The organism is Streptomyces sp. NRRL S-118, assembly GCF_000716335.1.
In the GTDB taxonomy this organism is placed as follows: Bacteria; Actinomycetota; Actinomycetes; order Streptomycetales; family Streptomycetaceae; genus Streptomyces.
Genome location: NZ_KL591008.1, coordinates 163776 through 221446 on the forward strand (window position 1 = coordinate 163776; position 57671 = coordinate 221446).

43 protein-coding genes, 1 tRNA gene and 5 pseudogenes (2 of these 49 cut by a window edge) are annotated in these 57671 nt (G+C 74.2%); 21 read left to right on the forward strand and 28 right to left on the reverse strand.

Annotated elements, in window-relative coordinates; genetic code table 11:
• The 11 genes and pseudogenes from IH00_RS0116275 to IH00_RS0116320 form a co-directional block, all read left to right on the forward strand.
• Positions 1–547, forward strand: the 3' portion of a protein-coding gene (locus IH00_RS0116275) for an inositol-3-phosphate synthase (protein WP_031074150.1). Its footprint begins 581 nt before the window's first position; the window shows 547 of its 1128 coding nt (coding positions 582–1128); the start codon falls outside the window, past its left edge; it ends in the stop codon at positions 545–547.
• A 29-nt stretch (positions 548–576) separates the two neighbouring features.
• Positions 577–2037, forward strand: coding sequence for an SCO3242 family prenyltransferase (locus IH00_RS0116280; RefSeq protein WP_234334863.1), 1461 nt, complete (start codon positions 577–579; stop codon positions 2035–2037).
• Positions 2034–2927, forward strand: a complete 894-nt coding sequence (locus IH00_RS0116285; RefSeq protein WP_052411420.1) for a sugar phosphate isomerase/epimerase family protein — start codon at positions 2034–2036, stop codon at positions 2925–2927. Before IH00_RS0116280 ends, IH00_RS0116285 begins: the two co-directional genes overlap by 4 nt.
• Positions 2924–3544 carry an EboA domain-containing protein gene (locus tag IH00_RS0116290; protein WP_031074154.1) on the forward strand — a complete coding sequence of 207 codons (621 nt, stop codon included), beginning with the start codon at positions 2924–2926 and terminating at the stop codon, positions 3542–3544. Before IH00_RS0116285 ends, IH00_RS0116290 begins: the two co-directional genes overlap by 4 nt.
• Positions 3544–4392, forward strand: a complete 849-nt coding sequence (locus IH00_RS0116295; protein WP_031074156.1) for a TatD family hydrolase — start codon at positions 3544–3546, stop codon at positions 4390–4392. The genes IH00_RS0116290 and IH00_RS0116295 overlap by 1 nt, the downstream gene beginning before the upstream one ends.
• Positions 4393–4404: 12 nt before the next feature.
• Positions 4405–5277, forward strand: a pseudogene (gene eboE / locus IH00_RS0116300) (metabolite traffic protein EboE); the annotation flags it as partial.
• 105 nt (positions 5278–5382) lie between these two features.
• Positions 5383–5679: pseudogene (locus IH00_RS45435) on the forward strand (xylose isomerase); the annotation flags it as partial.
• Complete coding sequence (locus IH00_RS0116305) at positions 5676–7055, forward strand: alkaline phosphatase family protein (RefSeq protein ID WP_031074160.1); 1380 nt, start codon at positions 5676–5678, stop codon at positions 7053–7055. The pseudogene IH00_RS45435 and the gene IH00_RS0116305, both read left to right, overlap by 4 nt.
• Before the next feature lie 43 nt (positions 7056–7098).
• Positions 7099–8166 (forward strand): sugar phosphate isomerase/epimerase family protein, encoded by a 1068-nt coding sequence (locus IH00_RS0116310; protein ID WP_031074161.1) that lies wholly within the window; start codon positions 7099–7101, stop codon positions 8164–8166.
• A gap of 189 nt (positions 8167–8355) precedes the next feature.
• A complete protein-coding gene (locus IH00_RS0116315) occupies positions 8356–8997 on the forward strand; it encodes an HAD family acid phosphatase (protein WP_031074163.1) in 642 nt (213 codons plus the stop codon).
• A gap of 779 nt (positions 8998–9776) precedes the next feature.
• Positions 9777–9864 (forward strand) — tRNA-Leu (locus IH00_RS0116320).
• 162 nt (positions 9865–10026) lie between these two features.
• On the opposite strand, the gene IH00_RS0116325 is transcribed toward IH00_RS0116320, so the two are convergent.
• The 10 genes from IH00_RS0116325 to IH00_RS0116370 all read right to left on the reverse strand — a co-directional run bounded on the left by IH00_RS0116325 (position 10027) and on the right by IH00_RS0116370 (position 25272).
• On the reverse strand, positions 10027–10263 hold the full coding sequence (locus IH00_RS0116325; RefSeq protein ID WP_031074165.1) for a hypothetical protein: 237 nt from the start codon (positions 10261–10263) through the stop codon (positions 10027–10029).
• Between the two features lie 125 nt (positions 10264–10388).
• Positions 10389–13373, reverse strand: coding sequence for an NHLP bacteriocin export ABC transporter permease/ATPase subunit (locus tag IH00_RS0116330; RefSeq protein ID WP_234334864.1), 2985 nt, complete (start codon positions 13371–13373; stop codon positions 10389–10391).
• Between the two features lie 16 nt (positions 13374–13389).
• Positions 13390–15510 carry an NHLP family bacteriocin export ABC transporter peptidase/permease/ATPase subunit gene (locus IH00_RS0116335; protein WP_031074169.1) on the reverse strand — a complete coding sequence of 707 codons (2121 nt, stop codon included), beginning with the start codon at positions 15508–15510 and terminating at the stop codon, positions 13390–13392.
• Positions 15511–15593: 83 nt separating this feature from the next.
• The gene (locus IH00_RS0116340) at positions 15594–16400 is read right to left on the reverse strand and encodes an HlyD family efflux transporter periplasmic adaptor subunit (RefSeq protein ID WP_031074171.1); all 807 of its coding nucleotides are present in this window, start codon (positions 16398–16400) and stop codon (positions 15594–15596) included.
• A 101-nt stretch (positions 16401–16501) separates the two neighbouring features.
• A complete protein-coding gene (locus IH00_RS0116345) occupies positions 16502–16723 on the reverse strand; it encodes a hypothetical protein (protein ID WP_031074173.1) in 222 nt (73 codons plus the stop codon).
• A 577-nt stretch (positions 16724–17300) separates the two neighbouring features.
• Entirely contained in the window at positions 17301–17954 is a 654-nt protein-coding gene (locus IH00_RS0116350; RefSeq protein WP_031074176.1) for a LutC/YkgG family protein, read from the reverse strand.
• The gene (locus tag IH00_RS0116355) at positions 17951–19375 is read right to left on the reverse strand and encodes a lactate utilization protein B (RefSeq protein ID WP_031074178.1); all 1425 of its coding nucleotides are present in this window, start codon (positions 19373–19375) and stop codon (positions 17951–17953) included. Before IH00_RS0116355 ends, IH00_RS0116350 begins: the two co-directional genes overlap by 4 nt.
• On the reverse strand, positions 19372–20082 hold the full coding sequence (locus tag IH00_RS0116360) for a (Fe-S)-binding protein (protein ID WP_031074180.1): 711 nt from the start codon (positions 20080–20082) through the stop codon (positions 19372–19374). The genes IH00_RS0116355 and IH00_RS0116360 overlap by 4 nt, the downstream gene beginning before the upstream one ends.
• A 292-nt stretch (positions 20083–20374) precedes the next feature.
• A complete protein-coding gene (locus IH00_RS0116365; RefSeq protein ID WP_031074181.1) occupies positions 20375–23401 on the reverse strand; it encodes a tetratricopeptide repeat protein in 3027 nt (1008 codons plus the stop codon).
• Positions 23398–25272: an HSP90 family protein gene (locus tag IH00_RS0116370; protein ID WP_031074183.1), complete on the reverse strand. Its 1875-nt coding sequence runs from the start codon at positions 25270–25272 to the stop codon at positions 23398–23400. The genes IH00_RS0116365 and IH00_RS0116370 overlap by 4 nt, the downstream gene beginning before the upstream one ends.
• A gap of 371 nt (positions 25273–25643) precedes the next feature.
• Here IH00_RS0116370 and IH00_RS0116375 point away from each other — a divergent pair, with 371 nt between their 5' ends.
• Complete coding sequence (locus IH00_RS0116375; RefSeq protein ID WP_031074184.1) at positions 25644–26105, forward strand: SRPBCC family protein; 462 nt, start codon at positions 25644–25646, stop codon at positions 26103–26105.
• 165 nt (positions 26106–26270) lie between these two features.
• Here IH00_RS0116375 and IH00_RS0116380 read toward each other — a convergent pair whose 3' ends face one another.
• A complete protein-coding gene (locus IH00_RS0116380; protein WP_031074186.1) occupies positions 26271–27431 on the reverse strand; it encodes an ABC transporter substrate-binding protein in 1161 nt (386 codons plus the stop codon).
• 196 nt (positions 27432–27627) lie between these two features.
• Between IH00_RS0116380 and IH00_RS0116385 the strand changes: the two genes are divergently transcribed.
• Positions 27628–27897: a hypothetical protein gene (locus IH00_RS0116385; protein ID WP_031074188.1), complete on the forward strand. Its 270-nt coding sequence runs from the start codon at positions 27628–27630 to the stop codon at positions 27895–27897.
• 240 nt (positions 27898–28137) lie between these two features.
• On the opposite strand, the gene IH00_RS0116390 is transcribed toward IH00_RS0116385, so the two are convergent.
• Complete coding sequence (locus IH00_RS0116390) at positions 28138–29097, reverse strand: NADP-dependent oxidoreductase (RefSeq protein ID WP_031074190.1); 960 nt, start codon at positions 29095–29097, stop codon at positions 28138–28140.
• Positions 29098–29167: 70 nt separating this feature from the next.
• Between IH00_RS0116390 and IH00_RS0116395 the strand changes: the two genes are divergently transcribed.
• Entirely contained in the window at positions 29168–30124 is a 957-nt protein-coding gene (locus IH00_RS0116395) for a GlxA family transcriptional regulator (RefSeq protein ID WP_031074193.1), read from the forward strand.
• Positions 30125–30299: 175 nt separating this feature from the next.
• Here IH00_RS0116395 and IH00_RS0116400 read toward each other — a convergent pair.
• Both IH00_RS0116400 and mmuM read right to left on the reverse strand, forming a co-directional pair.
• Positions 30300–30806, reverse strand: a pseudogene (locus IH00_RS0116400) (DUF2264 domain-containing protein); the annotation flags it as partial.
• A 70-nt stretch (positions 30807–30876) separates the two neighbouring features.
• Positions 30877–31800 carry a homocysteine S-methyltransferase gene (mmuM, locus tag IH00_RS0116405; RefSeq protein ID WP_031074203.1) on the reverse strand — a complete coding sequence of 308 codons (924 nt, stop codon included), beginning with the start codon at positions 31798–31800 and terminating at the stop codon, positions 30877–30879.
• Here mmuM and IH00_RS0116410 point away from each other — a divergent pair.
• Positions 31786–31992 (forward strand): hypothetical protein, encoded by a 207-nt coding sequence (locus tag IH00_RS0116410; RefSeq protein WP_031074205.1) that lies wholly within the window; start codon positions 31786–31788, stop codon positions 31990–31992. The two genes, mmuM and IH00_RS0116410, sit on opposite strands and share 15 nt — an antisense overlap.
• 100 nt (positions 31993–32092) lie before the next feature.
• On the opposite strand, the gene IH00_RS0116415 is transcribed toward IH00_RS0116410, so the two are convergent.
• The 5 genes and pseudogenes from IH00_RS0116415 to IH00_RS37355 all read right to left on the reverse strand — a co-directional run.
• Positions 32093–34870: an AAA family ATPase gene (locus IH00_RS0116415; RefSeq protein ID WP_107064475.1), complete on the reverse strand. Its 2778-nt coding sequence runs from the start codon at positions 34868–34870 to the stop codon at positions 32093–32095.
• Between the two features lie 207 nt (positions 34871–35077).
• Complete coding sequence (locus IH00_RS0116420; RefSeq protein WP_031074209.1) at positions 35078–36880, reverse strand: S8 family serine peptidase; 1803 nt, start codon at positions 36878–36880, stop codon at positions 35078–35080.
• An 852-nt stretch (positions 36881–37732) separates the two neighbouring features.
• Positions 37733–41107, reverse strand: a complete 3375-nt coding sequence (locus IH00_RS0116425; protein WP_234334865.1) for a DUF4132 domain-containing protein — start codon at positions 41105–41107, stop codon at positions 37733–37735.
• A 126-nt stretch (positions 41108–41233) separates the two neighbouring features.
• Complete coding sequence (locus IH00_RS0116430) at positions 41234–41677, reverse strand: hypothetical protein (protein WP_031074214.1); 444 nt, start codon at positions 41675–41677, stop codon at positions 41234–41236.
• 128 nt (positions 41678–41805) lie between these two features.
• Positions 41806–42312, reverse strand: a pseudogene (locus tag IH00_RS37355) (ATP-binding protein); the annotation flags it as partial.
• Between the two features lie 203 nt (positions 42313–42515).
• Between IH00_RS37355 and IH00_RS0116440 the strand changes: the two are divergent.
• The 3 genes from IH00_RS0116440 (at position 42516) to IH00_RS0116450 (ending at position 44521) form a co-directional block, all read left to right on the forward strand.
• Positions 42516–43379 (forward strand): helix-turn-helix domain-containing protein, encoded by an 864-nt coding sequence (locus tag IH00_RS0116440; protein ID WP_031074216.1) that lies wholly within the window; start codon positions 42516–42518, stop codon positions 43377–43379.
• The gene (locus IH00_RS0116445; RefSeq protein WP_031074217.1) at positions 43380–43616 is read left to right on the forward strand and encodes a DUF397 domain-containing protein; all 237 of its coding nucleotides are present in this window, start codon (positions 43380–43382) and stop codon (positions 43614–43616) included.
• Between the two features lie 83 nt (positions 43617–43699).
• Entirely contained in the window at positions 43700–44521 is an 822-nt protein-coding gene (locus tag IH00_RS0116450; protein ID WP_031074219.1) for an SAM-dependent methyltransferase, read from the forward strand.
• A 20-nt stretch (positions 44522–44541) separates the two neighbouring features.
• On the opposite strand, the gene IH00_RS0116455 is transcribed toward IH00_RS0116450, so the two are convergent.
• The 5 genes from IH00_RS0116455 to tgmA form a co-directional block, all read right to left on the reverse strand.
• A complete protein-coding gene (locus IH00_RS0116455) occupies positions 44542–46461 on the reverse strand; it encodes a M64 family metallopeptidase (RefSeq protein WP_031074221.1) in 1920 nt (639 codons plus the stop codon).
• A 71-nt stretch (positions 46462–46532) separates the two neighbouring features.
• Positions 46533–47861: a 6-phospho-beta-glucosidase gene (locus IH00_RS0116460; RefSeq protein ID WP_031074223.1), complete on the reverse strand. Its 1329-nt coding sequence runs from the start codon at positions 47859–47861 to the stop codon at positions 46533–46535.
• Between the two features lie 19 nt (positions 47862–47880).
• Entirely contained in the window at positions 47881–49668 is a 1788-nt protein-coding gene (locus IH00_RS0116465; RefSeq protein WP_031074224.1) for a hydroxysqualene dehydroxylase, read from the reverse strand.
• Between the two features lie 142 nt (positions 49669–49810).
• The gene (tgmB, locus tag IH00_RS0116470; RefSeq protein WP_031074226.1) at positions 49811–50737 is read right to left on the reverse strand and encodes an ATP-grasp ribosomal peptide maturase; all 927 of its coding nucleotides are present in this window, start codon (positions 50735–50737) and stop codon (positions 49811–49813) included.
• Positions 50738–50755: 18 nt separating this feature from the next.
• Positions 50756–50950 carry a putative ATP-grasp-modified RiPP gene (gene tgmA / locus IH00_RS0116475; protein ID WP_031074227.1) on the reverse strand — a complete coding sequence of 65 codons (195 nt, stop codon included), beginning with the start codon at positions 50948–50950 and terminating at the stop codon, positions 50756–50758.
• 215 nt (positions 50951–51165) lie between these two features.
• Here tgmA and IH00_RS0116480 point away from each other — a divergent pair, with 215 nt between their 5' ends.
• The gene (locus tag IH00_RS0116480) at positions 51166–51624 is read left to right on the forward strand and encodes a YchJ family protein (protein ID WP_031074229.1); all 459 of its coding nucleotides are present in this window, start codon (positions 51166–51168) and stop codon (positions 51622–51624) included.
• A 93-nt stretch (positions 51625–51717) separates the two neighbouring features.
• Here the strand turns inward: IH00_RS0116480 and IH00_RS0116485 are convergent, their stop codons facing one another.
• The 4 genes and pseudogenes from IH00_RS0116485 to IH00_RS0116505 form a co-directional block, all read right to left on the reverse strand.
• A complete protein-coding gene (locus tag IH00_RS0116485; protein ID WP_031074231.1) occupies positions 51718–53775 on the reverse strand; it encodes an MDR family MFS transporter in 2058 nt (685 codons plus the stop codon).
• 133 nt (positions 53776–53908) lie between these two features.
• Positions 53909–54178: a hypothetical protein gene (locus IH00_RS0116490; RefSeq protein ID WP_031074232.1), complete on the reverse strand. Its 270-nt coding sequence runs from the start codon at positions 54176–54178 to the stop codon at positions 53909–53911.
• Positions 54179–54594: 416 nt separating this feature from the next.
• Positions 54595–54998, reverse strand: a pseudogene (locus IH00_RS40280) (AMP-binding protein); the annotation flags it as partial.
• Between the two features lie 62 nt (positions 54999–55060).
• Positions 55061–56275 carry a PucR-like N-terminal domain-containing protein gene (locus IH00_RS0116505; protein WP_031074238.1) on the reverse strand — a complete coding sequence of 405 codons (1215 nt, stop codon included), beginning with the start codon at positions 56273–56275 and terminating at the stop codon, positions 55061–55063.
• A gap of 507 nt (positions 56276–56782) precedes the next feature.
• Between IH00_RS0116505 and IH00_RS0116510 the strand changes: the two genes are divergently transcribed.
• Complete coding sequence (locus tag IH00_RS0116510) at positions 56783–57436, forward strand: hypothetical protein (RefSeq protein ID WP_031074240.1); 654 nt, start codon at positions 56783–56785, stop codon at positions 57434–57436.
• Between the two features lie 153 nt (positions 57437–57589).
• Positions 57590–57671: the 5' portion of a DUF6801 domain-containing protein gene (locus IH00_RS0116515; RefSeq protein WP_052411423.1), read on the forward strand. 1475 nt of this gene lie beyond the right edge of the window; only the first 82 of its 1557 coding nucleotides appear in the window; its start codon is at positions 57590–57592; its stop codon lies off the right edge, out of view.

Below are 57671 nucleotides of genomic sequence, written 5' to 3' on the forward strand. Positions count from 1 at the left end.
CGTCGCCGCCTCCGGCCTTCCCCACGCCGGCCGGGACGGCAAGACCGGCCAGACCCTGCTCCGTTCCGTGCTCGCCCCGATGTTCGTGCAGCGCGCCCTGCCGGTCCGTGCCTGGTCCGGCACGAACCTCCTGGGGGGCGGCGACGGGGCGGCGCTGGCCGACCCCGCCGCTGCCGCCGCCAAGAACGCCGGCAAGGAACGGGTCCTGGCCGACGTGCTGGGCCACGTCCCCGAGGGCGAGGTCCACATCGACGACGTCCCCGCGCTCGGCGACTGGAAGACCGCCTGGGACCACATCGCCTTCGACGGCTTCCTCGGCTCCCGGATGGTCCTCCAGACCATCTGGCAGGGGTGCGACTCGGCGCTCGCCGCCCCTCTCGTCCTGGACCTCGCCCGGCTGCTGGCCCGAGCCCACGAGGCCGGCCTCACCGGGCCGCTGCCCGAACTCGCCTTCTACTTCAAGGACCCCGACGGGGGCCCTGCGGCCCTCCCGGACCAGTACGCCGCGCTCCTCTCCTTCGCCGAGCGCCTGCGGGACGCCCGGTGACGCCCGCGATGCCGGGGCCGGGGGCCGGGATGCCGTCGGGTGCTTCCGGCCCCGGTGCCCGTCGGCGCCTGCCGCTGCGGTTGCCGTTGCTGCTGCTGCCGTTGCCGCTGGGCCGGCACGGCCGTGGTGCGGGCGCGGCGGGGCCGTCGGCCGGGGTGCGGGAGGCCGTGGCGGCGGGGCGCCCGGGTGGCGCGCGCCTGCGGGCCTGGGCGGAACTCCTGCGGGTGTCCGCCCTCTTCACCGTGCCGGGCGACGCGCTCGCCGGCGCGGCGGCCACCGGACTGGCCCCCAACCGGCGCACGGCACTCGCCATCGGCTCGTCGCTGTGCCTGTACGAGGCGGGCATGGCCCTCAACGACTGGGCCGACCGCCACGAGGACGCCCTCGACCGCCCCCACCGCCCCCTCCCCTCGGGCCGTATCACCCCCCGCGCGGCCCTGGCCGCCTCCGCCACCTTGACCGCCGCCGGTCTCGCACTCGCCGCCCGTGCGGGCCGCGGCCCGTTCGCCGTGGCGTCCGCCCTCGCCACCACGGTCTGGGCCTACGACCTGCGCCTCAAGCACACCCGTGCCGCCCCCGCCACCATGGCCGCCGCCCGTGCGCTGGACCTCCTCCTCGGCGCCACCGCCACGGCAGCCCCCGCACCGGTGGCCGCTCCGCCGGCGCCCCCGGCGCCCCCGGCGGGTCCGCAGGTGCTCCGGGGACCCGGCGCCCGCCGCGGCCGCCGCGCGGGAGCCGACGCTCCAGGACACGGAGCCGTCGGGTCGCCCGCGCGAGGCGCGATGGCCGCGCTGCCGTCCGCCGCCGCGCTGGGCGCGCACACCTGGGCGGTGACCGCGGTCTCCCGGCACGAGGCGCAGGGCGGCTCCTCGGCGGCCCCGCTCGCCGCGCTGGTGGCCACCGCCGCCCTCGGCGCCGTCGTCGCCCGCCCAATCACGGCCCCGTACGGCGTGGGCGGCCGGGCGCCGAAAGGGCGCGGCGGCGCCGCGAGGAAGAGCGCCCGGTGGGGCGAGAGGCACGAGCGACCCGAGCCCGATCGACCCTCGGCACCACCACCAGGCGGTCCGCAAGCGAGCCGAGCGCGTCGAACCGCGCACGACGAGCCGCCCGGCGCCGCCCGGCACGCGCCGCCCCGCCGGACACGCGGCGCCGCGACCGGCGCGGGCCTGTCCATCCCACCCGGGAGCACACCCGGCAGCGCGCCGGGAGGAGTGGGCCCGGGGCCGGCTGCCGGCAGGAGCCGAGCAGGCGCCGCCCTCGCCGCCGCGGCCTATGTCCGCACCGCGGCCGTTCCCCTTCTGCACGCCGCGCTCAACCCCTCCGCACCGCTCACCCAGCGGGCCGTCGGCGGCGGCATCCGGGCCATGATCCCGCTCCAGGCCGCCCTCGCCGCCCGCCGCGGTACCGGCGGCGCCCTCGCCACCGGGCTCGCCGTCCTGGGACTCGCCCCCCTCGCCCGCGCGCTCGCCCGGACGGTGAGCCCCACATGACCTCCCAGCACCGGATCACCTCCGCGTCCGGCCCCACACGGCTCCGTTTCGGCTACGGCACCAACGGCCTCACCGACCTCCGGCTGGACGACGCCCTCGCCCTGCTCGCCGACCTCGGCTACGACGGCGTCGGCCTCACCCTCGACCACATGCACCTCGACCCCCTCGCCCCGGACCTCGCCACCCGTACGGCCCGGGTCACCCGCCGCCTGGGTGAACTGGGCCTCGGCGTCACCGTCGAAACCGGTGCCCGCTACGTCCTCGACCCGCGCCGCAAGCACGGCCCCTCCCTCCTCGACCCCGATCCCGACGGGCGGGCCGCCCGCACCGCGCTGCTGGTGCGCGCCGTGCGGGTCGCGGCCGACCTCGGCGCCCACGCCGTGCACTGCTTCAGTGGCACCCTGCCCGACGGCACGGACACCGCCACCGCCTGGGAGCGGTGCGCAGAGGCACTCACCCCCGTCCTGGACGCCGCGGCCGCCGCCGGTGTCCCCCTCGCCGTCGAACCCGAGCCCGGTCACCTCCTCGCCACCCTCGACGACTTCCACCACCTGCGCCGCACGCTCGGCGACCCCGGCCCCCACCTCCTCGGACTCACCCTCGACATCGGCCACTGCCAGTGCCTGGAACCCGCACCGCCCGCCGACTGCGTCCGCGCCGCGGCGCCCTGGCTGCGCCACGTCCAGATCGAGGACATGCGTCGCGGCGTCCACGAACACCTGCCGTTCGGCTCGGGTGAGATCGACTTCCCGCCCGTCCTGGACGCCCTCGCCGCCACCGGCTACCAGGGCCTCATCGTCGTCGAACTGCCCCGCCACTCCCACGCGGGCCCCGAACTCGCCCGCGCCTCGATCGAGTTCCTCCGCACGAAGGGAGCCCCGGCACCGTGATCCCGATCCGCAAGGAACTGGACGACCGGCTCGACGGCGCCGCCCGCGCCTGGCTGGACGAGGCCCTCGCCGAGGCCGCCCACGCCGCCGGCGCCCCGCCCGACACCAGCCCGTACACCGCACCGCCCTCCTGGGAGCTGCGGTTCGCCTCCGCCGGCCGCCATTGCGGCCGGGAGAACGCCGACTCCGTCCGCATCCTCCTCCTCCAGGAGGCCCGTGCCGACACGGACACCCTCACCCGCCTCTACCACCACGGCACCGCCGCCGAGCGGCGCGCCGTCCTGCTCGCCCTCCCCGCACTCGTACCGGGACCGGAGGCGCTGCCCCTGGTCGAGGACGCGCTGCGCACCAATGACACCCGGCTGGTCGCCGCCGCCGTCGGCCCGTACGCGGCGGCCCACCTCGACCCGCACTCCTGGCGTCACGCCGTCCTCAAGTGCCTGTTCACCGGCGTTCCGGCCGACGCCGTCGCCGGCCTCGGCCGGCGCGCCCGCGGCGACACCGAGCTCGCCCGGATGCTCGGCGACCACGTCGCCGAACGCACCGCCGCCGGCCGTCCCGTCCCCCCGGACCTCCACCGCGTCCTCGCCCTGACCGTCCCCCCGGAGGAGCCCTGATGCGCATCTTCGACCCGCACATCCACATGACCTCCCGTACCACGGATGACTACCGGGCGATGTACGACGCCGGGGTCCGCGCCGTCGTCGAGCCGTCCTTCTGGCTGGGGCAGCCGCGCACCTCGCCCGCCAGCTTCTTCGACTACTTCGACGCGCTGCTCGGCTGGGAGCCCTTCCGCGCCGCCCAGTACGGCATCGCCCACCACTGCACCCTGGCCCTGAACCCCAAGGAGGCCAACGACCCCCGCTGCACCCCCGTCCTCGACGCCCTGCCCCGGTATCTCGTCAAGGACTCCGTCGTCGCCGTCGGCGAGATCGGCTACGACTCCATGACCCCGGCCGAGGACACCGCCCTCGCCGCGCAGCTCCAGCTGGCCGCCGACCACCGTCTGCCCGCGCTCGTCCACACCCCGCACCGTGACAAAGCGGCCGGCCTGCGCCGCACCCTCGACGTCGTCCGCGAATCGAACCTTCCCCCCGAGCGGGTCCTGCTCGACCACCTCAACGAGACCACCGTGAAGGAGGCCGCCGACAGCGGAGCCTGGCTCGGCTTCTCCATCTACCCCGACACCAAGATGGACGAGGACCGCATGGTCGCCCTGCTCAAGACCTACGGAACCGAGCGGGTCCTCGTGAACTCGGCCGCCGACTGGGGCAGGAGCGACCCGCTCAAGACCCGCAGGGTCGGCGACGCCATGCTCGCCGCCGGATTCACGGACGACGACGTCGACCAGGTCCTGTGGCGCAACCCCGTCGCCTTCTACGGCCTCAGCGGACGACTCCAGCTCGACCTTCCCGCTCCCGGCCCGCTCCACGAGGGCAACTCCATCCTCCGCGGCGGGGAATGAGAGGAGCCGGCCATGCGCTTCCGCCACCCGGACGGCTCCATCGTCCACCTCGCCTACTGCACCAACGTCCACCCCGCCGAGACCCTCGACGGCGTCCTCGCCCAGTTGCGCGACCACTGTGAACCCGTCCGCAGGCGCCTCGGCCGCGACCGCCTCGGCATCGGCCTCTGGCTGGCCAGGGACGCCGCGCGTGCTCTCGTCGCCGAGCCCGCGGCGCTCCGCCGGCTCCGCGCCGAACTGGACCGGCGCGGCCTGGAAGTGGTCACCCTCAACGGCTTCCCGTACGAAGGCTTCGGCGCCCAGGAGGTCAAGTACCGCGTCTACCAGCCCGACTGGACCCGCCCCGAACGCCTGGCCCACACCATCGACCTGGCCCGCCTCCTCGCCGCGCTCCTCCCCGACGACACCACCGAAGGGTCCGTCTCCACGCTCCCGGTCGCGTGGCGCGCGCCCTTCGACGCCACCGCGGCCGACACCGCCCGGCTCGCCCTCACGACCCTCGCCGAACGACTGGACGCCCTCGAGGAACTCACCGGCAAGTCCCTGCGCATCGGCCTGGAACCGGAGCCCGGCTGCGTCATCGAGACCACCGCCGACGCCATCGGCCCGCTCACCGCCGTAGCCAGTCCACGCATCGGGATCTGTGTCGACACCTGCCACCTCGCCACCTCCTTCGAAGATCCGCACACCGCCCTGGACGCCCTCGTCGCCGCAGGCATCCCCATCCCCAAGGCCCAGCTGTCCGCGGCCCTGCACGCCGAACATCCCCACCTCCCCGAGGTGCGCGCGGCACTCGCCGCCTTCGCCGAGCCCCGCTTCCTCCACCAGACCCGCACCAGCACCCCCGACGGCCTGCGCGGCACCGACGACCTCGCGGACGCCCTGCGGACCGGCGTTCCGCGCTCCGCGGTCCTGGGCGCCGGCACCCCGCGCTCCGGCGACCTGGACGGTGAGGCGTCCGGTGACCAGCCGCCCGAGGAGGGCGTGGCCGTCGGGGGCGCACTCCCCGACACCACCCCGTGGCGCGCCCACTTCCACGTCCCGCTCCACAGCCCGCCCGCCCCGCCGCTCACCTCCACGCTCCCCGTGCTCCGCGACGCCCTGACCGGGCTCGTCGGCGGCCCGGTCCCGCTCACCCGCCACCTCGAGGTCGAGACCTACACCTGGCAGGCCCTGCCGCCGGAGCTGCGCCCCCGTACGCGCGGCCGGCTCGCCGACGGGATCGCCGCCGAACTCACCCTCGCCCGCGACCTCCTCACCGACCTCGGCCTCAAGGAACTGCCATGACCGGCCCCATCCCGCTCCTGGTCCTGGACGTCGTCGGCCTCACCCCCCGTCTCCTCGATCACATGCCGCGGCTGAAGAGGCTCGCCCTGTCCGGCTCGCACGCCCCCCTCAGCACGGTCCTGCCCGCCGTGACGTGCGCGGCGCAGTCCACCTTCCTCACCGGCACCCTCCCCTCCGAACACGGCATCGTCGCCAACGGCTGGTACTTCCGCGACCTGGGCGAGGTCCTGCTGTGGCGCCAGCACAACGGCCTCGTCTCCGGCGACAAACTCTGGGACGCCGCCCGTCGCGCCCACCCCGGCTACACCGTCGCCAACATCTGCTGGTGGTACGCCATGGGCGCGGACACCGACATCACCGTCACCCCCCGGCCCGTCTACTACGCCGACGGACGCAAGGAGCCCGACTGCTACACCCGGCCCCCGGCGCTCCACGACGAACTCACGGACACACTCGGCACCTTCCCCCTGTTCCACTTCTGGGGCCCGGGCGCCGGCATCGTCTCCAGCCGGTGGATCATCGACGCCACCCGCCACATCCTGCGCACCCGCACCCCCGACCTCGCCCTGTGCTACCTCCCGCACCTCGACTACGACCTCCAGCGCTACGGCCCCGACGACCCGCGCGCCCACCGGGCGGCCGCCGACCTCGACGCCGCCATGGCCCCCCTCCTCGACGCCGCCGCAGCCGAAGGCCGCACGGTCGTCGCCCTGTCCGAGTACGGCATCACCCGGGTGAACCGGCACGTCGACATCAACCGCGCCCTGCGCCGCGCCGGTCTGCTGGAGGTCCACACCCAGGACGGCATGGAGTACCTCGACCCCATGGCCTCCCGGGCCTTCGCCGTCGCCGACCACCAGATCGCCCATGTGTACGTGCGGCGCCCGGAGGACCTCGACGTCACCCGGCAGGCGCTCACCGGTCTGCCCGGCATCGAGCGGCTCCTCGACGACGAGGGCAAGAAGGCGCACGGCCTCGACCACCCCCGCTCCGGGGAACTCGTCGCCCTCGCCGAGCCCGACGCCTGGTTCACGTACTACTACTGGCTCGACGACGCCCGCGCCCCGGACTTCGCCCGGCTCGTCGAGATCCACCGCAAACCCGGTTACGACCCCGTCGAACTGTTCATGGACCCGCTCGACCCCTACGTGCGTCTGAAGGCGGCCACGGCGATCGCCCGCAAGAAACTGGGCATGCGCTACCGCCTGGCGGTCGTGCCCCTCGACCCCTCACCTATTCGCGGCAGCCATGGCCGCCTTCCCACGAGCGATGACGAAGGTCCGCTCATCGTGTGCTCCACCCCCCGCGCCGTACAGGGCCGCGTCGCGGCCACGGATGTGAAGTCCCTGCTGCTCCGGCTCGCCGGTCTCCACTGACTCCAACTGAAGCACACTCCACTGACAGCGAGGAGTTGTCCACATGTCCCGCACGGCCAGGAACGCGGCGCGCGACGCCGACCCGGAGCTCTCCCACCGACTCAGCAGACGCGGCATGCTCGGCGTCGCCGCGGGCGCCACCGCCTCGGCCCTCCTCGGCGTCACGGCCGCCGCCACTCCCGCCACCGCCACGCCCGCCACCGCGGGAGCCGGCAGCCCGGGCCGCGGCCGCCCCGTCCTGCCCCCCGGCCGCCTCGGCATCCAGCTCTACTCCCTGCGCGACAAGGTCTCCACGCTCGGCTTCGCCACGGTCTTCGAGGAACTCCGGCGCCATGGCTACGACGAGGTCGAGTACGCCGGCTACACCCAGGGATCGGCGGGCCCCATCACGCTCGCCCGGCTCAAGCGCCTCACCCGCGACCACGGCCTGCGCGCCATCGGCAGTCACGTCGGCTACTACTCCTCCGATCCCAAGGCGTACACCTTCGCGCAGAACCTCACCCAGGTCCTCGACGACGCCCAGGCCCTCGGCCTGCGGCACATCGGCACCGCGTCCGGCCCCTGGCGCTACGGCGCGACCGTCGACGGCTGGAAGCGCTGCGCCGAGGAGTTCAACCACTACGGCGCCGAGGCGAAGAAGCGCGGCATGAAGTTCTACCAGCACAACCACGCCGAGGAGTTCTCCTTCGCCACCGACCGCCCGGACGTCCGCCTCTACGACGTCCTGCTCGCCGAGACCGACCCCGACCTCGTCCACCTGGAGATGGACATCTACTGGGCGTACGTCGGCACGTTCCGTTTCGGCAAGCGCGCCGACGGCACCCCCGCACCCTTCGACCCGCTCGACTACGTCCTGAAGCAGCCCGACCGGTACCCGCTGTTCCACGTCAAGGACGGGGAGCGAGACGACTCCGCCCGCGACGGCTACCGGATGGTCGACGTCGGGGACGGAGACATCGACTACCGGCGGTTCATCTCGGCGGTCAACCGCACCCACGGCGGCCGCCGCGACCACCACTGGCAGGCCGAGCACGACAACCCGGCCGAGTCCTTCACCTTCGCCCGCAAGGCCGGCGCCCACCTCCGCGCCCTCCGGGAGGGGGACTGCTGACACCCGCCCGGCGCCCGGTCTCCGCCCTTCGGTGGCAAGAGGCCGGGCGTCCGCACTTCCCCACAAACTTTCCGCTACCGACCAGTAGAGGGAATGTGGCCCTCCGTCCATCATTGAGCGCGAGCATGCCAAAGCCGTGGCCCCGAGGCCCGGCTGCCTGAGTACTCCCCGACACCCAGGAGACCCCCCATGCATGCACGCATCCGCAGAACGGCCACGGCAACGGTCCTCACCGCGGCGCTCCTCACGACAGCAGCCCCGGCGGCCTCCGCCGCGGCCCGGCCCACGAACAGTGCTCCGCAGCTCCACTCCGCGGCCGGCGTGGCGACCACGGCCTCCGTCGACTACGCCACCTGGCAGCGCGACGTGGCGGCGGTGATCGCGGTCGCCCGCCCCTACATCGACCAGCGCACCTCCCAGCCCTCCGCCGAGAAGCGGGCGATCGTCCTCGACATCGACAACACGTCGCTGGAGACGGACTTCCACCCCTTCTGGGAGTACCCGACCGCCGCCGTCAAGCCGGTGCTCGACCTCGCCCGCTTCGCCGACTCCCGTGGCGTCGACGTCTTCTTCGTCACGGCCCGGCCCGGGATCATCTACTCCCTCACCCACTACAACCTGAAGAAGGCCGGCTATCCGGTCGACGGGCTGCACGTGCGGGACCTGCCCGACCTCTTCCAGGAGGTGAGCGTCTACAAGACGGCCGAGCGCGCCGCGATCGAGGCGAAGGGGTACACGATCATCGCCAACATCGGCAACAAGGAGAGCGACCTCGTGGGCGGCCACGCGGAGAAGACGTTCAAGCTGCCCGACTACGGCCAGCTGTCCTGACGCAGACGCAGACGCAGACGCAGACGCGGAGGCGGAGGCGGGCGCAGGCGTAGACGTACCAGCAGGCGCAGGCGTAGACGTACCAGCAGGCGCAGGCGTACACGAGGCGCGGCGGGGGCCGCGGCACCGGGACCTCCCGGCTCCGGTGCCGCGGCCCCCGCCTCTGCCCCGCGGCCACCCCGACCCCCGGCCCCTGACCCGCAGCCCACCCCGGCCCAGCCACCCGGCCCAGGCTCTCCGGGCCCCCGGCCCCGCAGCCGGGGCCACCCCTGCCCCCGGCCCGTGGACAGCAGCCCACCGTCGGCCGCCGTGCCTCGGTGCCGTCACCACGCAGGGCCCCGGTTTTCGGCTTGGTCGAACACGATGGCGGAGTGTCCGCGCGGCACGCGCACCGGCACCGTGACGGGCTGCACCTCCCGCTGACCGCGCGGCGCTCCCGATCGGCACCGCCACCGACGCGCTCACCGGGCACCGGGGACTGCTCGCGATGCTCCTCGTGGGGAACGGCTGCGCGGCGCGGGCGGGCGCTCCCGCTCCGCCGCCGGGCACGGTGACCTTCGCTTTTCCGGCAAAACATGAACACCGTACGGTCCGTCCTCACGCTCCGCCCCGGCCCGGTGACGGCCCGCGTGCGCCGTCGGCACGGCCGGCGCCCGGAACGTCCCGGCGAGCCGCGCCGGCCCCCTGACCACGGGATATGCGGGTGAGGGGCACCTCGAACCCCTGGTAGAGTTATCCATGTCGCCGCGGGGAACGCCCCGCGAAGCGGCAGACACCTTGTCCGGGTGGCGGAATGGCAGACGCGCTAGCTTGAGGTGCTAGTGCCCTTTATCGGGCGTGGGGGTTCAAGTCCCCCCTCGGACACCACCAAGCGCCGGTCGGGAGCGATCCCGACCGGCGCTTCGCGTTGCTGTCGCCATGTCACCCGGTACCCCACCCTGTGCCCGGACCCGTCCTCGAAAGATCTGGCCGGCAGCCGCCGCGTGCGGGGTGGGGTCCTCACGCCCGGCGGCTTCCTGTCGTACGGGACTACCAGCGTGCGCCGATGACGCTGCCCTCGTAGAAGTCGCCGCTGAAGACGCGGTCACCGCTGTCGTGCTCCAGGCCGTGGAAGCTGCCGCCGCTCCAGTCGGCGCCGAAGAATTCGGCCTGGCAGGTCTTGTCGCATCCGCTCTCGTCGTTGGTTCCGTGCGCGGCGGCGGGGACCGTGCCGAGTGCTGTGGCGGCGGCGACGAGAGCCGCGCAGACGAGGGCCTTCTTGAGCATGTGTTCCTCCGGATCGCAGGATCCGCACCGGTTCTTCCGGGCGGGATTCGGAGACAGGGGTTCCCTTCGGCCTTCACTTCCGTGCGCGCGGCGGGCGGAAGCCCACCCTTTCGAGGGCCGACCGGTCAGCTCATCTGACGGTATACCAATTCACGCAAATGGCTGCCGGGGGTGGCCAGCAAGGTGGCCGGCGGGCCTTGCTCGACGATGCGGCCGGCCGACATCACGATGACCCGGTCGGCGTCCATCACCGTCGACAGCCGGTGGGCGATGACCAGGCGGGTGGCGTTGAGGCGGCGCGTGGAGTCGATGACGATGCGCTGCGTCTCGTTGTCCAGCGCACTGGTCGCCTCGTCGAGGAACAGGATCCGTGGGCGGCGGATCAGTGCCTGGGCGATCATCAGGCGCTGGCGCTGGCCGCCCGAGATCGCGCCGCCGCCGGCGATCATGGTGTGCAGACCCATCGGCATGCGCCGGATGTCCTCCGCCAGGCCCGCCATCTCCGCGGCGGCCCAGACCTCCTCCTGAGGGAAGGTCTCCGCCCCGCAGATGCAGTCCAGGATCGAGCCGGTCAGCGGCTGCGCGTTCTGCAGCACGACACCGCACTGGCGGCGCACCGCCGCCTGGTCGAGGGCGGCGAGATCCTGGCCGTCGTAGAGGACGCTGCCGGAGGCGGGCTTCTCGAAGCCGATGAGCAGGCGCAGCAGGGTGGACTTGCCGCAGCCGCTCGGCCCCACGACCGCCACGAACTCGCCCGGCCGGATGTCGAGCGAGACGTCGTCGAGGACGAGCGGCGAGTCGTCGGCGTACCGGAAGGACAGCCGGCGCGCCTCGATGGCGCCGGACAGGGCACCGGGCTGGGCCGTGGAGCCGCGCACCTCGGGCGCCTCGTCCAGGACCGGCTTGATCTGTTCGAACAGGGGCAGCGCGGCCGCCGCCGAGACCAGTGCCCCGGTCAGCTGCGTCACCGACGTCAGCAGCATCGTCACCGATGTGCTGAACGTCAGGAACGCGCCCGCCGACATCGAGCCCCGCGCGGGACCCGCCAGCAGCATGAACATGATGAGCGAGCAGAGCGGCAGGTACACCGCGTCCAGCACGGTGGTGATGTTCCGGATCCGGCCGGCCCGCTGCTGCAGCTCGCGCGAGCGCGCGAACTCCCGGGCCCACGCCGCGTACGCGAAGCTCTCCGCCGCCGCCACGCGCAGCTTCGGCAGGCCCCGCAGCGTCTGGAACGCCTGGTTGGCGAGCTTGTTCGTGAGCTCGACCAGCCGCCGCTGCCAGCGCACCTGCCACAGTCCCAGGCCGAGGAAGACCGCCCCGATGACCAGCAGCATGGCGATCGCCGCCAGCGCCAGCGGAACGCTGTAGCACAGCAGCAGCACGAGGTTCACCGCGCCGATCGTCGCTGCCTGCACGGCCACCGGGCCCACCCCGGTCATCACCCGGCGGATCGCGCCGATGCCCAGGGCCGCGCTCGCCAGCTCCCCGGTGGAGCGCTCGGTGAAGAAGCGCGCCGGCAGCCGCAGCAGCCTGTCCCACACGGCCGGCTGGAGCACGCTCTCGATGCGCCCCTCCATCCGCAGCAGCGTGAGGTTCTGCATCAGCATGAACGCCGCGGCCACGACACCGGTGACCATGACGGCCAGGGACACCTGCACGATCAGGCTCGTCTCCGCCGCCGGTACGTACGCACCGAGGACCTGCCCGGTCGCGACGGGCACCAGCGCGCCGAGGCAGACCGTCACCAGGCCGGCCAGGACGAGGCGGCGGACGTCGCCGGCCGTGCCGCGCATGCCGAACCGCAGCAGTCCCCAGGCGGACAGCGGCCGTTCGGGCAGCGGGCGGTAGAACATCACGCCCCGCGGCTCCAGTTCCGCTGCCTTCTCCGCGTCGAGGCGGATCCGCAGCCCGGAGGCGGGGTTCACCGCCTCGTACCGGCCCCGCCGCCACAGCAGGGCCACCGGCGCCCCCGACCTGGCCCAGTGGCCGACGAGCGGCCCGCAGTCGGTGCGCCACCAGCGCCCGTCGAGCCGGACCGCGCGCGTGCGGACCCGTGACGTGACGGCGATGCGCTCCACCGGGCCGGTGCGCTCGTCGGCCGCCGGGCCGTTCCTCACCGGCTCCACCAGCGTGACCCCGGCCGCCCGCGCCACCCGCCGGCACACGGCGAACGTGGCGTCGTCCCCCGTGGTCCCACCGCCGCCGGTCCTGCGCCCCGCCTGGTCCGGGCCGCCGATGGACGCCAGCAGCGCCTGGTCGGCCCGGGCACGGACGGCCTCGCCCGCCTTGATGCCGGCGGCGGCCCGGTCCTCGTGCGCCCGCTCCGCCCGCTCGATCCAGCGGTCGACCGCCGACAGCAGCCGGTACTGCTGGTTGACCATCCGCTGCCACAGCGCACCGTCCACCAGCAGGTCGGCCGCCGCGTCGGCGCTCCAGTCGGCGCCGTACCGGACGCTGCCCGGCGGGACCGGCATCCACAGCATGTCGTCGGCGATCTCCGCCGGTGTCCCGTCGTCCGAGGCACGCCCGTCGAGCGGCGCCTCGAACAGCACGCCGAGGCTGCGCGCCGTACCGAGCGCGAAGGCGTGCTCCAGCGGGCCGGCCCCGGCGCCGGGGGAGTACGCGTCGTACCCGGAGTAGGCGTCGTAACCGGCGTACGCGTCGTGGCCGTCGTACGGGGGGTGCGCGGCGTACGGGGAGTACCCGGCGTGCGAACCGTGGGAGCCGTACCCGTCGTACGGGGCCGGACCGCTCTGCGCGCCGTACGGGGGGTACCCGCCGTACCCGTCGGGCGTCCCGCCCGCGTCCGTGGCGCCGTACAGCTCCCGCAGGGCGATCCGGCGCAGCGCGCAGTCCTGGGCGGGCCGGCCCACCAGGGTGTGCTGCGGGCCCTCCACCGGGCCCAGCAGAAGGCTGCCCGCCTCGAGACGCCCGAGGAAGTGCCAGTTGCCCTGCCGCGCCGCGTCGACCGCGAACAGGTCCAGTTCGCCGCCGGTGATCAGCCACAGGACGTGCGGTCCCTCCAGGGGCACGCTGCGCAGTCCGGTGCAGTCGACGGGTGTGCCGAGACCGCCGAGGGCGTGGACGACGGGGTCGTGACGGGTCACGGGGGGAAGGGACACGTCAGCGCTCCCGTACCAGCTCGGCGTACGCGCCCGCGGCAGCGACGAGCTCCTCGTGGCGCCCGCGCTCGACGACCTTGCCGTGGTCCAGGACCACGATCTCGTCGCTGTCGCGCACCGTGGACAGCCGGTGGGCGATCACGACGCACGCGCAGCCGCGCCGCCGCAGGTTGTCGATGATGACCTGCTCGGTCTGCGCGTCCAGGGCGCTTGTCACCTCGTCGAGAACGAGCACCGACGGGCGCCGCACCAGCGCCCGCGCGATCTCCAGCCGCTGCCGCTGCCCGCCGGAGAAGTTGCGGCCGTCCTGCTCGACCCGGCTGTGGATGCCCTCCGGCCGGCGCGCGATCACGTCGTCGTACAGAGCGGCGTCCCGCAGCGCGGCGACGACGGCCTCGTCCGGTATGGACGGGTCCCACAGGGCGACGTTGTCGCGGACCGTGCCCTCGAAGAGGAAGACGTCCTGGTCGACGAAGGAGACGGAGGCGGCGAGCGCGCCGCGCGGGATGTCCTCCAGGCGCTGCCCGTCGATGCGGATGACGCCCTCCCAGGGTGTGTACAGGCCGGATATCAGGCGCGAGACGGTGGACTTCCCGCTGCCCGACCCGCCGACGAGCGCCACCTGCTGGCCGGGCCCGACACGCAGCGAGAAGCCGGTCAGCAGGGGCGCGTCCAGCGGGCTGTAGCCGAAGGTGATGTTCTCCAGCTCCACGTGTCCTGTCAGACGGCGCGTACTGGTGTCCGGCGTCACGCGCCCGTACAGGGCGTCGGCGGGGAAGTTCTCCACGTCCTTCAGCCGGGCCACGTCGGCCGCGAAGTCCTGGATGCGGCCCGCGACCCCGTTGAGCCGGGTGATGGGCGCGGTGAAGCGGGTCACCAGCGCCTGGAAGGCGACGAGCAGACCGATGGAGAGGTGGCCCTCCACCGCCCGCAGTCCGCCGATCCAGAGGATGAGCGCGCTGTTGAGCGTCGCGAGCGCGGGCGCGACGACGGCCAGGGCGGCACTGGGCACGCCGAGCCGTTGCTGCACCTCCAGGGTGATGGCGTGCTGCCCGGCCCAGCGCCGGAAGTAGCCGTCCTCACCTCCGGTGGCCTTCATGGTCTCGATGAGCTGGAGCCCGGTGTACGAGGTGTTCGTCAGCCGCGCGCTGTCGGCGCGGAGCTTCTGGGTGTGGGTGGCGCGCAAGCGGATGACGATCCGCATGGCCACCACGTTGAGCAGGGCGATCCCCACGCCCACCACGGTCAGCTGGGGGTCGTACGTCCACAGCAGCAGCGCGTAGAGGACGACGACGACACCGTCCACCCCCGCGGCGGCCAGGTCGCGCGCCAGCGTCTCGGCGACCGCGTCGTTCGACTGGAGCCGCTGCACCAGATCCGCCGGGCTGCGCTGGGCGAAGAACGTGACCGGCAGCCGCATCAGGTGCCGCAGGAAACGGGCGCCGCCCAGCGTGGAGGAGATGATCCGCCCGCGCAGCAGGTTGGCCTGTTGCAGGCCGGTCAGGACGGCGGTCAGCACCACCATCGCGGCCATGGAGGCGAACAGCGGCGCCAGGACGGACGTCTGTGCACCGATCAGAAACATGTCGATGTACGTACGGCTCAGCGCGGGCACAGCCGCCCCGACCGCCACGAGCAGTAGGCTCGCCAGCAGCGCCGCCAGCAGGGTGCCCGTCGTGCCGCGCAGCCGCGCGGGCACGGCGCGCAGCACGCCCGGCCTGCGTCCGCCGCGCCGGAAGGAGTCCCCCGGTTCGAAGACCAGGGCGACCCCGGTGAAGCTGGTGTCGAAGTCCTCCGCCGGTACGAAGCGACGGCCCTTGCCCGGGTCGTTGACGTGCACGCCCCGCCGGCCGAACCGGCGCCCCATGCCGTCGTACACGACGTAGTGGTTGAACTCCCAGAACAGGATGGCCGGCGCCTGTACCCCGGCGAGCGCCGCGGGCTCCATCTGCATGCCCTTGGCCTGCAGACCGTAACCACGGGCCGCCTTCAGCACGTTGCTGGCCCGGGAGCCGTCCCGCGAGACGCCGCACGCGATGCGCAGCTCCTCCAGCGGCACGTGCCGCCCGTAGTGGGCGAGCACCATGGCGAGGCAGGCGGCGCCGCACTCCACGGCCTCCATCTGCAGGACGGTGGGGGTACGGACGGCCTTGCGCTTCTTCACCTCGGGTGCGGGCCGGGCGCGGCGGCGGCCGGCGGGCGCGCTCACGGCAGGAGCCAATCGATCGGGTGCTGCTCGGCGAGGTGGACGGAGCCGGTGGTGAGGGTCATGGTGTCGAGGGCGTACGGCGGGCCGTCGGAGGTCGACCACGCGTATCCGGTCCGGGTCGACGAGGACCGCTCCAGGCGGACGAGGACCGCCACCGGCGGTCCCTGCCGCGAGAACTGCTCGCCGAGCTGGCTGTTGCCGAGGAACGCGGTGATCCGCTGGCGCGTCTGGGCCGTCCGCCCGACCGCCTTCACCCGGCCGCGCAGCACGCCGTACTCCTGTGCCGGCACCGACTGCACGGTGAGGTCCACGGCGGCACCGACGGGCACGGACGCGCCGCGGTCGGCGGGCACGTACAGGACGGCCAGCAGCGGGTCGTCCTGTGCGCGGGCCCGTTCCACGGCCGCCACGTCGGCGCCCGTCGTGACGACGGAGCCGATGGCGGCGACGAGGGTGGTCAGCCGGCCGGCGGCGATGGTGCGGACGACGGCGGGACCCTCGGGGGTCCGGACCTTCACCAGCGGTGCGTCGGCGGGGAGGTGGTCGCCCTCCTCGGCGAGGACGTCGGTGACCTGGCCCGAGACGGGGCTCTGCAGGACGTAACTGCCCTGGGCGTGGGTGAGGATGCCGGGTGCGGAGAGGGTGGAGGAGACGGTGCCGGTCACCGCCCAGACGGTGGCGGCGAGCATGGCCACCACGGTGACGGTCAGGACGAGCAGGCCCTGCGGCCGCGCGAAGCGCACCGGCAGGTCTATTTCCTCCGGGGATTGCAGCTTGGAAAGGGCCTTTTGGCGGAACTGCACGTAACTCTTCCCTCGACTGCACAAGTCCGGTGGGGAAAACGAACGGTGAAAACGAGAGGTGAGCCCCGGAACAGGAATGTTCCGGGGCTCACCGGGCCGTCTCAGAGGCCGGCGACGAAACCGGTGACGGCGGAGGAGTTGAGGCCGGCGAAGGACTCGACAGCGCCGACGGCGGAGGTGGCGACACCGGTGACCGGGGCGACCGAGTCGAGGGTGGCGGTCGCGTTGCCGACAACACCGCTGGCCACGGCGGAGTGCAGGCCGCCCGACACGGCGTCGAGGTCGGCGTCGGAGATTTCCTGGGTCTGGATCTGGGGGGTCATGCGGAGGTTCCCTTCACACGGATAACTCGAAAGCATGGCGAGCCGAGCCTTTGTGCGGCCGGCCCGCGGTGCGAAGGATCAAAGCACGCGGGCGCATTGCTCAGCCAATCCGCCGACCGCTCTCCGGGTCATTCCGCGGCGCCGAAATCCCGCTCTGTGCCCGGGTGTTCATGAATCGGTGCCAGCTTCTTCACAGGCCGGGCGGGTCGTGTGCGCCGCAGCCGACGGGCCGGCCAATGCGGAGTTGGACATTCCGGCAACAAGGGGAGGGGACCGCGCCGCGGCCGGTGCGCGGCCGTGGGAGAACCTGTGACGCCTGTACATTCGCTGTGCAGATTCGCTGCCCTCCCGCCAAATCGGACGCGCCGGGCCACCTGCCGCACCGCGCGCCGGCGCGCCGGCCTCCGTCTCTCCGGCGGGCCGGCCTCGCGCCGCCGCCTCAGGGCCTCCGCCCCGTGGGGTGGGCGGAGGGCAGGGGTGCTGCCGGATCCGGCCGGCGGCGATGAGCAGGTGGTGAAGCCGCGTCCTGGGCGGAACGTTCACTCGCCCTCCATACGGACGCACCCGCGCCACGGGCTCACCGCCCGCCGTCCTCCGGCTCCCCGAGGAGCACGACGTGCAGGGTGCGCGGGCCGTGCACGCCTTCGACGCGGTCGAGTTCGATGTCGCTCGTCGCGGACGGCCCGGAGATCCAGGTCAGCGGACGGGCGGGGTCCAGGCGCGGCAGCGCCTGCGGGAGCGACGCCACGACCTGGCCGGGCACCCGCACGACACAGACGTGCAGGTCCGGCACGAGCGTCAGGGCGCGACGCCCCTGCCCCTCGGAGCCGTCCAGGACGATGGTCCCGGTCTCGGCGACGGCCAGCGCGCAGCCGGTGACCACCGCGTCCACGGAGTCGAGTACGCGGGGCGTCAGCGGCGCCGCTGCGCTGTCGTGGCGCAACTCGGCGCGGGTGTCCGCGAGCCAGGCGGCGGGCAGGCCCGGCGGCACGGCCAGCGAGCGCACCCCGTGCCCGGCGAGCACACCCGCGATCAGAGCGGGGAGCTCCTCCCCGGCCGCGCGGTGGACGTGGGCGCGGTAATCGGCGAGGTTGCGCCGGAGGAGGTCGAGCAGCGTGGCGGGATCGGGGACCGTGTGGGTGGCGAGGTAGTCGCGGGCGGGCTCGGGTACGTCGGGTGCGCCGGCGACGGCCGCGCGGATACGGGCGAGGATCTGGTCGCGGGCGCTCATGCCTGGTTCTTCCTCCACCAGTCGCGGAAGGACTGCGCGGGCATGACGGGCAGGTCGCGGCCCTCGGTCCAGGCGCTCGTGCCGGGCAGCCGCCGCGGATGCACCCCGCGGGTCGCGGAAGCGAGGCGCTCACCGGCGGCGAGCGCGCCCGGACGGTCCAGCAGCCAGGTCGCCGCCCGGACGGCGGCCTTCTCCAGCCGGTGCCCCCGGCCCCCCTGTTCGGCCACCTTCCCGCGCAGGTGGACCAGCACCTCGGGGATGTCGATGGCCACCGGACACACCTCGTAGCACGCCCCGCACAGCGACGAGGCGTACGGCAGCGACGCGTCGATCCCGCTCGCCGTGCCCCGCAGCTGGGGCGTCAGGATCGCGCCGATCGGGCCGGGGTAGACCGAGCCGTACGCGTGGCCGCCGGCCCGCTCGTACACCGGACACACGTTGAGACAGGCGGAGCAGCGGATGCAGCGCAGGGCCTGACGGCCCACCTCGTCGGCGAGCGCGGTGGTGCGGCCGTTGTCGAGCAGGACGAGGTGGAAGGTGCGCGGCCCGTCGCCGTCGCTCGTACCCGTCCACATGCTGGTGTACGGGTTCATCCGCTCGGCCGTCGACGAACGCGGCAGCGTCTGGAGGAACACTTCCAGGTCACGCCAGGTGGGCACGGTCTTCTCGATCCCGACGACCGAGATCAGGGTCTCGGGCAGCGTCAGGCACATGCGTCCGTTGCCCTCCGATTCCACCACCACCAGGGTGCCCGTCTCGGCGACCATGAAGTTCGCCCCGGAGATCCCCACCTTCGCGCGCAGGAACTTCTCCCGCAGGTGCAGGCGCGCGGCCTCGGCCAGGTCGGCGGGGGTGTCGGTGAGGCCGTCCGGAGCGGGGCGGCCCCAGTCCGCCATGCGGCTACGGAAGATGTCGCGGATCTCGCCGCGGTTGCGGTGAATGGCCGGGACCAGGATGTGTGAGGGCCGGTCGTCGCCCAGCTGCACGATCAGCTCGGCGAGATCCGTCTCGTACGCCGCGATGCCCTCGGCCGCCAGGGCTTCGTTGAGCCCGATCTCCTGGGTGGCCATGGACTTGACCTTCACCACCTCGCGCTCACCGGTGGCCTTGACCAGCCCGGTGACGATGCGGTTCGCCTCGGCGGCGTCCGCCGCCCAGTGCACTGTTCCGCCCGCCGCCCCGACCGCCTCCTCCAACCGGAGCAGATAGGTGTCCAGATGGCGCAGCGTACGGTCCTTGATCTGCTTGCCGGCCTCGCGCAGCTGCTCCCAGTCGGCGAGCTCCGCGACCGCCCTGGCCCGCTTGTCGCGGATCGTGTGTGTCGCGTGCCGGAGGTTGGCGCGCAGTCTCTCGTCCCGCACCGCGGCGGCCGCGGCCTCCGGGAACGCCGGCATCCCCACGAACGTCGTCGTCCCGCTCATCGCAGCGGCTCCTCCTCCGTGCTCGCCAGGATCTCGGCGATGTGCACCGCCCGCATCCGCTCGCCCTCCCGCCGCAGGATCCCGTCGAGATGCATCAGACAGGAGCTGTCCCCGCCGCACAGCACCCCGGCCCCGGTCCCGGCCGCGTTGCGCACCTTGTCGCGGCCCATCGCCACCGACACCGCCGCGTTCTTCACCGCGAAGGTACCGCCGAAACCACAGCACTCCTCCGCCCCCGGCAGCTCGACCAGTTCCAGCCCTCCGACCGCCTCCAGCAGCCGGCGCGGCCGGTCCCCCAGCCGCAGCAACCGCAGGCCGTGACAGGAGGGGTGGTAGGTGACGGTGTGCGGGAAGTACGCGCCCACGTCCGTCACACCCAGCACGTCGACCAGGAACTCGGTCAGCTCGTACGTCCGCGGCCCGAGTTCCGGTGCGCCGAGGGCCGGATAGGTGTCGCGCACCATCGCCGCACACGAGCCCGACGGCGTGACGATGTACTCGTACCCCTCGAAGGCCCGCGCCGTCCGGCGCACCAGCGGCAGCGTCTCGCGACGGTAGCCGGTGTTGTACTGCGGCTGGCCGCAGCAGGTCTGCTCCGCCGGGAAGTCCACCTCCACGCCGAGGCGCCGCAGCAACCGCACCGTGGCGATGCCGGTGGCGGGATACACCGCGTCGTTGACGCAGGTGACGAACAGCGCGACGCGCATCGTTGGCTCCTGTCCTCGTCGCCGGGGCCGGCCTCCGCCGGAGGACCGGGGCGGCGGCCTGCCCCCCGCCGCCGGCCGCGCGGGGAGTGTAGCGAGGAGCGGGACGGAGGGGAGCCGGGCGAGGCGATGACACCCCTGGCCGAAGTGCGACCTCCCCCCGCCCGGCTCCCGGCGCCCGTCCCTGTCGGGTGCGTTCCCGGCGTGCGTCCCCGCGGCGTGCGTCCCGGCGGCACCCCGTCGGGGTGCGTCCCCGCGGCGTGCGTCCCGGGCGCGCGGGACCGGGCGCCGGGGCTCAGTCCTGCCGCTCCAGCTGGGCGAGGGTGTGCTCCAGCTGCGGCAGGCAGCTGCGTGCCTCCTCCGTGTCCAGGGCGCGGACCTCGCTGATCAGGGCCCGCAACCGGTCGGCCGCGGCGCCGGCCCGGCCCAGCTCGTGCTCGGTCCAGGCCGCCTGAACGGCGCACCGGGTCCGTTCGTCCAGCGCGCCGGGACCCAGTGCGGCGAACGCCGCGTCCGCCTGCTCCAGCAGGCGCACCGCCTCCTGCCGCACAGAAGCGGCCGCCGCGGCCCCGACCGGTTCGTCCTCATCGCCGTCGCGGCGGCCCGCGCCCTGGTGCGCGTCGTCCTCGACCGCGTCGTCCTCGTACGCGTCGTCCTCGTGCTGCCGGTCCAGCTCGCCCAGCAGCAGCTCGGCCGTCTGCGACCAGGTACGCGCACGCTCCGCGAGCTGTTCGGCGCCCTCGCCCCCGACCGCGGCGAGGGCCCTGGCCATGAGCTCCTTCGCCGTGTCCGCGTCGCCCCCCTGCACCTCCAGCCAGGCCAGTGAACGCAGGGCCCGGGCGAGCGCGACGGGCTGGCCGACGCTCTCCCACAATTCGACGGCCCGCCGGTAGGCGGCGACCGCCTCGTCCCGCAGGCCCGCGCCGGAGAGGCACTCGGCGGCGAGCGTCGCGAGCTGGGCGTGCGGCCCCGCGTGCTCCCAGCCCTTGGCCACCTCGGCGGCGAGCAGGTACTGCTCCGCCGCCGCCCGCCGGTCACCCAGGGCACGCAGGTTCCGCGCGAGCGTGTCCCGCGCCCGGACGGCCTGCTCGTCGCCGTGCTCCAGCAGGTCCGGCAGCGCCGACTCCAGCACCTCGGCCGCCTCGGCCGCCCGCCCCGTCTCGCCCAGCGCCTGGGCGAGCACCAGCCGTGCGTAGGCCCCCGCCCCGGCGGAGTCCCCGGCCGCGTCGTACCAGTGCGCCGCCTCCAGGGCGTAGTCCGCCGCTTCGGCCTCCTTGCCGTCCTGCTGGTAGAGCACCTCCGCCAGCGTCAGCCGTATCGGGGCCAGTTCGCCCGGGTCCACGAGCTCCGCGCTGTGCGCGAGTGCCCCGCGCGCCGCCTCCTCGGCCTCCGCGAACCTGCCCAGCCGCATCAGCAGCCGCGCCCGCCGGGCCATCGGCTCGGCCGCGTCCCAGGGGTGGCCGGAGGCGACGGCCCGCTGGGCGGCCAGCGACAGCAGCCCCTCGGCCGTGTCCGGGTCGCCCGCCTGCCACGCCAGGTCGGCGCGCATCCGGTCGGCCTCGGCGAGCAGGTCGTCCAGGCCGCCGTCCTCGTTCGCGTGCTGGGCGAACTGCTCGACGAAGGCGGTCAGATCGGAGCCCAGGCGTGTGGCGCCGTGATCGTCGTGGTCGTGCGACAGCATCGCCTCGACCTTGATCCGCGTCAGGGCGGCTGTTGCCGCCCGGCGCGTCCTCGTCGGCTCCTCGGGGTCCAGGGCGTGCGCCGCGGCGGTGGCCGTGGCGAGCAGGTCACGGATCTCCTCGGGCTCGGCGCCCGCATGCACGGCGGCCGACACCACGCGCAGGTCGGCGAGCGCCGCCCGGCTCGGCTCCCCGGCCGCCCGGTAGGCGGCGGCGACCCGCTCGAAGAGCTCCCGCGCGGACGGCTCCCCACCGCGCCCGGCCCGCAGGGCCCGGTGGTCCAGCAGGTCGGCGGCGAGCAGCGGATCGGACGCCGCGCCGCCCGTCCGCGCGACCAGCGCCTCGATCCGGTCCCAGAGGACCGCGGCGCGCGGATGCCCGAGGGAGCGCAGTCTGCGCGCCTCGGCCACCAGCCCGGGCAGCGTGTCCGCCTCCCGGTCCCCGCCCGCCGGGCCCGCCTCCCCGTTCCCGTCCGCCGGGCCCGCGGCGCCGGCACCCACGGAAGCGGCGGCGGGGCCGGCGAGCCGGGCGGCCCGCACGCCCAGGGGCAGGGCCGCCACCAGCGGCTTCTGCTCCAGGCTGCGCCGGAGCCGGCCGGAGGTGACGTCACTGCCGTTGCGCGCGTCGAAGCGGGCGGCGATCGCCGCGGCCTCGGCGTCCAGCAGGTCGTGCAGCTCCCGGACGGTGCGCTGCCGCCCCGCGTAGGCGACCGCCGGCTGCCCGCCGAAGCCGAGCGCGACCAGCCTGCGCAGCAGGACCAGCGTGCCGGTGAACAGCTCCAGCCGCGCCCACGGGTTGCCGTCGGACGTGAGGTGCGCGGCGTGCTCGGAGAGGATCTCCAGCCCACGGCCCTCGTTGCCGGTGAGCGCGCAGAACTCGATGTGCCGGCCGATCGACGGCAGCAGGCTCTCGTTGCCCCGCGCCATGCGGTAGCCCCGCAGATGGTTGGCCCGGGCTTCGTCCAGCCGGCCGGTCCGCACCAGCGGCAGGAGCGACTTGGCCAGCACCCGGTGCGGCTCCTCCATGCAGCGGGACTCACCGTCCAGGACCGGGGCCCAGGTCCGCAGGGCCTTGTCGTCCTGGCCCCGGCTCAGCCAGTAGGCACCCTGGTCGTTGAGTTCGCAGGCGTGGCAGTTGGCCATGCGGTCCCGCTCCGCCGCCGTCCACGCCGCGAACGCCCGCGCGGTCCGCGCCGTGTCGCCCGTGACCTCGGACAGCTCGAACTCGGCCTGCCTGACGGCCCGTTCGCTGTGGCCCGCCACCCGGTAGCGGCGCTCCATCTCGGCGAGCCACTGCTCCATCGTCGCCAGCGGGATCTCCGGGAGCGTCAGCATCCCGGAGCTGACCCATTTGAACATCCAGTGGAAGGTGTGGGTGTCGCCGGCGTCGAAGGCGGACGGGTCGCGGTCCCACTCCTGCATCAGCCGGGCGAACGGCACCAGCATCTTCCCGCGCTCGGTGCTGTACTCGTACGCCCTGATCAGCCCGAACAGTGCCTGGCGCAGCAGGGCGCGGTCCCCGGTGGACTCCGCCGCGGCCACCAGTTCCTCCGCGCGTGCGTTGCGCAGCAGCCCGTTCGGGGCGGAGTCGTTCTCCCACAGGGCGCGGCGGACGTCCTCGGGTGAGTGTTCTGCGGTGGTCACTTGTCGCCCTCCTGGGTGCCCCGAGCGGGGGTGGTCGTGGGGTGCGTGGCCCATTCCAGGAGCCCGAGGAAGGCCCGGTTGAGCAGCGAGGTGTCGGCGGGGCGCAGCGGGCGCTGCGCCATCAGCAGGGCCTGCCCGTACAGCGACTCGACCGCCGTGCCGGCCAGTTCGGCGTCGCTGATCGCCGCGATGCGGCGCACCAGGGGGTTGTTGTGGTTCAGGACCAGACGGGAGCGGGGTGCCGAGCCGCGCAGGGCGCCCAGGATGTCGCTCCAGAGGCTGTCCGCGCCCTCCTCGGCCGCCGCGCGGTCCCGCTCGTGCCGGGCCTCCCGGTCGTCGAGGTACAGCGCCGGGACCGTGACCGGCTGGAAGGCGCGCACCGCCACGTCGCAGCCCAGCGCGTCCAGCCGCGCCCGGGCGGTGGCGAGGAACCCGGCGAGGGCCAGCTCCTGCTGCGGCTCGACGGGGTCGAGGTGCGCGGTGACGGCGCCCGCGTCCAGCTCGCTGACGGTGACGCCCTCCCGCACCTGCGGCAGCAGGGCGATGAGGTCCGCGTCGTACGTGTACCCGCCGTTGACGATGCCCAGGCCGTGGGCGGCGGCGATGGGGGAGACCTGCCGGAACTCCTCCACCGTGCGCGTGAAGTGCACTTGCGGGTGGGCCCGGACGAACTCGTCGAGGGTGACCCGGCCGTCGCTGGTCTCGAACGGCAGCCACGGCAGCATCAGCGAGAACAGCTCCGCGTCGTGCCGCGCCATGGACTTCACGCCCAGGTGGTGCACGGTGAGGAAGGCCGCCAGCCGGTCGGGGTCACCGGCCGCGAGCTCGGCGAGCCAGGCGCGGATCCGGACCCCGAGCGCGTCGCGCACGGCGGCGAGCGTCTCGTCGTCGTAGAGGTTCTCCCGGGAGGCGGTGGGCCGGAGCGTGTCGGTGTCCAGGACGACGCGGACGAAGAACGCCCAGTCCGGCAGCAGGTTGTCGGCCCGGTCCGTGAGCAGCATGCCCTTGAGGTAGACCCGGTGGGCCGCCCGGCTCGCCGGGCTGGTGGCGGAGGGCAGGACGTACGCGACGCCGCGCACGCCGGCGACCGGCAGGTCGAGGTCGATGGAGTCGAGCGGGGTGAACCCGAAGACGCGGGCGCAGTGCCCGGCGAGCGCCACCCGGCGGGCGGTGGGCGTCGGGTACGCCCGGTCCCACACGGCGGGCCGCTCGGTCAGCGGTCGGTCGGTGGCGTCCGGTCCCGTGAAGGTGACCTCGTGCGGCAGCAAGGAACCGAAGTCCCGGGCGAGTTCGGCGACGCGCCGCGGGTCCGTCCACTCCTCGGCGCCGGGGCGCGGCTCCAGCCGGACCGTGGTGCCCGGCTCCGGCCGCGCGTCGTGCGGCAGTGTCCGTACCGTGTACGAGCCGTCGTCGCTCGCGAGCCACTCGACGGGCGGCTCCTCGGGCTTGCGGGCGGACCGGGACACCACGCGGATCTGCCGCGCGACGACGAAACAGGCGAGCAGCCCGATGCCGAACTGGCCGAGGAACTCCTGCCGGGCGCTGTCCAGGGCGTCGCGCTTGGAGCTGCGGCCGATGGTGGCGAGGAGGGTGTGCACCTCCTCGGAGGTCAGTCCGATGCCGGTGTCCTCCATGACGACGGCGTCGCCGGTGGCCGTGAGGCGGATGCCGGTGGGTGCGGCGGGGTCGTGGGCGAGACGGGCGGTGACCGCGTCCACGGCGTTCTGCAGCAGCTCGCGGACGTAGACGCGCGGGCTGGAGTAGAGGTGGTGCGACAGCAGGTCGACCAGGCCGCGGAGGTCCACCTGGAAGGTGTTGACCGACGGCTCGGAGCCGGAGGGTTCGGAGGGACGGGACGGGCGAAGGTTCATGGGCATGAGGGGGCACCCTCACGGCTCCGGACGGCAGCCGCGGGTGCGGGTCGGGCGATCGCGGGGTCCCCCCCTCACGAATCGCGATGGGCCCGGCCTGGCCCCGGCGCCGGACGCGGGCATCCGCGCACGCCACCGAGGAGGGCTCGGAGTTGACGACTATCGTAAGGATGACCACTGACAATGCCCAGGTGGTTTCGGCCCCCTCGTGATCGAACCCGCCCGCCGGGCCCGCGGGTCCCCGGTGCGGCACGGCCGGCCGTATGGGGTGCGGATGTGCATAACCGGGCGCAGGCCGGTTACCCGCAGGACGTGCGAGCGTGGCGGGCCACACCGTCGCGCGCTGCCGTCACGGAAGCGAGGAGTCACTGATGAGCACGGTGAAGGAAGCCGTAGAGGTTGAGGTCCCCGTCCATACCGCCTACAACCAGTGGACGCAGTTCGAGTCGTTCCCGGAGTTCATGGAGGGCGTCGAGGAGGTCCGGCAGCTCGACGACCGCCACAACCACTGGGTCACGAAGATCGCCGGCGTGCAGCGTGAGTTCGACACCGAGATCATCGACCAGCTCCCGGACGAGCGGATCGCCTGGCGCACCACCAGCGGCGACACGAAGCAGAAGGGCATGGTCAGCTTCCAGCGCCTGGACGACACGCACACGCGTGTGGAGCTGGTGATGGACATCGAGCCGAGCGGGGCCGCCGAGAAGGCCGCCGACATGACCGGAACGATCGACCGGCGCGTCAAGGGCGACATGCGGCGGTTCAAGGAGTACATCGAGACCCGGGGCGGCGAGTCCGGGGCCTGGCGCGGCCGGATCAGGCCGGGTGGCTGACCGGGAGGCACAGAGCGCATCGGCGCACCGGTGAGTGACCGCCCCGGTCCCCCGGGGACGGTGCCCGGCCGGTGATGCGGAGCCGAGCGGCCGTGCGGCGCGTGAGCGGCCCTCCCTCACGGGAGGGAGGCTCACGCGCCGCCGCGCTGTCCGCCCGGTCCGGTGTCACCCCAGGGGGACCAGCTCCCCGCCGACCGGCAGGCCCGGCACCCGGCGGTTGTCGACGACCACGAGTTCGTACGGGTGCGTCCGGCCGCGCTGCCACTGGCCACCGGCCAGCCGCACCGTGGCCACGTTCGGCACGGGACCCGACGTCCAGTCCAGCGGGCCCGCGACGGTGTCCAGGCGCGTCGCGCCGATCGCCGCCGCCACCGCAGCCGGGTCCCCGGGGTCGGCCGCGGTCTCCAGGGCGTGCGCGGCGACCTCGAAGAGCGCGTACGCAAGCCCGAGCGGCTGAAGCCACTGGTTGCCCGTGGCCCCCTCGTACGCCTCGGCCAGCTCGGCCGCGGTCATGCCGTCGACGGAGGAGCGGTAGGGGTGGGCGGGGCTCCAGTAGACGAGGGTCGCCACCTGCGCCTGGGGCGGTTCCCCGGTGGCCGTGGCGACGGGCGGGTACGCCAGCCACCGCGAACAGGTGATCATCCGCAGCGGCAGTCCGCGTGCCCGCGCCGCCCGGCGGAAGACCGCGAGATCGGCGCCGGTCGCAGCGCTCGTCACGATGCCCACGCCCGCCTCGGCCAGCGCCGCGACGTGACCGTCCAGACCGGCGGCCGGCTCCCGGTACGCCGGAGGATCCACCAGCCGGTGCCCGCGCGCGTGCGCCGCCGGTACGAAGCCGTGCTCGGCGTGGCGCGACCAGGAGCCCTGCGGGCCGTCGTTCCACAGGCACCCCACGGGCCCGCGGTCCGTGCCGTCCACCGACTCCCACAGGTCGGCGAAGGTCTCCGCGATGTCGTCCAGACCCCAGCAGAAGTGGTACGTCCACCGGAACGGGCGCAGTGCCGTCGCGCCCCGCCCGTAGTAGTACACCTGCCAGGGGAACGTACTGGACAGGCACGGCACCTCCGCCCGCTCACAGGCGTCGGCGACCGCCGGCAGCACCTCCGTGCCCGCCAGCGTCAGGACGATCCGTGCCCCTTCGTGTTCCACCAGTTCGCGGACCGCTTCCCGCGCGCCCTCGGCGCTGGAGCGGCTGTCGCGGCTCACGAGCCGCAACCCGCGCAGCTCGGGTGCCAGCAGGCCCATGACATAGGCCAGTGGGTCGCCGAGCCGTGCCAGCCGTCCCGTCCGCGCGACCACCACGCCCACGGTCGGGGCCCGTCCCACTGTGCCGTTCTCGCATTCCATGACCCGGACAACGCCTGCGCGCGGGAGGTGTCACGCCCCGGTTCCCCGACAGGCGGCGCGGGCGGGCGCCGGGAGCAGGGGGAAACCACCCGAGCAGTGTCGTCGGCGGCCAGGGCTCGTTGCACATCCCTGTAGGAACCTTCCTCCTCCCCACCTTCCGCACCAGGAGTCAGACATGAGCATCCGTCCCGGTATCCGACTGGCCACCGTCTGCGCGGGCATCGCGGGCGCGGGCATCGCGGCGGTCGCCCCGGCGGCCGCCGCCGACCAGCCGCCCGCCTCGGTCGGCGCCCCCGTCTCCAGCAACCTCAACAGCACCGGGCTGCTCGCGTCGGACTCGCAGGCCCACGGCAAGCCCGGACAGGCTTCCCCGCTGCCCGTCGGCGGCGGTCCCGTCGGCGGCCTCCTCGGCGGCGTGCCCGCCGGCCTTCCCCTGGGCGGCTGATCCGGGCACCCCCGAACGGCGGGCGGCCGGCCGCACCGGCCGGCCAACCCGCCGTAGCCGCCCCCGCGTGGGCGAACGGCCCGTGGCCGACGCCCCCCCGTAGGACCGGCCGTGGCCGACGCCCCGCAGCCAGCCCGCCAGCCCTCCGTAACCGACCCGCCGCAGTCGAGCGGGGCGGGGCGGCCGGCCCGGCAGCGACCGGCTCCCCGTGCCGGTCCGCTCACGCCACGGCCCTGCCCGTCAGCCGACCGTGAGCACCAGCTTTCCGGCCGTACGGCCGGTCTCGCCCAGCTCGTGGGCCTTGGCGGCGTCCGCCAGCGGGAACGAGCCCGCGATGTGCGCGCGCAGCTCACCCGCCTCGGCGAGCGCCGCGATCTCCTTCATCCCCGCGTGGTCCGCCTCCACGAGCAGCAACTCCACCCGCACGCCGAGGCGTTCCGCCTCCTCGTACAGCTCGGCGTCCGCGAACGGCAGGATCGACACCAGCAGGCCGCCCGGCCGCAGGGTCCGCAAGGAGCGGCTGCGCGTGCGGTGTTCGTCCTCGCCGACGGTGTCCAGCACGACGTCCACGTCGCGGACCGCCTCGGCGAAGTCCACCTCCCGGTAGTCGACCACCTCGTCGGTGCCCAGCTCGCGCAGGAAACCGTGCTTGCCCGCGCTCGCCGTGCCGATCACGTACGCGCCCCGCGCCTTCGCGATCTGCACGGCCAGATGGCCCACCCCGCCGGCCGCCGCGTGGATCAGCACACGCTGCCCCGCCTCCACGCGCGCCGTGTCGGCGAGCGCCTGCCAGGCGGTGAGCGCGGCGAGCGGCAGTGCGCCGGCCTGCTCGTGGCCGATGCCGGCCGGCTTGCGGGCGAAGGCGCGTGCCGGGCCGGTCACGTACTCGGCATGGGAGCCGGCGCCGTGCGGGTACGGCAGCATTCCGAAGACCTCGTCCCCGGGCTTGAAGAGGGTCACGCCCGTCCCGACCGCCTCCACCACTCCGGAGACGTCCCAGCCGAGGACGTACGGAGGGGTGCCGAGGAAGAGCGCGTTGCCGCGGTGCTTCCAGTCGGTCGGGTTGAGGCCGGCCGCGTGGACGCGGACGAGCAGCTGGCCGGGGCCGGGCTCGGGGCGCTCCAGCTCCACCTGCTTCAGCACCTCGGGGCCGCCGAGTACGTCCTGGCTGATGGCGCGCATGATCTTGTTCGTCGTCATGGGCTCCAGCCTGCCGTCGGCGCCCGCCCGGGAAAATGGCAAGAATGCCAATGTCCGATAGGATCGTGCCATGGCAGCTCCCCCGCACCGCGTCACCGTCCTGGCGCTCGACGGCGTGTACGCCTTCGAGCTCGGCATCCCCGCCCGGGTGTTCGGCTCGGCGGACGGGCGGTACGAGGTGGTCACCTGCTCCGCCGACGGCGGTCCGGTACGGACGAACGCCGACTTCTCGATCACCGTCGAGCACGGCCCCGAGGCGCTCGCCTCCGCCGACACCGTGGTGATCGCCCCGTACGACCTGGCCCTGACCGACCCCGGGCTGCCCGGGCCGGTCGCGGACGCGCTCGCGCGGATCCGCCCCGGCACCCGGATCGTGTCCATCTGCACGGGCGCCTTCGCGCTGGCGGCGGCCGGGCTCCTCGACGGCCGCCCGGCCACCACCCACTGGGCGCTCGCCCCGCGCTTCCGGGAGCTCTTCCCGCACGTACGGCTCGACCCGGACGTGCTCTTCATCGACGACGGCGATCTGCTCACCTCGGCCGGCGCCGCCTCCGGCGTCGACGTCTGCCTCCACGTGGTGCGGCGCGACCACGGCAGCGAGGTGGCCAACCGGGTGGCGCGGTTGTGCGTGGTGCCGCCCTGGCGGGACGGTGGCCAGGCCCAGTACATCGAGCAGCCCGTCCCGGAGCCGTCGTCCGCCGGCACGGCCGCCACCCGCCAGTGGGCCCTGGAGAACCTCCACCTGCCGCTGACGCTCTCCGACCTCGCGGGCCACGCGCGGATGAGCCTGCGCACCTTCGCCCGCCGCTTCCACGACGAGGTGGGCACGAGCCCCGGACGCTGGCTCATCCAGCAGCGGGTGGCGCGTGCCCGTCAGTTGCTGGAGTCCAGCGACCTGCCGGTGGACCGGATCGCGGGGGAGGTCGGGTTCGCCACGGCGGCGTCGCTGCGCCAGCACCTGCACGCCGCGATCGGTGTCCCGCCCCTCGCGTACCGCCGTACCTTCCAGGCCGCCGCGGCTCGTTAGGCGCAACCGCCGGCGCGGCCGTGCGTCACCGTCACCACCGGTGCGACCGCGACCCGGGTGGGCGGCCCCGTCGTCCGCCCACCGCACCTCCACCGCGCCGGCGTCCGCGCGTTCCACGGCCGCCACGCCCGTGAGCGGCTCGGGATCCGCCTCCCCGGTGAGCGAGGCCGGCGCCACCGGCAGGAACGTGCCGCCACCGTCGCACCGCGCGGTGGACAGGGGGGGGAGTGCCGCCGCCGAGGCGGTCCCACAGCCACGGCCGGGTCAGCCCCAGCCCGAGCGCCACGGAGGTGGACTCCACCATCGGCTGCCCCTGGATGTGCTGGTCCATGATGAGCGGCCAGGACTCGGCGTCGTCGCGGCCGGGCGTGCGCGTACCGGCGGCCGGCCCGTCCGTGTACCGGCCGAGGAGCCCGTACGGATCGGCGCCGCCGGCGCCCGCGCCCCGGAACGCCGCCGCCAGGAACGTCCGTGCGTACCCCTCCAGGCCGTCCGAGCGGACGCCGGAGCGGGACGGCCGTCCCGGCAGGTCCAGCAGCGCACCGCCGGGCGTCGCCCAGCGCCAGGCCGCCCGGACCGGGCCATCGGCCGCCGCTTCCCAGTGGGCCCGGGTGAAGCCGGTGTGCGGGCTCGGCCCTCGTTCGTCCGGCGGCAGACGGAGGCAGCGGCTCGCGCTGCTCATCGGCGCTCCGTGAACAGCGGGCGCCACCCCGGTCAACCGGCGCCCTTCTCCATCCGAACCGATCGGACGATCAGGCGTTGCCGGAGTGGAGACGGGCTGCGACGTCCGCGATCACCTGCGGCCCCACCCGGCAGCAGCCGCCGATCAGCCGGGCCCCGTCCTGCCGCCATGCCGTCACCCGCTCCGCCGAGAACGTCACCCGCCCCCGCCACGCGTGTGCCGCCGCGTCCCACTCCTCGCCGCTGTTGGGGTACACGACCACGGGTTTGCCCGTGATCCGTGCCGCGAGGGCGACCGCGCGGTCGGCGTCCTCGGGGGCGCAGCAGTTCACCCCGACGGCCACGACCTCGTCGACGCCGGCCGCGAGGGCGAACGCCTCCGCGAGCGGCTGCCCGGCGCGCGTGCGGTCCCCGGCCACGGTGTACGACAGCCACGCCGGTACGCCGAGCCCGCGCACCGCCCGCAGCAGCGCACGGGCCTCGTCCGTGTCCGGCACGGTCTCCAGCGCCAGCACGTCCGGCCGGGCGGCGGCCAGCACCTCCAGCCGCGGCCGGTGGAACCGCTCCAGCTCGCCGGTGCCCAGCCCGTACCGGCCGCGGTACTCCGAGCCGTCGGCCAGCATCGCCCCGTACGGCCCCGCCGACGCCGCCACCCACAGCGGCCGCCCGGCCTCCGCCCGGCGCGCCGCCTCCCGTGCCGACTCCACGCTCAGCGCCAGCAGGTCGGCGGCGCGGTCGTGGCCGATGCCGCGCCGCGCGAAGCCCTCGAACGTCGCCTGGTAGCTGGAAGTGATCACGACGTCGGCTCCGGCCTCGTAGTACGCCAGGTGCGCCCGGACGAGCGCCTCGGGCCGCTCGGCCAGGAGCCGCGCCGACCACAGGTCGTCCGTGAGGTCGTACCCGGCGGCCTCCAACTGGTTGGAGAGCCCCCCGTCCAGGACGAGGGCGGAGCCGGCGGCCAGGGCGTCGGTCAGGGGAGTGTGCGCACTGCTCATGCGGCCGAAGCTAGCCGAACGGGCGCCCGCGGACCGGTTCGCCACCGGGAGGCGCTGGGACCGGACGCCTCGAAGGCCCTCCACCTGACGGACGAGAAGCGCGACAACACCCACATGTCCGTCCGGGGCGCCACCGAGTACGCCGCGCTCGTCGCCGGTGGACTGGCCGCTCAGGGACTGATCAGCCCCTGAGCGAGGGGGGTGTCTCCCGGCCCGGCCCCGGGCCGTGTCCTGACCGCCCCGCCCGTCCGCCGGGCGGGCCGCCGGCGGACCTCTGCGGACGTGCCAGGCCCTAGACCGGGTGGTTGAGCGCCGTCGCGAGCTGGGCGCGGGAGCGGACGTCGAGCTTCTGGTAGATCCGCGTCAGCCGCGCCTCGACCGTCTTCACGCTCAGGTACAGCCGGGCCGCCGCCTCCTGATTGCTCGCCCCCTCACCGACGAGCCGCGCCAGGTGCAGCTCCGCCTCCGTGAGCCGGGACAGGGCCGCGTTGCCCGCGCCCGGCGCGGCCGGCGCCGGCTCGGCGTAGGAGGGGTTCTCGGCGGTCAGGGCCAGCCACGGCACGGCTCCCGCGCGCTCGAAGACGGTCGCCGCCGCGTGCAGGGCCTGCTGCGCGGCCGACCGCCTGCGGCGCCTGCGCTCCACGCGCGACAAGGCGATCAGGCAGCGCCCCTGCTCCAGCACCAGCCCCTGCGCACCGAACCGGTCGGCCGTCTCCGCGAGCAGCGCCACCGACTCGTCGGTCTTGCCGCCGGCCGCCAGGCACAGCCCGTACGCGCGGTCGAAGCCCAGCAGCACCGTCGTACGGCCCAGGCGCTCGGCGACCGGGCCCACGTCGGCGAGCAGCGCCTCCGCCTCGTCCCGGGCGTCGTTCGCCAGCAGCGCCTCGGCGAGCTCCTCGTGCCAGCGCAGCATCGACGGGTCCACCGCGCACCGGGCGCGCTCGGCATCGCGCACGCGGCGCAGCGTCTCCAGCGCCCCCGCCACGTCCCCGGTGACCAACTGGACACGGCCCAGCGCGTACAGGCTGCGCGAGAGGAAGACGTGGTCGCCCTCCTCCTCCGACGCCTGCACGCTGCGCCGCGCGTATCCGGCGGCCCGCGCGAAGCTGCCCCCCGCCGTCTCCGCCAGCGCCAGCACGTACCACGCGGGGCCGGGCGACAGGCCCGCCTCCAGGGTGAGGGCGAGGGACCGCCCGGCGTGCGCCAGGGCCGCCGCGCACTGGCCCCGCCGGGCCTCGACCTCGGCGAGGGTGTTCAGCAGCTCGATGGCGTCCTCGACCGGGCCGCGCTGCTCGACCAGGGGCAGGAGGGCGTGCACCCGGTCGCGCGCCTCCCCGAGCCGGTCGTCGAAGAGTGCGTGACGGATGGTCAGGATCTGCGCCGTGTTGCGCACGCCCAACGGCCGGTCGGTCATCTCCAGGGTCCTCGCCCGGGCGAGCGTCCGCTCGGCGTCCGGCGAGCCCAGCACCCGGTCCATCCGGGCCTGCTGCGTCAGTGCCTTCGCCGCCGTGTGCCGGTCGCCCACCGACGTTGCCAGTTCGGCCGACTCGACCGCCGCGGCCCGGGACCGCACCGGATCGCCGTCCGCGAGCACGTACTTCACCGCGAGCCGCAGCAGGACGGCGGCGCGCAGGCCCGGGTCGCCGTCGGAGTCCTCGGTGGCGTGCACGTACAGCTCGTCGAGGTCCGTCAGCCCCTGCCCGGCCGTGTCCAGTACGGCGAGCCGGGCGCGCACCCGGTCCGCGGGCGCCGCGTCCCGCGCCAGCAGGTCGGCGGCGGCGCGCATCGCGAGGTCGGCCCGGGCCGCGCGGGCGGCCTCCTCGGCGGCGTCCACCAGCCGCGCGATCCGCCGATCCCCGAGCCGCACCGGGGTCGACTCCGCGGCGAGGAGCGCCAGTTCGGCGGCGAGCGCGCTGTTGCCGCGGCGGCGCGCGGTGTCCGCGGCCGCGGCGACCTCGGCGGCGAGGTCCTCGTCCGGCACATCGGTGGCGAGCGCCCGGTGCCGTACCTCCTCGACCGGGTCGTCCACCACCCGGGCGAGCGCCGCATGCCCGGCACTGCGTTCGGTCCAGCACGTGTCGTGGACGAGCGTGGAGGGCAGCAGGCCCGCCGTGAACGCGACCGTCCCGTCCTCGGTCACCGATATCAGCCCGGCGCGCTCGGCCGCCGCCAGCTCCGCCTCCGCGGTGGGGCGCCCGGCCCGGCGTATCAGCGCGGCCGTCGGGCGCAGCGCCAGGGCGGCGAGCAGCAGCGCGGCGCGCACGGCGGGGGAGGCGGGGGCGAGCATCCGGCGTGCGAGGTCGCGGGCGCGGCCGGACAGCGGGAGCGCCTCGGCGTGGTGCACGGGGGTGCGCGCGTCGGCGAGGGAGCGGCCGACGGCGAGCGCGAGCCGGGGGTTTCCGCCACTGGTGCGGTGGATCCGCCCGGCCATCCGGGACGGCAGACGGTGGTGGACCAGGAGTTCCGCGATCTCGTCGGCGTGCAGCGGCGGTACGAGCAGGACGTCGGCCTCGGAGGGCACCCACAGCGTGAAGGAGGCGCCGTCGACGTACGGGTCCGGCGTCTCGACGGCGAGGACCCGCAGCTCGGCCGGGGCCAGGTGCAGCGCGAAGCGCAGCAGGTCCGCGCTGTCGGCGTCGATGCGCTGGGCGTCGTCGACGACCAGGAGGACGGGCCCGCGCTCGGCGAGGGTGCGCAGGATGCGGGCGATGCCCAGGCGCAGCGCGACGGGATCCCAGCCGGCCTCGGGCGCGGCGGCCTCGCGGCACAGCACCGCGACGGCGGCGCGCTGCGGGTCCGGCAGCCCGTCCAGGGCGGCGGGGGGCACGGAGGAGACGAGGGCCGCGGCGGCCGCTCCGGCCATGTCCCGGTCGGCGGGCTGCGGGGAGAGCCACAGCACGGTCTCACCGCGGCAGCCGGCGTGATCGGCCGCCGCCTGGGCGACCTCGGTCTTGCCGATGCCGGCCGGGCCGGTGAGCAGGGCACGGCCGCGGGCGCGCAGGACCTGGTCCAGGCGCCCGAGGAGATCCTCCCGGCCGACCGGCGCGGTGGGGTACGGAACCGGCCTCACCTGCACCACCACCCTCGGGACCCGGCGTGTGCGAACCCCCTGTCCGCGCACCCGCCTGCGAGCAGAGAATACGAACTCGGCCACCGGAGTCCAGGTGTCGTGTCCGGCATGTGGACGCCGCCCCGGCGGACACACTGCGGGGCGTGCCCATGGCTGAGTGCCATGAACACGCCCCTGACCAGCGGTGATGCTGTTACCGCGGGGGTCTCAGAAGGTGAGACCCCAGGAGTCGATGTAGCCGGTGTCACCCGAGGCCACGTCCTGGACGCGGAGCTTCCAGACACCGTTCGCCACCTCGGACGAGGCGTCGACGGAGTACGTCGCGAGGACGTTGTCGGCCGAGTCGTTGCTGCTGGAGCTCTTCAGGCGGTACGCGGTGCCGTCCGGGGCGACCAGGTCGATGACCAGGTCACCGCGCCAGGTGTGCTTGATGTCCACCGCCACCTTCAGGGCGGTGGGGGCGTTGCCGGTCCGGCCGGTGACGGAGATCGAGGACGTGACGGTCGAGTTGTCCACAATCGTCACGTCGGTGGCGTTGGTGAACGCCGCTCCGGTACCGGGGGTGGTGGTACCGGTCACGGCGTTCACGGTCTTGGCGGCGTCGGCGATGCCGGTGCCGCAGCCGCCGGTGCAGGTGCCGGGCAGCGGGCGGGCGTTCGACTTGATCGCGGACTCGATCTCGGCCGGGGTCAGCGTCGACTTGGCCGACTTCAGCAGCGCGGCGAGGCCGGCGATGTGCGGCGCGGCCATCGAGGTGCCCTGGTAGGGCTTGTAGTTCTCCAGCGACTGGGTGGTGGTGCCGGAGTTCAGCGTGGAGAGGATGCCGTTCTCGGGGGTGGTGACGGTGCCCGGCGTGTCGGTCGCGCGGCGGGTCTCACCGCCCGGGGCCGAGACGTCGATGATGGAGCCGTAGTTCGAGTAGTACGAACGGTTGCCCTCACGGCTGGTGGACGCCACGTTGATGACGTTCGCGCAGTTGGCGGGCGTGAAGCCGGAGGCGTTGGCGTTGCTGTTGCCCGCCGCGACGACCACGGTGGTGCCACGGGCGACGGCGCCGTCGATGGCGTTCCGGTAGACGGTCGGGCAGGTCGAGCTGGCGCCGCCCAGGCTCATGTTGATGACCTTGGCCGGGGTCGGGTTGACCGGGATGCCCGGCACGGTGCCGCCGGAGGCCCAGGTGATCGCGTCCGCGATGTCCGCGGACGAGCCGCCGCACTTGCCGAGCACGCGGACGTGCTGCACCTTCGCGCCGTACGCGATGCCCGCGACGCCCTTGGCGTTGTGGGTCGACGCGGCGATGGTGCCGTGCACGTGGGTGCCGTGCCAGGACGAGCTGCTCGCCCGGGAGCCGGTGCCGCACTCGCCGTCGGTCGCGTTCCAGTCGCCCTCGTCCTTGGGGTCGCTGTCGCGGCCGCTGCCGTCACGGGCGTCGGCGGAGCTGGAGATGAAGTCGTAGCCGGCGATGGTGTTCGCGCTCAGGTCCGAGTGCGCGGCGTAGCCGGTGTCGATGACGGCGACGGTGACGCCGCTGCCGGTCGACTTGTCCCAGGCGGCCGGCACGTTCATGCCGCCGGTGGCCTCGAAGAGGTCCCACTGCTTGGCGTAGTCGGTGTCGTTGGGGGTGACCGCCATCGCGTAGGCGCGGATGTCGGGCTCCACGGACGCGACCGCCGGGTCGGCGCGGAAGGCGTCCATGACCTCCGTGACGTCCTGCTTCGTCGCCTTGTCGCCCAGGTCGACCAGCGCGGCGCCGCTCGCCAGACGGCGCTCGAACGCCAGGCTCTCGCCCGTCTTCGCCGCCTTCTCGGCCGTGTCGCCCTTGGCCGCGCTGTTCGAGGTGGCCTCGGCCGCACGGGACTTGTAGGTGACGATGACCTTCTCGACCGGCGCGCTGGGCAGCGGTGCCGGCAGGGCCTGGGCGGCCGGTGCGGTGGGCTGGGGGGTGGCCTCTGCGGCGAGCGCCACCGAGGAGGTGGCGGCCACGCCGATGATCGTGGCACTCGCGGCCACGACGGATATGAGTCTCCGCCTGGAACCGTTCAAGGTGTTCCCTTTCAGGGCGGCTCCGGCGACTCCCGGAGCAGCTGACGGTGCTGGGCGCGGCGGGGGCGGGTGCGGGGACCGCGGGTGGGGTGCGTCATGGGGGTGACGCCCGCGGTCCCCTGGGCCGGGTATGCCCATGCGCCGCCGCCGGCGCGACGGACCCCGTGGTGGGGCCGTCACCGGTGGCGCTCAGGGTTACGTGCACCTGACAGCGAAGAGTCAGAGGATGAGAACCGCCGGTGCGGCAGACAGTAGGGAAACCGGAGATGAACCCGATACGGGGGAAACCCTTGTCCTCCCCGCAAGAGCCGAGGGACCCCCCTGCCGGAGCCCCCGCCGCCCGCGGAACGACACGCCCCGGCCCCGGTCCGGCCCCGTGGGCCGCGCCGACCGGAGGCACTGCGTGTGGGCACGCCTCCCCCGGACTTCGCCGCGTCGTGACAGTCCGGGCCGACCGGAGCTGCGGGAGCCGGGGGGCGCGGAAGGCGCGGGAGGCGTGAGGTCTTCCCCTCGGCCCCTCGGCGTGCCGAGGGGCCGAGGCCATGGCGTGCGGTGCTGCCCAGGGGAAGAATCCGTGCGGAGCACCGATCCTACGGGCACGCCGAACCGGACCCGGGCGCCGGTGGGGCGCCGGGCCGGCCCGGCGCCGGGGCGCGGTCACGGTGCGGGCCGGGCGGGCCCTTCCGTGCGGGCTGCCGGGTCACCGTGCGGGGCTGTTCCGTGAGGACATGTCGGCTCACCGGGCGGGGCCGGGCCCGGCGCCGATGGGGCGCGGTCACGGTGCGGGCCGGGCGGGGCCCTTCCGTGAAGGCAGTCAACTCACCGCGCGGGCCCTTCCGTGAGGGCCGTCAGGTCGGCCAGCGCTTCCGAGAGCACCACCGGTGGCAGGTCTCCCAGGCGCAGGGGGCTGTCCTGCGGCGGGGACCAGGCGGCGGGCCGGTCGTGCAGCCAGACGGCGTCGAGGGGCTGCTCCGGGAAGACGTCGACGGCGCCCACCGCTATCCCGTCGCGCGGGTTGAGGACCAGGTACCGCTGCGGGCCGAGCTCCTTGGTGAGCCAGCACTCCACACCGGCGTCCTGCGGCTCCCCGCGCCGCCATCCGCGCCGCTCCAGTCCCAGCAGCCGACCGGTGGGGACGGTGATCCCCTCGAAGCGGGACAACCGCCAGCCCGCCGCCTCCGCCGCGGTCAGCCGGTACACGGGACGCTCCAGCTGCGGGAACGGCTGCGCGATCCCGTTCCCGGCGAACAGCTCCCGCCAGGCGGGCAGTTCGTCCCCCAGGTGCAGCGGATGCGCCAGCCGTACGGAGGCGCCGGCGGGCAGCTCGTGACGCCGGTCCGCCACGTCTGCGAAGCCCCCGTCCCCGACCACCCGGAACGCGCGCTCCGCGTCCCCCCGGCCGGCCAGCCACACCAAGCCCCGTACCGGATGCCGGAGCAGCGGGTGGCCGAGGAGCAGGTCACGGAATTCGTCCGCGCTCCACGTCCGGCCCGTCACCATCGCGGCCTCCAGGCGCCGCAGCTGGTCCGAGGCGACGGCCCGCGCGTCCTTCTTCAGGGCCAGGAACCGCTTGCGCTCCGCGGCCGCCAGCTCAGCGTCGTCGGCGGCGCCGGGTTTCGGCAGGTCCTTGCGCCGCCGGCCGCTCCCGTCGAGCACGTACGGCCGCAGCTGCTCGTCGAAGCCGACGGTGAAGCGCCGCGTGCCGTAGTCCACGACCGTGCTGCCGGCCGCGTCCAGGCCCAGGTCCGGTACGAGGCGGTCGCCGAGCTGCTCGGCGGTCAGTCCGAGCCGCCGCGCCACCTCGGTGATCCTCTCGTGCGCCCGCGCCTTCAGCGCCTTGAACCGCACGCGCTGCGCGATGCCGTGCAGCTGTGCCAGCGCCTCGTCGGTGCCGATCGCGGCCAGTACGTCCAGCCCCTCCACCGCGCGGTGGTGCGCGCCCTCACCGGGCCAGGACCGCAGCACCGGGGAGAGCCGCCGTACCGTCCCGTCGTCGCCGAGCAGTCCGAGGGCGTGCAGCGCCCAGCTCTGCTCGGCGGGCATCCCCGCCGACCGCCACTGTTCGAACAGCGCCCAGCCGAACGCCGCGAGCGAACCGGGGTCGCACAGGTCCAGCAGCACCGGCACCCCCGGGTACACCTCGCCCGGCCTGCTGACCGCCAGCATGGTCAGCGCGTGCCGTACCGACCCGGCGGGCAGTGCGTGACCGCCCGTGCGCAGCAGGACCTGCGGAAGCACCAGGGGGTCGGCCCACTCGGGCAGTACGGGCAGCCTGTCGGGCAGGGCGGTCAGCAGCGGATCGGCGCCGAGCGCGGCCCCGACCACCTCCGCGGCCTCCTCGCCGTACGCGCCGGCGGCCGCGTCCCGTACCGCCTCGTCCCCGTGCGCGGCCGCGACGAGCCGCAGCGCGTGCTCGGCGTGGCGCCGTGCGGGCCCCGGCGCGCCGACGGCGTCCGGCACGAGCAGCGCAGCGGCGGCGAGGCCGTGCCGGGCGAACCACGCCCGGGCCGGGCCGCCCGCCGTCCTCAGCCGCACCGCCCAGTCGGCCATCAGCCGGGCCGTTGCGGCGTCCCGGAACGGCAGCAGCAGTCCGGCCATCGTGGCCGGGTGGCGGACGGCGGCGCGCTTGAGCACCGGCAGCGCGTCCGTCCCGTACCGCGCGGCGACCGGCCGCAGGGTCTTCTCGCCCTCCCAGTAGTCGTCCGGCGCCCACGCGGCGAGCAGGGGGCGCAGCACCTCCGCCGGGCCCCGCAGGAACAACTGCGCCGACGACAGGTCCTCCAGCCCGTAGCGGCGCAGCGCCTCCACGTCCACCTCCATGTCCTGGCCGTCCGCGGCGTGCTGGCGGAGGTACGGCGACCGGGTGGCCGCCCAGGACTCCCGCTCGCCCGGCAGCCACTCCACCGCCGGTGCGGTCTCCACGCGCAGCCCGGGCACCACCCGCGCGCCGGCCCGCGCGCCGGCGCGGTCCAGCCACGGGGGTGCGGTGAGCAGCGCGGGCAGTTCCCCGGCCGGTGCGTCGGGGACCCGGTCGGGAGGCTCCAGCAACGACCGGACCACCGCCGCGGCCGGCTCGTCCAGCAGAGGCAGCGCGGCGGTCACGAGGTCCGTGCGGGCGCCGATGTGCCCGGCCAGGAGCTCCTGCGCCGCTTCGGCGTCCCGGCCGCCCTCGTGGGCGCGGCCGGCCAGCACCCGCAGCGCGCACACCGGCCGGCGGCTCATCGCCTTCAGCAGTGAGGGCCGTACGTGCTTGTCGTGCGGGCGGGACAGCAGCGCCCGGAACGCGGCCTCACCCGGCAGCTCGGCCAGTGCCGCCGCCGCGGCCCTGAGGTGTGCCGCGGAGGCGTGCGGACGGTCGAAGACCTCCGCGAGGAGCGGCGCAGCGGCCGGTCCGAGCCCCTCGGCCACGGTCGCGATCGTCGACGGCGGCCAGGCGATGCCCGCCGTTCCGCCGAGCCGGAGGAGCTGTTCCGGCGAGCTGAGCGAGCACAGCAGCATGGAGCGCAGGAACGAGTCACGCCCGGCGAGCGGACCGGGCCCGCCGCAGCACTCGTCGACCCACCCGGTCTCCGTCGGCACCAGGTACGACACCACGATCCGGCGCCGCTCACCGTCCCGGGCGTCCGCCAGTGCGTCCACCGCGGCCCGGTACGTCCCCTCGTCGGCCGCGGCCAGCAGCGCCCGGACCCGGTCGGCCAGGGGGCGGCGCTGCTCGGTGAGGTAGGGCACGTGCGCGGAACCCAGCACCGTGATCGCCGGATCGGACCGGCTGCCGCCGGACTGGATGTACAGCGCCTCGATGTCGGACAGCTCGACCACCGCGCGCGCGGCGAACGGCAGTCCGTGCGCCGTGCTCCAGACGTCCGCCCAGGCCGCGGTCGTAGCGGGCGGCGCCGGCGTCATGGCGGCCACGGCGGCGGCGCCGAGCGGCGAGGGGGCGCTGCCGTCGAGGTGAACCCGCGCCGCCGCCACCAGCCGTGCGTCGCTGCCCGGGGCCGTGAGGAACTCCTCGATCCAGTCCTTGTCCCGCGCGAGCCGCGCCTCCAGCAGTGCCGCCGCATCCTTGTCGGCCCTGCCCGGCGGCCGCCGCACCCCGCCCCGCCGCGGATGCAGGGCACGCCGCCACGCTTCCGGGAGGACGAACGACTCCTCCGACTCCCGGGCCATCAGGTCCTCCAGCTCGTCACGGCGCACAGGACCGCCCTCCCTGTCCCCACTCGCGGTTGATCACTCGTACGACCGTAGCGAGCGCCACTGACAACGCCACTGACAACGCCACCGACCAGCGGAAACAAGCGGATGGGCGCTCCGGCCGGGGACTCAGAGACGGGACTCCAGGCCCGGCCCCGTCCACGCCGGGGCGACACCGGTGAGCTGGCACACCATCAGGTACAGCGGGATGGGCGGCGTGTAGGGCGAGGTGGAGTCCGGCCGGTGGATCAGCCGGGGGCGCCGGTCCGGCACGCAGGCGTCCGTGGCGTAACACGCGGGCAGTGGCCAGCGCAGCTCGGTGTCCGAGCCGGCCGGTACGATCCACCACCACCATTCGGAGTCGGCGAAGACGCAGCCGTTGCCGGGCAGCCGCGACATGAGCCGGAATCCGTGCCGCGCCGGCACCCCCACGGCGTCGCAGCCCAGCGTCGCGGGCAGGGACGGCGGCAGCGTCAGCTGCACCTCGCCGCGGTCGGTGTCCCACTGGCCATGCCGGCCCTGCCGACCCTGTCGGCCCCGCGCGGCCAGCAGCGTGGCCATCGACCTCAGCATGGCTCCGCCACACCCAGGGGGCTCCCCGAGTCGCCGGGGCCCGCCACCCCCGGCGTGCGTTCCCCCGTGCCGGAGCCGGAGCCGGAGCCGGAGCCGGAGTCCGCCGCGTCCGGCGTGTGTCCGGCCCCCGCGTCGAGAGCCAGCTCCGCCCAGACGATCCACCCGGCGCCGTGCCGCGCGTGATGCGCTCCCCACGCGCCGCACATCGCCTCGACGAGGAGCAAACCCCGCCCCCGCTCCTCCGCGTCGACCTGCCGCAGCCGCGGCTCGGCGGCCGGACAGCCCTCGTCCTGGACCGCTATGCGCAACCGCCCGCCCACGTCGCGCAGTTCGCAGACGACCCGGCCGCTCGCCGTGTGCACCACGGCGTTGGTGAAGAGCTCCGAGACGACGAGCGTGGCCGTGTCGAGCACATCCCCCTCGACGCGCCACACCGCCAGCCGGTCCCTGACGAGGCGTCTGGCGCGGGCCACCGACTCGGCGCGGGCGGGCAGTTCGAAGGCGAAGCGGCGGAGATCGGCGGTCTGCGCTGGACCGGTCTGCGGCCCGGCGATCCGCTGCGCGGGGATCGTGGGTCCTGCGGTGTCCGGTCGCGGGGCCATGATCTGAGGCGTCAGCGCATTACCAGGGACCACGACCGATTCCTAACGTGGGGGAGCGGTGCCGCACACCGCCTCTCCCAGGGCAGAACGCGGCTGCCGCGTGAACTGGTTCACCGGAATACTTTCCTCCCGACACCCGCACTTGGCAAGTGGCACTCTGGAATTTGCAGAGTGCGGTGTCCTCTCTGCTCCTCCCATGGCACACTCGTCGAAAACAGTGCGTGGGGAGGTCTGAAGTGAGCGAGCCGCGGTCCGCCCCCACCGTGGGACAGGTCGTACTCGGCAAGCGCCTGCAGGAGTTGCGGGAACGGGCGGGCCTCAAGCGGGAGGAGGCCGCCAAGGTCCTCCACGTGGCCCCGGCCACGATCCGCAGGATGGAAACCGCAGAGGTCGCGCTGAAGATCCCCTACGTCCGGCTCCTGCTGCAGGAGTACGGGGTTCCCACGGACGAGGCCGACGGCTTCGTCCGGCTGGCCGAGGAGGCCAACCGGCCCGGGTGGTGGCAGCGGTTCCACGACGTCCTGCCCGGCTGGTTCAGCATGTACGTCAGTCTGGAGGGCGCGGCCTCCGTGATCCGGGCGTACGAACCGCAGTTCGTGCCCGGCCTGCTCCAGACCGAGGACTACGCCCGGGCGATCCTGCGCGGCGGCGCCGTCGGTCAGGTGAGACCCGACGACATCGAACGGCACGTGGCGCTGCGCATGGCCCGGCAGGCCCTGCTGACCCGGCAGGACGCACCGAAATTCTGGGTGATCATGGACGAGACGGTGCTGCGCAGGCCCGTCGGGGGCAGCCCCGCCGTCATGCGGGCGCAGATCGACCGCCTCCTCGAAGCCACCGCGCTGCCCAACGTCACGCTCCAGATCGCCGAATTCGCGACCGGGCACCACCCCGGTACGTACGGCCCGTTCGTCCTCTTCCGATTCGCCGTGCCCGAACTCCCGGACATGGTCTACAGCGAGTACTTGACCGGCGCGGTCTACCTCGACGCGCGCACCGAGGTGGCCTCGCACCTGGAGGTCATGGACCGCATGGCGGCGCAGGCCGCCACCGCACAACGTACGAAGGAGATCCTCAAGGATGTCCGCAAGGAGCTGTGAATGGATCGCATATACAACGGCATGCCCGCCGCCGAGCTCGGGGCCGAGGGGTGGCACAAGCCGTGGAGCGGCGGGAACGGCGGCAACTGCATCGAGGCCATGAAGCTGGCCGACGGCAGGGTCGCGGTCCGCCAGTCCGCCGACCCGGACGGCCCCGCACTCATCTACACCCACGGGGAGATCGCCGCGTTCATCCAGGGGGCGAAGGCAGGACAGGCCGACTTCCTGCTCACCTGACCCGCCGACCCGACCCCTTCGTTCCCCGACCCAGACGACCAGTCACCAGACCACCAGCCACCAGCCGACCACTGGAGCGACACATGACCGGGCAAGAACCCGCAGCCGAACGGCCTGCCGTGCAGATCGACACCAGCAAGCCGCATCCGGCCCGCATGTACGACTGGTTCCTGGGCGGCAAGGACAACTACCCCGTCGACGAGGAGATGGCCGAGCAGCTTCTCACCGTCGACGCGCGCGGACGGGACATGGCACGCGTCAACCGCGCCTACATGCACCGCGCCACCCGCTGGCTCGGCGACCGGGGCGTCCGCCAGTACCTGGACATCGGCACCGGGATCCCGACCGAGCCGAACCTGCACCAGATCGCCCAGCAGGTCGCCCCGGAGTCGCGGATCGTCTACTGCGACAACGACCCCATCGTCCTGGCGCACGCCGAGGCGCTGCTGCGCTCCACCCCCGAGGGCGCCACCGAATACATCCAGGCCGACGCGCGGGAGCCCGAGGTCATCCTCGAACGGGCCGGCAAGGTGCTCGACTTCGCCCGGCCCATCGCCCTGTCGATGCTGGCGCTGCTCCACTTCGTGGACGACGAGGACGGTGCCTACGAACTGGTGCGCCGGCTCGTCGAGCAGCTCCCTTCCGGCAGCTACCTCGTCCTCTCCCACGTCACCGGGGACTTCGACCCCGAGGGCGCGGCCAAGGCGCGCGCCATGTACCGGGCGCGCGGCCTCACGCTGCGGCCGCGCACCCGGGCGGAGTTCGCCCGCTTCTTCGAGGGCCTGGAACTCGCCGAGCCCGGAGTCGTGCTCACCGCCGACTGGCATCCGGAGCTCGGCGAGGCGGTCCCGGTCGCCGGCGACGACCCGATCCCCGGGTACGCGGGCGTGGCCCTCAAGCCGTAGCCGCCACCGCTCCCGGTCGCCTACGAGCCGGCCGGGGGCACCAGCGTGACGAGGAACCTCTTCGCCGCGCCGGTGTTCCCGGCCGCGTCGATCGTGCGGTACTCCACGGTGTGCGTGCCGTATTCCGGCGTGGCGTCGTCCCACGGCACCACGCGCGCCCGCCCCAGCTTCCCGTACACGAGTCCGTCGATCTCGGTCCCGCCCGGGGTGAACCGGAACGGCGCGCCGGCGTCCGTCGGCCAGCCGTAGTAGGTGTACCAGCCGTCGCCGTCCACCCGGAACTGGCTGACCACGTACCCGTCCTGGTCGTCCTTCGCGGTCAGCCGCATCGTGAACGGGCCGTCGTAGACGTATTCCACCGGCCGCCCCGGCCGGTCCACCGTGCGCAGCGGCTCCGACAGCGCGTACGCGGCCGTGGCCGGCGTCGCGTCGACGGTCCAGCGCAGTTCTGTCCCGGGGCCGGACGTGCCCGCGATCCGGGCGGTCAGCGTGTGCGTGCCGGGCCGCAGCCGCAGCGACGAGAGGTCCAGGTCCCGGTCGTTGCCCGGGTTCGCCATCGGCCGCCCGTCGACCCGCCACCGGACGGCGAGCGTCCGGTCGACGGGGTGCGTGGTGTCGGCGTGCACCACCGACCGGGCGCCGACGGGCGCGCCCGTGTCCGTGTGACCGGTGAACCGCGGTGCCACGGCGGGCCCGGGCCGGGTGGCCACGGACGTGTCGACCGTCCAGGTGACCGTACGGGTCAGGGCGGCCGAGCCGCGTACCGCCGGATCACGCACGAACGGCGTCGGGTCCGTCACCGTCGCCGTCAGCGTGTGCCTGCCACGCGGCACGTCCAGCCGCCGGAGATCGATGGACCGGGCGCCGGCCGACGACCGCACCGGGCGGCCGTCCAGCCGCCAGACGACGTCCAGTTCCCCGCCGACCGGATGCAGCGTGTCGACCCAGACGGTCCGGTCGGCGCCGATCGGCTCCGCGGCGGGCGTGTGCCCCTGCACCAGGTTCACCTTCGACGCGATCGCCCGGACCATCACCTCACGGCCCACCTGGTCGAACGCGTACCCCAGGGACTTCATGATCGAGTGCCTGCTGGGGCGCCACACGCCCTTGGTGCTGTACAGCCCGCCCTCGTGGCGGCCGATGACACCGCCCGACTCGCTCTCCTCGCCCAGCCACCGCCACCACTTGGCCCGCTGGTCCTTCATCTGCTGCTCGGTCAGCACGGTGTGGTGCGCGGACGACGGCTCACCGCCCTCGTGCACACCACCTGGCACACCGCGCCCGTAGTAGTCGTACTCGTCCTGCAGCCCGCCCAGCGAGTGCCCGATCTCGTGCGGGGTGATGAGCGAGGACAGGGCGTTGCCGCCGGAGGCGGTGGCGTACGTGCCGCCCGCACCGCCGTAGGTGTCACTGTTGGCGAGGGCCACGATCTGCCGGTTGGCACCTGTCGCACCCGGGACGAGATCGGCGAGTGCGTTCGCCGCGCCGCTGTCGACGGTCAGCAGCCGCTGCACGCTGCCGGCGTCGCAGCCGCCCCAGAAGCCCATCCCGAGCGGCGTGTCCCGGCGCGGCGTGTCCAGACCGGGGTCGCAGTCCACGCCCGACTCGGGCGAGGCGACCTCCACCGCCCACACGTTGATGTACGAGCGGTACGAGGCGAACGGCTCGATGCTCCACAGCACGTTGAGGTGCTTGTCGACATCGGCCCGGAACTCCGGGAGCTGTGCGGCGGTGTACCCGTCGCCGAGCAGGACGAGGTTGAACCGTTTCTCCGCGGGTCCCGTGGTCTGCACGGGGACGACGGCGGCGGCGTCGGCCGGGGACCCGGGGGCGCGGTCCGCGGCGGTGGCCGGTCCGGCGCCCACCGGGGCGGTGACGAGAAGGCAGGCCGCGCCGATCAGCGCGGCGGCTCTCCGAAGGCGTGTGCCATGAGCAACCATGGGGCCGGAGCGTACGGTGTGCCCAACGCCCGGTAAAGACAGCCCCGTTGGCCCTGGGTCGCCCGGGGTGTTCAGGATGTGGCCAGATACGCCAGTCCCGGGTGCTCGGCCGTGTACGCGTCGAGCAGGCGCCGGGCGACCGTGACCGAGTCGACCAGCGGGTGGAGGGCGAACGCCTTCACGGCCGCCGCCCGCGACCCGCTCTCCGCCGCCGCCATCACCTCCCGCTCGACCGCCTTCACCGCCGTCACCAGACCCACGGCGTGGCCCGGGAGCGGCTCCACCGCCACCGGATGGGCGCCGTGCGCGTCGACGAGGCACGGCACCTCCACCACCGCGTCCGCGTCGAGCACCGACAGCGTCGTCCGGTTGCGGACGTTCAGGATGAGGGTCGTGCGCTCGTCGCGGGCGATGGCCCGCATCAGGGCCAGCGCGACCTTCTCGTAGCCGCCAGGCTCCAGGTCCTCCGCGGCACGCTCCCCGGCGCCCGCCGCCTCACGGTTGGCCGCCATGTAGGTGGCCTCGCGGTCGGCGAGGGTGGCGCGCCAGGCGTCCAGCGAGGGGGAGGCGTAGAACGCGGCCTGCTGGTCGTGCAGGTACGCGCCCCGGGTGCGCCCGGCGCCCCGGTAGGCCCGCACCGCCTCCCGGCTGAAGTAGTAGTAGTGCAGGTACTCGTTGGGGATCGCGCCCAGCGACCGCAGCCACTCGGCGCCGAAGAGCCTGCCCTCCTCGAAGGAGCCCAGCGCCTCCGGGTCCGCCAGCAGCCGCGGCAGCTGATCGCGACCGGCCACCCGTACACCGCGCAGCCAGCCCAGGTGGTTCAGACCCACGTAGTCGAACCACGCCTCGTCCGGGTCGGCGCCCAGCAGCCGCGCCACCCGCCGCCCCAGGCCGACGGGCGAGTCGCAGATGCCGATCACCCGGTCGCCCAGCACCCGGGCCATGGCCTCGGTCACGAGCCCCGCCGGGTTGGTGAAGTTGATGACCCACGCGTCCGGCGCGACCGCCGCGATCCGGCGGGCGACCGCCGTCGCCACCGGCACCGTGCGCAGTCCATACGCGATGCCGCCCGCGCCCACCGTCTCCTGGCCCAGCACGCCCTGCGCGAGCGCCACCCGTTCGTCGGCCGCCCGGCCCGCGAGGCCGCCGACGCGGATCGCCGAGAACACGAAGGCGGCGCCGCGCAGCGCCTCGTCCAGGTCCGTGGCGGTGGTCACCACGGGTGCACCGGGCACGCCCGCCGCCTGCTCGGCGAGCACCCTGCCGATCGCCGCGAGCCGGTCCGCGTCCACGTCGTACAGGGTGACGTGCGTGATCCGGCCCTCCGCGCGGTCACCGAGGAGCGCCCCGTACACCAGGGGCACGCGGAAACCGCCACCGCCCAGAATCGTCAGCTTCATGGCGGCCACGCTACTCGGATCACCCCAGGTCGAGGGCGTTGCGCAGACCGAGGCGGTAGCGGGTGCGGTCGTGGCGCCTGAGCAGCTCGATCTCCGGGGCGCGGAACAGCCGACGGACCGTGCAGCGGGGCGCCGCCGAGCCCGTACGGTCGAGCAGGGCGTTGACCGCCTGGCGGGCCGAGGCGTTGGCGCCCTCCATGGTCGCCAGGTCGATGTCCACGGCCACGTAGTCGCCCGCGAGGTAGAGGTTCGGGATCGCGGTGGCGGCCGGCGGCCGGTGGTGGAAGGTGCCGACCGGGTGGATCAGCAGCTCGTCGGCGTTCGTGGGGGAGGGGGTGCCGAGGCCGTCCACGCCCGGGTCGAGGTACCAGGAGTGCAGGGCGCTGTCCTTGAGCGCCTGGTGGCCGGTGTCGTTGAGTGCCGCCTTGAGCTGCGCCCACACCTCGCGGGCCACCTGTTCGCGCGTGCACTGCTTGGCCGTCCTGCCGTACAGGATCCCCGGCTCGTCCCACTCCGAGATGTCGACGGACAGGCAGTCCACGGCCGTGCCGTCGCCGTAGTCGGCGGGGAAGTCCCGGTCCGGCCAGTGCTCCGCCTGCGCGATGGCGGTCAGCGACCAGGGCGAGTCGATGCAGTTGAGGTGGCCGTGGACCAGCGGCGGGCGCTCGGTCAGGTAGAACTGGATGCCCGTCATCCAGTCCGTCCGGAGCCGGTCGCACCGCGCCAGCCGTGGGTCGGCCGCGCGCAGGGCCGCGCCCCAGGTCCGGCGGGCGCGCTCCACCGGCAGCGCGCAGACGTAGTGGTCGGCCGTGACGTTCCTGCGCACCCCGCCCGGGTCCTCGACCAGCGCGCCGGTGACCCGCCCGTCGCCGTACAGCACCTCGTGCAGGGTCCAGCCGATCCGGAACTCGACGCCGAGGGACCGCAGGTGGGCCTCCCAGGGGTCGATCCACGCCTCGTTGGTGGGCGCGTTGAGGATGCGGTCCGGGGGGCCGTCCGCGCCGCGGCCGAGCGCGTTGTAAACGAACGCCTCGCCGAGCGTGCCGACCGTGCGGGTGCTGGCCTCCTCGGCCTTGGTCGCCACGATGTTGCGGGTGACGCCGATGGCGAGGATCCGCCGGTACGCCTCGGACATCTGCGCGGCCCGGGTGAAGTCCCACCACGGCGTGCGCTCCCACACCTCGTCGCGCCGCTCGTCGCAGCTGGTGAGGAAGACGAGCGCGCGGTTGACGAAGTACGCCGTCTCGTGCGGCGGGAGCCCGGCGGCGGTCTCGACGAGTCCGGTCAGGGCGCGGCGGATCTCGTCGAGGGTGAGCCGGGCCGGCCGGTGGCCCGGCCAGGGGATCGGCATCCGCAGGTCCTCGCGGCCGGTGCGGGCGAACATCATCTCGCGCGGGGCCACGAGGTTGTCGAAGACGCCCTGCGCGTTGCCGGGGAACGGGATGCGCCGCATCGTGTCCGGCAGGTTGTGGTAGATGCCGGGGATGAACCGGAAGCCGTGCTCGGCGGGCAGCGGTCTGCGCCCGCCTCTCGCGCTGCCGGGGACGTCGAAGCTGCGCGCCTTGCCGCCGAGGGCGCGGCGCTCGTACACCGTCACCTCGAAGCCCCGCTCGGCGAGTTCGTGCGCGGCGGTGAGTCCCGCGACGCCGCCCCCGAGCACGGCGACGGACCGGCCCGCCCGCGCCTCACCGGCCTCACGGCCGGCCGCGACCGAGGGGGAGGCGGTCAGCGACCCCGCCCCGGCGGCCCCGGCGACCGCGGCGGCGCCCGCCACGAAGCTGCGTCGCGTGGTACCCGTACGGTGCATGCCCCACCCCTTACCCGCGGTAACGGTCACGTCGGACGCAGGAGCATACGGCCGCCCCGCCATCCCCGGAACCACCGCGTGTCCCCTTGCGCGCACAATGGCCGGTTCCCGCTTCCCCGTCGGCGCCGGCCATGAGGTGCCGTCATCCGCCGGGCGACAGCCACGAGGCGACGGCCTCGGCGATCGGCTGACCGGTCTCCGCCTCCACGAAGCCGAACTGGCCGCCCTGGTTGCACTCCAGGAACCACCACACCCCCTCCTCGTCCTCGGCGAAGTCGAACGCGGCGTAGGCGAGTTCCGCCAGGTCCATGTAGTCCCGGACGCCCCGGGCGATGCGCTCCGGCACCCCGGCCGGCTCCCAGGCGTGGCCGGTGTCGCCGTAACGCCCGTCGACCTGGCCCTCCGCGGCGGTCTTCCGGGCGGCGAAGAGCTGCCGGCCGACACAGGTCAGCCGGATGTCGGCCCGCTTGGGGATGTACTGCTGCAGCAGCGTGGGGCCGGCGGCGACCCCCCGGAAGTCCGTGCCGGGGGCCAGCAGCGTGGTGGGGAGCTCGACCGGGGGCCGGGTGCGCGGCGGTCCCGAGAGGGACTTGACCACCACCTGCCCGTACCGCGCCGCGAAGTCCTCGGCCACCCTGGGAAAGGTGGTGACCACGGTGGGCGGCACCGCGAAGCCGCTGTGGTGGGCGATGCGCAGCTGCCACGGCTTGTACCGGGCCTGTGCCGCCTGCCGCGGGTGGTTCATCCACCGCGCCGTCGTGGAGTACAGCATTCCGTACAGCGCCTGGGCCGTCTCCGCGCCGAGCCAGGCCGAGGACTCGGGCGCGTGCGCGGCGGGCTCGCCGGGCCTGCGCATCCAGATGGAGCGCAGGGCCCGGGAGCTGACCAGGCGCCCCTGCGTGGACAGGTGGCAGCGGAAGTCCCCGCGCACGTACTCGGCCGACAGGTCCGCTTCCCCGGGCAGGTCGGCGGGGTCGAGCCGCACGAGCGGGACGCCCCGCGCGTGCAGCTTGTCCACCACCATGTCGGCGGTCACGTCCTGGGGGCTGGTCAGGATGAGGACGGTCATCGGTGTGCCGCGGGCCGCTCAGTCGTCGAAGTGCGTCTGGGAACCGGCCTTGGACGTGGTGGTGCCGGCGGCCGCCAGGAGCGCGAGGTCGGCGATGGCGGGACGCCCGTCAGGCAGCACGTTCAGCTGGCGGGCAGGGTCGTACGTGTAAGGCTCCGTGACGTCGTCCGCGGTCTCCTGCGGACGCGCGTAGGTGTACGCGAACGGGCGCATGGCTCTCCTTCATCGTCTCGTCTGCTTTCCGGTACGTGTGACAGTACGCAGTCAATGTGTAGGGTTCTCGCTACGCTCCGCAGTGGTGCTCACGGACCGGCCCCCTTCTGCACGGCATCTCCATCCGTTCGTGAACTCCTCGCGCTCGTCGAGCGGTTCCCGGTACGGCCCGGCCCGGCGGTGCTCCGCCCTCCGCACGGCGGCAGAATGGGCGTATGGCCCGACGTACCCCCCGACGTACCCCGCGCTCCCGCCCCGCACCGGTGACGCGCGCCACCCCCGCCGTCCGGGCGGACGCACCCTGCCCGTGCGGGCCGGGCACCGCCTACGAGGCGTGCTGCGGGCGGTTCCACGCCGGCCGGGCCACGGCCCCGACCGCCGAGGCGCTCATGCGCTCCCGCTACAGCGCCTTCGTCGTGCGCGACGAGCCGTACCTGCTGCGGACCTGGGCCGCGCGCACCCGGCCCGGTGCGGTGGACTTCGACCCCGCCATGCGCTGGACCGGTCTGGAGATCGTCGACCGCACCGACGGGACGCTGTTCCACACCACCGGCACCGTGACCTTCGTCGCCCGCTACACCCATGGCGGCGAGCCCGGCGCGCTCCACGAGCGCAGCCGGTTCGAGAAGGAGGACGGCGCCTGGGTGTACGTGGACGGCACGTTCACCGACTGACCCCGCAGCCACCGGCCGGGGCGGACGTCCGCCCGCCGGCCCGGCCGCTCGCTGACGCGAGGGCGTGCACGGTCGCCGCCCGGCGCCGCGCCGTCACCGCTCGGGGAGCGTCGCGGCCAGGTCCTCCGCCAGCAGGCGCTTGGCGATCGCGTCCGTCGCCGCCCGCAGCTCCGGCCCGCTCGGGCGGCCGCCCTCCCGCTCCAGCCGGCCCGTCAGCCACCGCGCCCACGCCTCGCTGATGACCGCCGCCTCCCGTGCCCCGGCTTCCGTGTGCGAGAAGAGGCGCCCGTCCCGGGTCAGGAACCCTTCCTCGACCATCCGGTCGAAGACCGGCACCAGCACTTCGGGCGGCAGGCGCCGCCGCGCCGCCACCAGGCCCAGGCTCGCGTGGCCCACGAGCCGCGTCAGCAGTTCCACCTGCATCACCGCCCACGCGCCGGCCACGTCGAGCCGCGTGTCGGACCCCTCGATCACCCGTCGTACGGTGCCGGGGTCCGTCCGGCGCACCAGCGCGCCCACCGACAGCTCCAGCAGCTTCGCGGAGTCCGCGGTCGCGACCGGTGACGAGAACCCCTCGCCCATGTCCTGCGCCGTCACCCGCGCCGCGTCCCGCAGTTCGACCTGCCGCAGGAACAGCGACACGACGAATCCGGCCACCGCCACCGGTACGGTCCACAGGAACACGGTGTGCAGGGTGTCCGCGTACGCCTCGACGAGCGGCGCCGCCTGCTCGGCCGGCAGACCGTGAACCCCCTGAGGGCTGAGCGCCGCACGCGCCAGCACCGCCGGGTCCGGGGCACCGGGGGCGGCCGCCGCCGCGCGGACGCCCGCCTCCAGGTTCGGGGTCAGGGCGTTGGCGTAGATCGTCCCGAAGACCGCCGTGCCGAAGGACATGCCGAGCGTGCGGAAGAAGGTGACCCCCGACGTGGCGGTGCCGAGGTCCGCGTACTCCACCGTGTTCTGCACGGCGATCGTGAGCACCTGCATGCACAGGCCGATGCCGGTGCCGAGCACGAACATGTACAGCGACTCCAGCCAGGTGCTCGTGCCCCGCCCCATCAGCGACAGCAGGTAGAGGCCCACGGCCATCACCAGCGACCCGGCGATGGGGAAGACGCGGTACCGGCCGGTCCGGCTGACCACGTTGCCGCTGAGGACGGACGCGATGAGCAGACCGAGGACCAGGGGCAGCGTGCGGACCCCTGAGACGGTCGCCGAGTCGCCGTCGACGTACTGCAGGTACGAGGGCAGGAAGATCAGTGCGCCGAGCATGGCGAAGCCGACGATGAAGCTGAGCACCGAGCACACCGTGAACACCGGATTGCCGAACAGCCGCATCGGCAGCATCGGGTCCACCGCCCGCGTCTCGGCCGCGCAGAACAGCGCGAGCGCGACCACTCCGCCCGCGAACAGCCCGATGACGACCGGTGAGCCCCACGCGTACTGGTTGCCGCCCCAGCTCGTCGCCAGGATCAGCGCGCTCGCGCCGATGGCGACCAGCGCGATGCCGGGGTAGTCGATCACGGGCCGGCTCGCCGGCCGGACCGACGGGATGGTGCGGGCCGCCGCGGCGACCACCAGCACCGCGATGGGGACGTTGACGTAGAACGCCCAGCGCCAGGACGCGTGATCGGTGAACAGTCCGCCCAGCAGCGGACCGATCACCGTGGCGATCCCGAAGACCGCGCCGATCGCCCCCTGGTACTTCCCCCGCTCGCGCAGCGGGATGACGTCCGCGATCAGTGCCATGGCCGTCACCATCAGCCCGCCCGCGCCCACGCCCTGGAGGCCGCGCCACACGATGAGCAGCGTCATGTCGGTCGCCAGACCGCACAGGAACGATCCGGTGATGAAGACGACCGCCGAGATTTGGAAGATCACCTTCCGGCCGAGGAGGTCGCCGAACTTGCCGACCAGCACGGTGGCGACCGTCTCCGCCAGCAGGTAGGCCGTGACGACCCACGACATGTGCGCGGCGCCGCCCAGATCGGCGACGATCGTCGGCAGCGCGGTCCCGACGATCGTCTGGTCCAGTGCGGCCAGCAGCACACCCAGCATGATCGTCACGAAGACGATGGTGCGCTGCCGGGCGTCGAGCACGGGCGGCGTGGCCGACGTGCCCGGGGGTGCCTGCTGCGTGGTCGTCGTCACGCCTGCACCCTCACACCGGCGGACCGTCGCCGCATGCGGGCGCGGTCCGGACCGGTGAGCCGCCCGGAGGCTTCCGGGCCGTGGCCGTGAAGGACCGTCCGCCCGGCGGGGGGCGGCCCTACACGGACTCTCCTCAGAGGCGCAGCGTGCCCGCGCCGCCCGGCCGCAGCAGCAGCCCCGGGTTGTAGGCGCCCAGCACCTTGTTCGCCCGGGCCAGGACCGCCAGCGCGTGCTCGCGGTCCGCCTGGTCCTCCTGGCACATCGGGAAGCGGAAGCGGTGCACCTCGCGCGCCGCGCACTCGGCGTCGACCTCTGCCTGCAGGATGCCGATCGGCATGCATGACCCGATGAGGGCGGCGACACGATCGGGGATCGGGACGGGGACGAGGGGCGACGCGGTCACGTGAGGTCCTTTGCTGCTACTGCTGGGCTGCTTGTGGCAGCCGTCCGGTGCTGTGCTCCCTCCATGAGTAAACAGGACGCGGATCCCGGATTCCCCGCGGGTTTGTATCTGTGCTGCAACCGTTTGCCGCTCAGGGGCGGCACCGGCCGCGCGGACGCATGATCGGGTACGCGCGGTGTCCGCGGCGCGACGGCCCGTACCCGCACGTGGGGCCGGTGACGCGGCGGGCTCCGCGAGGAGCGTCACCGCCAGGGACGGCGGTCGCCGTCGCCCGGGCCGCGGTGGCGCCGCCGCGGTCCCGGGCCGCGGCGTCCGTCAGCGGTGGATTGACGGCCGGGCGCGCACGGCGGCCGGGTCGCCGGCACGGACGGGGAGGCGTGAGGTGTGGAGTGCCGCCGGCTCAGGCGTACAGCGCCCAGCTCGACCGCGTTGGCCGCCTCGGCGTGCAGGTTGCCGTGGGTGAGTGCGCAGCCCTTGGGCTTCCCGGTGGTCCCGGAGGTGCAGCAGAGCGTGGCGACGGTGTCGGGCGTGAGGGCGGCACGCCGCCGGGTGACCTCCTCGTCCGGTATCTCCCGCCCGAGGTACGCGAGATGACCGAGGGGCGGGCCTGGATGCGCCGGATCCGCACGGGGGAGGGGGCGCCGGCACCGGGGGTGCGCGTCAGGGCCGCGGCGGCCTCCGCCGTGGCGGCGTGCTCGTCCGTCTCGACGATGAGGAGGCGGGCGCCCGAGTCGCGCAGGATCCAGGCGACCTGCTCGGCGGAGGAGGTCGCGTACACGGGAACGGTCCGGCCGCCCGCGGCCCGGACGGCGAAGTCGACCCAGCGGTTGGTCATCGCCCGGGCCCTGTCCGCTCACCCCGTCCGTTGAGCCGAACGGCCGCTCAGCCGGCGTCGCGGTCGCGACCGGCCCGCAGGTGCAGCGCCCGCAGCACGGCCTCCAGCGCGAACCGGGCCTCCGGATCGGTCAGCCGGCCGCCGAACCGGCGCTCCAGGTTCCTCATCCGGTAGCGCACGGTCTGCGGATGCACCTCCAGCAGCCGCCCCGTCAAGGCCGCCGTTCCGCGCGTTTCGAGCCACACGCGCAGCGTGTCGACGAGCCGGGAGCGGCGGGTCGGGGTCAGTCCGGCGAGGGGTGCGAGTTCCCGCTCCGCGAGCTGGTCGATGAGCGCCGGGTCGGCGAGCAGCCACAGCGTGACCAGGTGATCGGCGCAGAACGAAAGCGGCCGGTCCGCGATGACCTGTGCGTCGACGAGTTCCAGCACGCGCCGCGCCCAGCGCAGGGAGTCGGCCGCGGAAGCGGTCGGGACGGTGAGGCCGACCGCCGCGCGGACCGTCGGAAGCGCCGCTTCCAGCATGCGTCTTCGCGCCTCGTCCACCGGCCCCGGCACCAGCAGGTGCGGTTGCGGTTCACCGGGATCGAAGAGGACATCGTTGTCCAGGGCGGACGGCGGGACACCCGCGGGGGAGCGGAGCGCCACCGGTGTGACGTGCTCGGGCAGGGCCCACCCCGTCTGCTCGCACAACTCCGCGACGGCCGTGTGCGCCCCCGGCGGCCCCGCCAGGATCAGATGCAGCAGCCGTCTCCGTAACAACTCCGACTGCGCGTCCCCCTGCGCCCGCACCTCCAGGTAGCCCTCACGCGACAGCGCCTCCAGCTCGTCCACGTACGCGAAGAGGGCATCGGCGAAACTGAGCATCAGCATGGGGGAGAAGTTGTACCGCCGGCCCACCTTCTTGGCGCGCCGCAGTGCCACCCGGGCGCCGAGACGGTAGGCGCCCTGCAGGTTGTCCAGGCTCCGCCCCTCGTATGCCTCGAACCGGCCGAACCGCCGGCACACCTCGTCCCGCAGGGTGGTGGGCGCGGAGGGGGAGGCCACCCGTTCCGCGAAGGCGGCGATGTTCTGCTCGACGCACCACTGCAGTGCCTGCCGGTAGGGGCCGTTGAGCAGCCGTGCGTACTCGGGGTAGGCGCGGCAGACCTCGATGCCGATCTCCTTGACCAGGCTGGGCAGTTCCGGGCGGATGACGGCGGCGAACTCCTGGGGGAGCTGTCCCAGCGGCTCTGCGGCGTCCGACGGCTGGGTGGTTCTGGGCATGCGGCTTGTCCCCTCGATCTCCGGATGTCCGGTTGGGGGCGGAGCGCGTGGGGGTGAGAGCGCTCCCGCGGACCGGCAGGGTGTGAGCACTTCGTGGAGGCTGAACATAGTCCAGAGGGCTCGGGTCGCGCAGTAGTCAGGACAGCAGGCACCGGGTCCGGGAAAGGAATTGGCCGAAGCGCGACCGTGGCCGGACACGGTTGCCGGCGGCGGTCCGCGCGGGGGGAGGAGTACTCACTTCCGCACAAGAACCGCAGACGATCTGCTGCGGGAGAGACAAGAAAATACCGGCGAGTAAGACCGCTGCGGAAATCCACCGGGCGAGTATTGCGCGCCCGGTTACCCGCTCGTAGCGTCACTGGCGCAAGGTGCTTCTACCTGGCGGCCGAAGCGAATTCGGCGCCGCGTTCTGAACGAGCCGCTACGGCTTTCCGTTCCCTTCGTGAGCCCCGCGGGGGCGGGAGCCGTCAATCAGGTACGCCCGACTCCCCTGGGAGGGAACAGCCCGTGCGACGCATTACCAAACTTTCCGCCATTGCCGCTGCCGCGTTACTCGGAGCGGCCGGAGTCACCGCCACGAACGCATCGGCGGCGGCGCAGGCCACCTGGACCGTCACCAACCCCGCCGCCGACGACACGTTCACCGCCGTGAACGTCGCCGGCACCACCGCCGTGCTGACCAACAAGTCCACCGGCGCCCAGGTCACGTGCCGGACCATCTCGGCGACCGGTTCGGCGGTCGACGGCGTACGCGCCAGCGGCGCCGGCCTGGCCACCATCCAGACGGCCAACTTCGGCAGCTCGGCGGCCAAGTGCAGCGGCCCCCTCGGCTCCACCTGGGTCGCCGTCAGCAACGCCCCCATGACGCTCAACGGCACGACGTACAGCGCCGGAGTGACCAAGGGCACCATCACCGGCATCGACGTGAAGCTCACCGGCACCAGCCTCGTCGGCACCTGCACCGCCAGGATCAAGGGATCGGCCAACACCGGCTCGTACACCAACTCCACGGGTGTCCTGGAGATCCTGAACGACGCGACCCCGGCCCTCACGATCTCCGAGGTGTCCGGCTCCTGCGCCGGTCTGCTGAACAACGGCAACGTGGCCACGTTCTCGGCCAAGTACCAGGTCACGCCCGTCCTCACGGTCACCAGCCCGTAACCGGGCCGGCCGGCCGCTCCCGGGCGCGCGACGGAACCATCGTCCGCGCGGCCGGGCGCGGTTCCACCGCACGGCACGACAGAGCAGGGCGAGCGACGGCCGTACGGCGAGCCACGACGGGGACGACGGGACGACGAGCCAGGGGGCGGCGGCATGGCAAGGACACGGCACGGCGGGCGGGGCCTGCGCCGTACGGCGGCGGTAGCCGTCACCGTACTGGCGGTCGGGCTCCTGC

Coding starts and splice junctions, on each gene's coding strand:
- IH00_RS0116280 (WP_234334863.1), top strand. CDS start 577: ATGCCGTCGGGTGCTTCCGGCCCCGGTGCCCGTCGGCGCCTGCCGCTG.
- IH00_RS0116285 (WP_052411420.1), top strand. CDS start 2,034: ATGACCTCCCAGCACCGGATCACCTCCGCGTCCGGCCCCACACGGCTC.
- IH00_RS0116295 (WP_031074156.1), top strand. CDS start 3,544: ATGCGCATCTTCGACCCGCACATCCACATGACCTCCCGTACCACGGAT.
- IH00_RS0116305 (WP_031074160.1), top strand. CDS start 5,676: ATGACCGGCCCCATCCCGCTCCTGGTCCTGGACGTCGTCGGCCTCACC.
- IH00_RS0116310 (WP_031074161.1), top strand. CDS start 7,099: ATGTCCCGCACGGCCAGGAACGCGGCGCGCGACGCCGACCCGGAGCTC.
- IH00_RS0116315 (WP_031074163.1), top strand. CDS start 8,356: ATGCATGCACGCATCCGCAGAACGGCCACGGCAACGGTCCTCACCGCG.
- IH00_RS0116325 (WP_031074165.1), bottom strand. CDS start 10,263: ATGCTCAAGAAGGCCCTCGTCTGCGCGGCTCTCGTCGCCGCCGCCACA.
- IH00_RS0116335 (WP_031074169.1), bottom strand. CDS start 15,510: ATGGAGGCCGTGGAGTGCGGCGCCGCCTGCCTCGCCATGGTGCTCGCC.
- IH00_RS0116345 (WP_031074173.1), bottom strand. CDS start 16,723: ATGACCCCCCAGATCCAGACCCAGGAAATCTCCGACGCCGACCTCGAC.
- IH00_RS0116350 (WP_031074176.1), bottom strand. CDS start 17,954: ATGAGCGCCCGCGACCAGATCCTCGCCCGTATCCGCGCGGCCGTCGCC.
- IH00_RS0116355 (WP_031074178.1), bottom strand. CDS start 19,375: ATGAGCGGGACGACGACGTTCGTGGGGATGCCGGCGTTCCCGGAGGCC.
- IH00_RS0116360 (WP_031074180.1), bottom strand. CDS start 20,082: ATGCGCGTCGCGCTGTTCGTCACCTGCGTCAACGACGCGGTGTATCCC.
- IH00_RS0116370 (WP_031074183.1), bottom strand. CDS start 25,272: ATGAACCTTCGCCCGTCCCGTCCCTCCGAACCCTCCGGCTCCGAGCCG.
- IH00_RS0116375 (WP_031074184.1), top strand. CDS start 25,644: ATGAGCACGGTGAAGGAAGCCGTAGAGGTTGAGGTCCCCGTCCATACC.
- IH00_RS0116385 (WP_031074188.1), top strand. CDS start 27,628: ATGAGCATCCGTCCCGGTATCCGACTGGCCACCGTCTGCGCGGGCATC.
- IH00_RS0116390 (WP_031074190.1), bottom strand. CDS start 29,097: ATGACGACGAACAAGATCATGCGCGCCATCAGCCAGGACGTACTCGGC.
- IH00_RS0116395 (WP_031074193.1), top strand. CDS start 29,168: ATGGCAGCTCCCCCGCACCGCGTCACCGTCCTGGCGCTCGACGGCGTG.
- mmuM (WP_031074203.1), bottom strand. CDS start 31,800: ATGAGCAGTGCGCACACTCCCCTGACCGACGCCCTGGCCGCCGGCTCC.
- IH00_RS0116430 (WP_031074214.1), bottom strand. CDS start 41,677: ATGCTGAGGTCGATGGCCACGCTGCTGGCCGCGCGGGGCCGACAGGGT.
- IH00_RS0116445 (WP_031074217.1), top strand. CDS start 43,380: ATGGATCGCATATACAACGGCATGCCCGCCGCCGAGCTCGGGGCCGAG.
- IH00_RS0116450 (WP_031074219.1), top strand. CDS start 43,700: ATGACCGGGCAAGAACCCGCAGCCGAACGGCCTGCCGTGCAGATCGAC.
- IH00_RS0116455 (WP_031074221.1), bottom strand. CDS start 46,461: ATGGTTGCTCATGGCACACGCCTTCGGAGAGCCGCCGCGCTGATCGGC.
- IH00_RS0116460 (WP_031074223.1), bottom strand. CDS start 47,861: ATGAAGCTGACGATTCTGGGCGGTGGCGGTTTCCGCGTGCCCCTGGTG.
- IH00_RS0116465 (WP_031074224.1), bottom strand. CDS start 49,668: ATGCACCGTACGGGTACCACGCGACGCAGCTTCGTGGCGGGCGCCGCC.
- tgmB (WP_031074226.1), bottom strand. CDS start 50,737: ATGACCGTCCTCATCCTGACCAGCCCCCAGGACGTGACCGCCGACATG.
- tgmA (WP_031074227.1), bottom strand. CDS start 50,950: ATGCGCCCGTTCGCGTACACCTACGCGCGTCCGCAGGAGACCGCGGAC.
- IH00_RS0116480 (WP_031074229.1), top strand. CDS start 51,166: ATGGCCCGACGTACCCCCCGACGTACCCCGCGCTCCCGCCCCGCACCG.
- IH00_RS0116505 (WP_031074238.1), bottom strand. CDS start 56,275: ATGCCCAGAACCACCCAGCCGTCGGACGCCGCAGAGCCGCTGGGACAG.